Origin of the sequence: Paracoccus alcaliphilus (assembly GCF_028553725.1) — a bacterium.
Taxonomy (GTDB): domain Bacteria; phylum Pseudomonadota; class Alphaproteobacteria; order Rhodobacterales; family Rhodobacteraceae; genus Paracoccus; species Paracoccus alcaliphilus.
Genome location: NZ_CP067124.1, coordinates 910,504 through 968,174 on the forward strand (window position 1 = coordinate 910,504; position 57,671 = coordinate 968,174).

The 57,671-nt window shown below is 65.1% G+C and carries 49 protein-coding genes and 2 pseudogenes (2 of these 51 only partly in view); 22 read left to right on the forward strand and 29 right to left on the reverse strand.

Annotated elements, in window-relative coordinates; translation table 11 throughout:
• The 7 genes and pseudogenes from JHW40_RS04755 to JHW40_RS04785 form a co-directional block, all read left to right on the forward strand.
• Window positions 1-240 carry the 3' portion of a beta-keto acid cleavage family enzyme gene (locus tag JHW40_RS04755; protein ID WP_090611609.1) on the forward strand. Its footprint begins 606 nt before the window's first position, so only the last 240 of its 846 coding nucleotides appear in the window; its start codon lies beyond the left edge, outside the window; it ends in the stop codon at window positions 238-240.
• Window positions 241-324: 84 nt separating this feature from the next.
• Window positions 325-1,299, forward strand: coding sequence for a TAXI family TRAP transporter solute-binding subunit (locus JHW40_RS04760; protein WP_090611607.1), 975 nt, complete (start codon window positions 325-327; stop codon window positions 1,297-1,299).
• An 87-nt stretch (window positions 1,300-1,386) separates the two neighbouring features.
• Window positions 1,387-4,014 carry a TRAP transporter permease gene (locus JHW40_RS04765; RefSeq protein ID WP_090611605.1) on the forward strand — a complete coding sequence of 876 codons (2,628 nt, stop codon included), beginning with the start codon at window positions 1,387-1,389 and terminating at the stop codon, window positions 4,012-4,014.
• A 109-nt stretch (window positions 4,015-4,123) separates the two neighbouring features.
• The gene (locus tag JHW40_RS04770; protein WP_244519165.1) at window positions 4,124-4,963 is read left to right on the forward strand and encodes an alpha/beta hydrolase family protein; all 840 of its coding nucleotides are present in this window, start codon (window positions 4,124-4,126) and stop codon (window positions 4,961-4,963) included.
• A gap of 244 nt (window positions 4,964-5,207) precedes the next feature.
• A complete protein-coding gene (locus JHW40_RS04775; RefSeq protein WP_090611603.1) occupies window positions 5,208-7,004 on the forward strand; it encodes an ABC transporter ATP-binding protein in 1,797 nt (598 codons plus the stop codon).
• A gap of 124 nt (window positions 7,005-7,128) precedes the next feature.
• On the forward strand, window positions 7,129-7,968 hold the full coding sequence (locus JHW40_RS04780) for a 2OG-Fe(II) oxygenase (protein ID WP_090611601.1): 840 nt from the start codon (window positions 7,129-7,131) through the stop codon (window positions 7,966-7,968).
• A gap of 143 nt (window positions 7,969-8,111) precedes the next feature.
• Window positions 8,112-8,606, forward strand: a pseudogene (locus JHW40_RS04785) (transposase); the annotation flags it as partial.
• A gap of 65 nt (window positions 8,607-8,671) precedes the next feature.
• On the opposite strand, the gene JHW40_RS04790 reads toward JHW40_RS04785, so the two are convergent.
• From JHW40_RS04790 to JHW40_RS04820, 7 genes are all read right to left on the reverse strand, one after another.
• Window positions 8,672-8,866, reverse strand: coding sequence for a histidine phosphatase family protein (locus tag JHW40_RS04790; RefSeq protein ID WP_090611598.1), 195 nt, complete (start codon window positions 8,864-8,866; stop codon window positions 8,672-8,674).
• Complete coding sequence (locus JHW40_RS04795) at window positions 8,866-9,909, reverse strand: ABC transporter ATP-binding protein (protein WP_090611595.1); 1,044 nt, start codon at window positions 9,907-9,909, stop codon at window positions 8,866-8,868. Before JHW40_RS04795 ends, JHW40_RS04790 begins: the two co-directional genes overlap by 1 nt.
• A 17-nt stretch (window positions 9,910-9,926) precedes the next feature.
• Window positions 9,927-11,657, reverse strand: a complete 1,731-nt coding sequence (locus JHW40_RS04800) for an ABC transporter permease (RefSeq protein WP_090611593.1) — start codon at window positions 11,655-11,657, stop codon at window positions 9,927-9,929.
• A 57-nt stretch (window positions 11,658-11,714) separates the two neighbouring features.
• Window positions 11,715-13,037 (reverse strand): ABC transporter substrate-binding protein, encoded by a 1,323-nt coding sequence (locus tag JHW40_RS04805; RefSeq protein ID WP_090611590.1) that lies wholly within the window; start codon window positions 13,035-13,037, stop codon window positions 11,715-11,717.
• Between the two features lie 153 nt (window positions 13,038-13,190).
• Window positions 13,191-14,459, reverse strand: coding sequence for a sigma-54-dependent transcriptional regulator (locus JHW40_RS04810; protein WP_090611587.1), 1,269 nt, complete (start codon window positions 14,457-14,459; stop codon window positions 13,191-13,193).
• A 1-nt stretch (window position 14,460) separates the two neighbouring features.
• Window positions 14,461-16,407 (reverse strand): sensor histidine kinase, encoded by a 1,947-nt coding sequence (locus JHW40_RS04815; RefSeq protein WP_090611584.1) that lies wholly within the window; start codon window positions 16,405-16,407, stop codon window positions 14,461-14,463.
• Window positions 16,404-17,591 (reverse strand): ABC transporter substrate-binding protein, encoded by a 1,188-nt coding sequence (locus JHW40_RS04820; protein ID WP_090611581.1) that lies wholly within the window; start codon window positions 17,589-17,591, stop codon window positions 16,404-16,406. Before JHW40_RS04820 ends, JHW40_RS04815 begins: the two co-directional genes overlap by 4 nt.
• A 316-nt stretch (window positions 17,592-17,907) precedes the next feature.
• On the opposite strand from JHW40_RS04820, the gene JHW40_RS04825 reads away from it, so the two are divergent.
• Both JHW40_RS04825 and JHW40_RS04830 read left to right on the forward strand, forming a co-directional pair.
• On the forward strand, window positions 17,908-18,330 hold the full coding sequence (locus tag JHW40_RS04825) for a hypothetical protein (RefSeq protein WP_272849070.1): 423 nt from the start codon (window positions 17,908-17,910) through the stop codon (window positions 18,328-18,330).
• A 107-nt stretch (window positions 18,331-18,437) separates the two neighbouring features.
• A pseudogene (locus JHW40_RS04830) lies at window positions 18,438-19,010 on the forward strand (transposase); the annotation flags it as partial.
• 321 nt (window positions 19,011-19,331) lie between these two features.
• Here the strand turns inward: JHW40_RS04830 and aroQ are convergent.
• From aroQ to JHW40_RS04850, 4 genes are all read right to left on the reverse strand, one after another.
• Window positions 19,332-19,760 carry a type II 3-dehydroquinate dehydratase gene (gene aroQ, locus JHW40_RS04835; RefSeq protein ID WP_090611577.1) on the reverse strand — a complete coding sequence of 143 codons (429 nt, stop codon included), beginning with the start codon at window positions 19,758-19,760 and terminating at the stop codon, window positions 19,332-19,334.
• Between the two features lie 26 nt (window positions 19,761-19,786).
• Complete coding sequence (locus JHW40_RS04840) at window positions 19,787-20,947, reverse strand: asparaginase (RefSeq protein ID WP_090611575.1); 1,161 nt, start codon at window positions 20,945-20,947, stop codon at window positions 19,787-19,789.
• A 61-nt stretch (window positions 20,948-21,008) separates the two neighbouring features.
• Window positions 21,009-21,554 (reverse strand): DUF924 family protein, encoded by a 546-nt coding sequence (locus tag JHW40_RS04845; protein ID WP_090611573.1) that lies wholly within the window; start codon window positions 21,552-21,554, stop codon window positions 21,009-21,011.
• Window positions 21,555-21,565: 11 nt separating this feature from the next.
• The gene (locus JHW40_RS04850) at window positions 21,566-22,501 is read right to left on the reverse strand and encodes a pirin family protein (protein WP_090611572.1); all 936 of its coding nucleotides are present in this window, start codon (window positions 22,499-22,501) and stop codon (window positions 21,566-21,568) included.
• Between the two features lie 160 nt (window positions 22,502-22,661).
• Here JHW40_RS04850 and JHW40_RS04855 point away from each other — a divergent pair, with 160 nt between their 5' ends.
• Both JHW40_RS04855 and JHW40_RS04860 read left to right on the forward strand, forming a co-directional pair.
• A complete protein-coding gene (locus JHW40_RS04855) occupies window positions 22,662-24,185 on the forward strand; it encodes a VOC family protein (RefSeq protein ID WP_090611635.1) in 1,524 nt (507 codons plus the stop codon).
• Window positions 24,182-24,502 carry a GNAT family N-acetyltransferase gene (locus tag JHW40_RS04860; protein WP_090611570.1) on the forward strand — a complete coding sequence of 107 codons (321 nt, stop codon included), beginning with the start codon at window positions 24,182-24,184 and terminating at the stop codon, window positions 24,500-24,502. Before JHW40_RS04855 ends, JHW40_RS04860 begins: the two co-directional genes overlap by 4 nt.
• A 9-nt stretch (window positions 24,503-24,511) precedes the next feature.
• Here the strand turns inward: JHW40_RS04860 and JHW40_RS04865 are convergent, their stop codons facing one another.
• The 3 genes from JHW40_RS04865 to JHW40_RS04875 all read right to left on the reverse strand — a co-directional run bounded on the left by JHW40_RS04865 (window position 24,512) and on the right by JHW40_RS04875 (window position 26,862).
• A complete protein-coding gene (locus JHW40_RS04865; RefSeq protein WP_090611632.1) occupies window positions 24,512-25,273 on the reverse strand; it encodes a VOC family protein in 762 nt (253 codons plus the stop codon).
• A 34-nt stretch (window positions 25,274-25,307) separates the two neighbouring features.
• Window positions 25,308-25,850 (reverse strand): NADPH-dependent FMN reductase, encoded by a 543-nt coding sequence (locus JHW40_RS04870; protein WP_090611569.1) that lies wholly within the window; start codon window positions 25,848-25,850, stop codon window positions 25,308-25,310.
• Window positions 25,851-25,920: 70 nt separating this feature from the next.
• Window positions 25,921-26,862, reverse strand: coding sequence for a ring-cleaving dioxygenase (locus JHW40_RS04875; RefSeq protein ID WP_090611567.1), 942 nt, complete (start codon window positions 26,860-26,862; stop codon window positions 25,921-25,923).
• A 135-nt stretch (window positions 26,863-26,997) separates the two neighbouring features.
• On the opposite strand from JHW40_RS04875, the gene JHW40_RS04880 reads away from it, so the two are divergent.
• Both JHW40_RS04880 and JHW40_RS04885 read left to right on the forward strand, forming a co-directional pair.
• Window positions 26,998-27,900 carry a LysR family transcriptional regulator gene (locus tag JHW40_RS04880; RefSeq protein WP_090611630.1) on the forward strand — a complete coding sequence of 301 codons (903 nt, stop codon included), beginning with the start codon at window positions 26,998-27,000 and terminating at the stop codon, window positions 27,898-27,900.
• Window positions 27,901-27,939: 39 nt separating this feature from the next.
• On the forward strand, window positions 27,940-29,442 hold the full coding sequence (locus JHW40_RS04885) for a malonate--CoA ligase (RefSeq protein ID WP_090611565.1): 1,503 nt from the start codon (window positions 27,940-27,942) through the stop codon (window positions 29,440-29,442).
• A gap of 155 nt (window positions 29,443-29,597) precedes the next feature.
• On the opposite strand, the gene JHW40_RS04890 is transcribed toward JHW40_RS04885, so the two are convergent.
• From JHW40_RS04890 to JHW40_RS04920, 7 genes are all read right to left on the reverse strand, one after another.
• On the reverse strand, window positions 29,598-31,391 hold the full coding sequence (locus tag JHW40_RS04890; RefSeq protein WP_170851792.1) for a calcium-binding protein: 1,794 nt from the start codon (window positions 31,389-31,391) through the stop codon (window positions 29,598-29,600).
• Between the two features lie 538 nt (window positions 31,392-31,929).
• Complete coding sequence (gene nrdF / locus JHW40_RS04895) at window positions 31,930-32,886, reverse strand: class 1b ribonucleoside-diphosphate reductase subunit beta (protein WP_419182458.1); 957 nt, start codon at window positions 32,884-32,886, stop codon at window positions 31,930-31,932.
• Window positions 32,887-32,970: 84 nt separating this feature from the next.
• Entirely contained in the window at window positions 32,971-35,142 is a 2,172-nt protein-coding gene (nrdE, locus tag JHW40_RS04900) for a class 1b ribonucleoside-diphosphate reductase subunit alpha (protein ID WP_211657280.1), read from the reverse strand.
• Window positions 35,124-35,540 carry a class Ib ribonucleoside-diphosphate reductase assembly flavoprotein NrdI gene (nrdI, locus tag JHW40_RS04905; RefSeq protein WP_090611560.1) on the reverse strand — a complete coding sequence of 139 codons (417 nt, stop codon included), beginning with the start codon at window positions 35,538-35,540 and terminating at the stop codon, window positions 35,124-35,126. The genes nrdE and nrdI overlap by 19 nt, the downstream gene beginning before the upstream one ends.
• 4 nt (window positions 35,541-35,544) lie before the next feature.
• The gene (gene nrdH, locus JHW40_RS04910) at window positions 35,545-35,772 is read right to left on the reverse strand and encodes a glutaredoxin-like protein NrdH (protein ID WP_090611559.1); all 228 of its coding nucleotides are present in this window, start codon (window positions 35,770-35,772) and stop codon (window positions 35,545-35,547) included.
• Window positions 35,773-36,251: 479 nt separating this feature from the next.
• Window positions 36,252-37,049 carry a 2-dehydro-3-deoxygalactonokinase gene (locus JHW40_RS04915; protein WP_170851791.1) on the reverse strand — a complete coding sequence of 266 codons (798 nt, stop codon included), beginning with the start codon at window positions 37,047-37,049 and terminating at the stop codon, window positions 36,252-36,254.
• Window positions 37,046-37,552, reverse strand: coding sequence for a DUF2218 domain-containing protein (locus JHW40_RS04920; protein WP_139208148.1), 507 nt, complete (start codon window positions 37,550-37,552; stop codon window positions 37,046-37,048). Before JHW40_RS04920 ends, JHW40_RS04915 begins: the two co-directional genes overlap by 4 nt.
• 29 nt (window positions 37,553-37,581) lie before the next feature.
• Between JHW40_RS04920 and JHW40_RS04925 the strand changes: the two genes are divergently transcribed.
• From JHW40_RS04925 to JHW40_RS04955, 7 genes are all read left to right on the forward strand, one after another.
• On the forward strand, window positions 37,582-38,619 hold the full coding sequence (locus tag JHW40_RS04925) for a hemin-degrading factor (protein WP_090611554.1): 1,038 nt from the start codon (window positions 37,582-37,584) through the stop codon (window positions 38,617-38,619).
• On the forward strand, window positions 38,616-39,497 hold the full coding sequence (locus JHW40_RS04930; protein WP_090611552.1) for a heme/hemin ABC transporter substrate-binding protein: 882 nt from the start codon (window positions 38,616-38,618) through the stop codon (window positions 39,495-39,497). Before JHW40_RS04925 ends, JHW40_RS04930 begins: the two co-directional genes overlap by 4 nt.
• Window positions 39,497-40,567: a FecCD family ABC transporter permease gene (locus tag JHW40_RS04935; protein WP_090611550.1), complete on the forward strand. Its 1,071-nt coding sequence runs from the start codon at window positions 39,497-39,499 to the stop codon at window positions 40,565-40,567. Before JHW40_RS04930 ends, JHW40_RS04935 begins: the two co-directional genes overlap by 1 nt.
• Window positions 40,564-41,358, forward strand: coding sequence for a heme ABC transporter ATP-binding protein (locus JHW40_RS04940; RefSeq protein ID WP_090611549.1), 795 nt, complete (start codon window positions 40,564-40,566; stop codon window positions 41,356-41,358). The genes JHW40_RS04935 and JHW40_RS04940 overlap by 4 nt, the downstream gene beginning before the upstream one ends.
• 105 nt (window positions 41,359-41,463) lie before the next feature.
• Window positions 41,464-42,099 (forward strand): molybdenum cofactor guanylyltransferase MobA, encoded by a 636-nt coding sequence (gene mobA, locus JHW40_RS04945; protein ID WP_244519164.1) that lies wholly within the window; start codon window positions 41,464-41,466, stop codon window positions 42,097-42,099.
• 69 nt (window positions 42,100-42,168) lie between these two features.
• Complete coding sequence (gene cobA / locus JHW40_RS04950; RefSeq protein WP_090611545.1) at window positions 42,169-42,915, forward strand: uroporphyrinogen-III C-methyltransferase; 747 nt, start codon at window positions 42,169-42,171, stop codon at window positions 42,913-42,915.
• A 129-nt stretch (window positions 42,916-43,044) separates the two neighbouring features.
• Window positions 43,045-45,963: a calcium-binding protein gene (locus tag JHW40_RS04955; RefSeq protein WP_244519163.1), complete on the forward strand. Its 2,919-nt coding sequence runs from the start codon at window positions 43,045-43,047 to the stop codon at window positions 45,961-45,963.
• Here the strand turns inward: JHW40_RS04955 and queG are convergent.
• The 4 genes from queG to JHW40_RS04975 all read right to left on the reverse strand — a co-directional run bounded on the left by queG (window position 45,960) and on the right by JHW40_RS04975 (window position 49,119).
• A complete protein-coding gene (queG, locus tag JHW40_RS04960) occupies window positions 45,960-46,994 on the reverse strand; it encodes a tRNA epoxyqueuosine(34) reductase QueG (protein WP_090611544.1) in 1,035 nt (344 codons plus the stop codon). The genes JHW40_RS04955 and queG overlap by 4 nt on opposite strands.
• A gap of 67 nt (window positions 46,995-47,061) precedes the next feature.
• Complete coding sequence (fzlA, locus tag JHW40_RS04965; RefSeq protein WP_090611542.1) at window positions 47,062-47,748, reverse strand: FtsZ-binding protein FzlA; 687 nt, start codon at window positions 47,746-47,748, stop codon at window positions 47,062-47,064.
• A 90-nt stretch (window positions 47,749-47,838) separates the two neighbouring features.
• A complete protein-coding gene (gene mtgA, locus JHW40_RS04970) occupies window positions 47,839-48,531 on the reverse strand; it encodes a monofunctional biosynthetic peptidoglycan transglycosylase (RefSeq protein WP_090611541.1) in 693 nt (230 codons plus the stop codon).
• Between the two features lie 84 nt (window positions 48,532-48,615).
• On the reverse strand, window positions 48,616-49,119 hold the full coding sequence (locus JHW40_RS04975) for a DUF1269 domain-containing protein (protein ID WP_090611539.1): 504 nt from the start codon (window positions 49,117-49,119) through the stop codon (window positions 48,616-48,618).
• A 224-nt stretch (window positions 49,120-49,343) separates the two neighbouring features.
• On the opposite strand from JHW40_RS04975, the gene JHW40_RS04980 reads away from it, so the two are divergent.
• The gene (locus JHW40_RS04980) at window positions 49,344-49,712 is read left to right on the forward strand and encodes a hypothetical protein (protein WP_139208147.1); all 369 of its coding nucleotides are present in this window, start codon (window positions 49,344-49,346) and stop codon (window positions 49,710-49,712) included.
• Between the two features lie 33 nt (window positions 49,713-49,745).
• A complete protein-coding gene (locus JHW40_RS04985) occupies window positions 49,746-50,204 on the forward strand; it encodes a DoxX family protein (protein ID WP_090611536.1) in 459 nt (152 codons plus the stop codon).
• A 96-nt stretch (window positions 50,205-50,300) separates the two neighbouring features.
• Here the strand turns inward: JHW40_RS04985 and gltB are convergent, their stop codons facing one another.
• The 4 genes from gltB to JHW40_RS05005 form a co-directional block, all read right to left on the reverse strand.
• On the reverse strand, window positions 50,301-54,794 hold the full coding sequence (gltB, locus tag JHW40_RS04990) for a glutamate synthase large subunit (RefSeq protein WP_419182468.1): 4,494 nt from the start codon (window positions 54,792-54,794) through the stop codon (window positions 50,301-50,303).
• Window positions 54,795-54,850: 56 nt separating this feature from the next.
• Complete coding sequence (locus JHW40_RS04995; protein ID WP_139208146.1) at window positions 54,851-55,567, reverse strand: hypothetical protein; 717 nt, start codon at window positions 55,565-55,567, stop codon at window positions 54,851-54,853.
• 13 nt (window positions 55,568-55,580) lie between these two features.
• A complete protein-coding gene (locus tag JHW40_RS05000) occupies window positions 55,581-57,065 on the reverse strand; it encodes an NAD(P)-dependent oxidoreductase (protein WP_090611532.1) in 1,485 nt (494 codons plus the stop codon).
• A gap of 282 nt (window positions 57,066-57,347) precedes the next feature.
• Window positions 57,348-57,671, reverse strand: partial view of a complex I NDUFA9 subunit family protein gene (locus JHW40_RS05005; protein ID WP_090611530.1) — the final stretch only. 663 nt of this gene lie beyond the right edge of the window; 324 of the gene's 987 nt are visible here — the last part of the coding sequence; its start codon lies beyond the right edge, outside the window; it ends in the stop codon at window positions 57,348-57,350.

The window sequence follows — 57,671 nt, forward strand, 5'->3', positions numbered from 1 at the left end:
TTTGGCCCGGATGAGACCCGCTTCATGGCCCGCGCGGCATCGGCGGGCGGTCATGCCCGCGTGGGATTCGAGAACAATCTGTGGTTGCCTGATGGCACGCTGGCGCCGGACAATGCGGCCATCGTCGCGGCGACTGCGGCGGCTTGCGCGGGATCCGGGCGCCCGCTTGCCACAGCGGATGACTTGAGGGCCGGCTGGCGTCATAGTAACGAAGCCGCCCCGCAAAATTCGGAGGCGTAACCGACGCGCTTCGATAAACGCGCGCCCTTGGTGCGCAGAAGCAAGAAACGGCCCCGACAGGGGGTTTGAAGAAGGAGAGTTTGAATGACATCCCGTAAACTGATCGGTCTTGGACTGGCCGCCGCAATGATTGGCAGCATGGGCGCGGGCGCGGCCAGCGCGCAGCAGCAATTCGTCACCATCGGCACCGGCGGCGTGACCGGCGTCTATTACGCGGCGGGCGGCGCGCTGTGCCGGCTGATGAACCAGACGCGCGAGGAACACGGCTTCCGCTGCTCGGCCGAGGCGACGGGCGGATCGGTGTTCAACATCAACGCCATGCGTCAGGGCGAATTCGATTTCGGCATGGTTCAGTCGGACTGGCAATATCACGCGCTGCACGGCACCAGCAGCTTCGAGGACAGCGGCCCGTGGGAAGACCTGCGCGCGGTGTTCTCGGTCCACCCCGAGCCCTTCACCGTGGTCGCCCGCGCCGATGCAGGCATCGCGGGTGTCGAGGACCTGAAGGGCAAGCGCTTCAATATCGGCAATCCGGGGTCGGGCACGCAGGCCTCGATGGATCTGCTGCTGGAGGCCCTGGGCTGGAGCCGCGGCGACTTTTCGCTGGCCGCCGAACTGCGCCCGGATGAACATGGCCCGGCACTGTGCGACAACCAGATCGACGCCTTCTTCTATGGCGTGGGCCATCCGTCCGCCAATATCGCCGACCCGACCACGACCTGCGGCGCCAAGATCGTGCCGCTGGAGGGCGAAGCGATCGACAAGCTGGTCGAAGAGAACCCCTATTACGCGCAGGTCAATATTCCGGGCGGCCTTTATACCGGCAACCCCGACGACATCCCGACCTATGGCGTGATGGCGACGCTGGTCGCCTCGACCGACGTGCCCGAGGAAGCGGTCTATAACCTTGTGCGGTCGGTCTTCGAGAACTTCGACAGCTTCCGCAGCCTGCATCCGGCCTTCGCCAATCTGGAGCCCGAGGACATGGTCACCAACGGCAACTCTGCCCCGTTGCATCCGGGTGCCGAGCGTTACTATCGCGAGCAGGGCTGGCTCTGAGCCCCATGAACGCGCCGGGGCGGCATTGCGCCCGCCCCGGCGTCCGGTAAGAACAGGATAAGAAGAACCGCAGGGAGAATCCGGCTCATGAATGCTGCCAGCACCGACAGGGACGAACAGGCCGAAGCGCTTGCCCGCATGGTCGCGGAATCCGATACCGGCGGGCGTAATCCCGCGGATCGCCCGTCGCGTCTTTTGCTGTTGATCGTGCCTCTGGCATGGTCGCTGTTCCAGCTGTGGTATGCCTCGCCGCTGCCCTATCGGCTGGGCATCGGCGTCTTCAATGCGACCGAGGCACGGGCCATCCATCTGGCCTTCGCGGTGTTTCTGGTCTTTACCGCCTATCCCGCCTTTGCGCGTTCCCCACGGGAACGGATCCCGCTGCTGGACTGGGGTCTGGCGCTGGCCGGGGCGTTCTGCGCCGGATATCTGTTCCTGTATCAGACCGAAGTCGCCCGCAGGCCGGGCCTGCCCACGACGATGGATCTGGTCGTCGCCGTGGCCGGGATGCTGTTCTTGATGGAGGCCGCGCGGCGCTCTCTGGGGATCGCGCTGCCCATCGTTGCCAGTCTGTTTCTGGCCTATGCCTTCCTTGGGCCGCATCTGCCGGGGCTGCTGGCGCATCGCGGCGCATCGCTGTCGCGGGCGGCGTCGCAATACTGGCTGACGACCGAGGGTGTCTTTGGCGTCGCCCTTGGTGTCTCGACCAGTTTCGTCTTTCTGTTCGTGCTGTTCGGCGCGCTTCTGGAACGCGCGGGGGCGGGCAATTACTTCATCAAGGTCGCTTTCGGCCTTCTGGGCCACCTGCGCGGCGGTCCGGCCAAGGCCGCCGTTCTGGGCTCGGCCGCGACCGGGCTGATCTCGGGGTCTTCGGTGGCCAATGTGGTCACCACCGGCACCTTCACCATCCCGCTGATGAAGCGCACGGGTTATCCTGCGGTCAAGGCGGGCGCCATCGAGGTGTCGGCCTCGGTCAACGGGCAGATTCTGCCTCCGGTCATGGGCGCGGCGGCCTTCCTGATCGCCGAATATGTCGGCATCGCCTATTCCGAGGTGGTCAAGCACGCCATCATCCCGGCGCTGCTGACCTATCTGTCGCTGTTCTATGTCGTCGATATCGAGGCGCGGAAATACCGCCTGACCGGCCTGCCGCGCGTGCGGCGCAGGTCGGGGGCGGTCAGCCTTGCCATCGGTGGCATGACGATCTCCGGTTTCATCCTGTTCAGCGCCGCGATCTATTACGGGCTGGGCTGGACCCGCAGCGTCTTTGGTGCGGGCGCCACCTGGGCCGTCGCGGTCGGCACGCTGGCGATCTATGTCGCCTCGATCGCCGTGCGCGCGCGCTTTCCCGATCTGGAAGAGGACGACCCCGAAAAACTGGCCGAGGGCCTGCCCGATGCCGCGAAAATTGCCCCGGCGGGCATCCATTACGCGCTGCCGGTCTTCATCCTTGTCTGGTGCCTGATGGTCGAGGAACTGTCGCCGGGCCTTTCGGCCTTCTATGGCACCTGCGCGCTGCTGTTCCTGGTGGCGACGCAACATTCGCTGATCGCGTTGTTCCGGGGTGAATCCGACTGGATCGCGCCGCTGAAGGCCGGGTTCGTCGATGTGGTCGAAGGGCTGGCCACCGGCGCACGCAACATGATCGGCATCGGCATCGCCACCGCCGCGGCGGGGATCGTCGTCGGCACCGTGGCGCTGACCGGTATCGGGCTGGTGCTGGCGGAACTGGTGATCTCGGCCTCGGGCGGCAATCTGCTGATCATGCTGCTGATGACGGCGGTGATCTGCATGGTCGTCGGGCTGGGCATGCCGACCACGGCGAACTATGTCGTGGTGGCGACACTGCTGGCCCCGGTCATCGTCGAGGTCGCGACGCTGAACGGTCTGGCCGTGGCGCTGGTCGCGGTGCATCTTTATGTCTTCTATTTCGGGCTGATGGCGGATGTGACGCCGCCGGTGGGGCTGGCGTCCTTCGCGGCCTCGGCGATTTCGCGCGCCGATCCGGTGATGACCGGGGTGCAGGCCTTCCGCTATGAGATGCGTACGGCGATCCTGCCGCTGATCTTCATCTATAACCAGCAATTGCTGTTGATCGGCGTGGGCAGTTGGGCACATCTGATCATCGTCGTGCTGGGGTCGCTGATCGCGATGCTGGCCTTCGTGTCGGTCACACAGGGCGTCTTCGTCACCCGCAGCCGGATCTGGGAATCGGCGGTGCTGCTGTTTGCCTGCTTCATGATGTTCCGCCCCGGCTACTTCATGGACCGGATCGAGGACCCCTATCTGGACCAGCCCGCCGCCGATATCGTCACCATGGCCGAGGCCGTGCCCGCGGGCGGGTTCCTGCGCTTCGAGGTCGAGGGGATGGACCTGTCGGGCAACGACTATACCCGGCTGGCGCAACTGCCGATGGGCGAAGCCGGGCGTCCGGGGGCCGAGCGTCTGAACGCCGCCGGTGTCCAGATCACCGAATTCGGCGGTCAGGTGCAGGTGATGAATGTCTCGTTCCGCAGTCAGGCCGACCGGCTGGGGCTGGAGGCCGGGCAGAACGTCACCCGCGTCCTGCAACCCAATACCGACCGCATGACCGCCGAATGGATGTATATCCCGGCGCTGCTGCTGATCGGGCTGATCGGGCTGCTGCAATGGCGTCGCCGCGACTGGGACCAGCCCGGCATGCCCACCGCGTCCGAACGTCGCCGCGCGGCCTGATACCTGCCCCGCCGGACCCTTTTGGGGTCCGGCGGGGACATCAGCCCAAAGACCTATTTTCCCAAGGCGATCCTTGCGGCGTCGGGGTTTGCCGCCCCAGAATGGCGCAATGAAGATACCCTCGATCCGCTGCCTTGCCCTTGCCCTGCTGACCGCCCTGCCTGCGATGGCCGGGGAAAGCGCCCTGACGCTGGATCGCGGCATCGCCGCCACGCTCAGCATGCCCGAGGGCGACGGCCCCTTTCCCGCCGTTCTGCTGCTGCACGGCCTCGGCTCGACCCGCAACGAGATCGGCAATATCTATGTGGACAAGGCCGAGGCGCTGGCCGCGAATGGCATCGCCTCGCTGAGGTTCGATTTCCGCGGTTTTGGCAAATCCGACGGGGATACGGGCGAATTCACGCTGGACCGGCAGAACGCTGATGCGCTGATCGCGCTGGAGGCATTGCAGGACATTGACGGCGTGGATCCCGAACGGATCGGCGTGCTGGGCTTTTCCTTCGGTGCCGGCGCCGCGATCGAGCTGGCCGCCGCCCAGCCGCAGGCCGTCAAATCGGTGGTGGTCTGGTCCCCCATCGGCGATTACGCCGCCGACATGCTGGACAGCCTTGGCCAGAAGGTCTTTGATCGCGCGGCCGAAGACGGCATCGTCGGGCTGAACCTTGGCTGGCGCACCATGGCGCTGAAACAGGACTTCTTCGACAGCCTGTTCACCCACGACCTCTATGCGGCGCTGACGGAATATCCAGGCCCGTTCATGACCATCAACGGCGCAGATGATTTCTATCTCAAATATGCCGAACGCCTTCGGGACGCCGCCGCAGGCACCGACAAGAAGGGAATGGTGATCGACGATGCCGATCACGTCTTTCACGTCTATACCCCCAGCAAATCCGTCGCGAGCCAGGTGATTGAGCTGACCCTGGACCGGTTCGAGGAAACGCTGTAGGCAAGAGATCGGCCCGCCGATCCATGAGGTTCGGCCCTGCCGTTTCGCCCCCTTTGGTGCCGCAATGGAGGTACCCTGAGGTCTGGCTCCATAATGACGGTGTGCGCTGTGGGGTCGTGGTCAAGAATATCTGACCCTCATCCAGCAGAGAACGTGACTTTGTGAGGGGAACGGTTGCCCCGGACCTTTTCTTTGCTATGTCAAAGCGGCAGAGTGCCCAACGACAATTGGAGCGGAGCGTCCAGTGATCGACGTATATAAAAAAATCCTTTTACTGCTTGACGCCCGCGAACGGCGGCAGTTCTGGCTGCTGACCATATTGATGGTCCTGGTCGCGCTGGTCGAGGTGGCAGGTATCTCGGCAGTGCTGGTTCTGCTCAACATGCTCGCAGATCCCGCGATCATTTCGGACAGCCGGGCTCTGTCTGCTGTTCAGGATATGCTCGGCTATGAAAGCCTCTTTTCCTTTCAGATCGCGATGGCTGTCGCTGTAACGGCGGTCGTGGTCTTCGGACTGGTGGTCAAGGCCGTGGGCAGCTATGCGCTGATCCGCTTTTCGGCCATGCGCGGCTATACGATCTCCAGTCAGCTGCTGGGGGCCTATCTGCACCAGCCCTATACCTGGTTTCTGGAACGCAACAGTGCCGATGTCGGCAAGAATGTCCTGAACGAAACCGACAGCCTTGTGGGGCGGGTGATTTCTCCGGCGCTGCGGTTGATCGCCAATGTCTTTCTGGTGGTGGCGATCGTGGGGTTCCTGCTTCTCGTCGATCCGCTGGTGACAATCATGTCCGCAGGAATTCTGGGCGGCAGCTATGCGCTCATCTATCTGCATCTGCGCGAAAAGCTTCGCCATGCCGGCACCGATCTGATGCAGACCTTCGGAGAGCGCTTCCGCGTGTCGCAGGAGGCCATGGGAGGCATCAAGGACGTCAAGCTTCTCGGGCTCGAGGAAAACTATACCGGGGTTTACAGGGCAGCGGCCTATCGTGGCGCGCGTACCGTCGCGACTCTTGGGGTGATGTCCGAGTTGCCGCGCTTCGTGCTTGAGGCGATCACGTTTGGCACCTTGCTGACAGTGATTTTCATACTTTTGCTGCGCAGCGATGGTAATATCGTCGATATCGTCCCCACTCTGGGTGTTTTCGCCTTTTCGGTCATGCGGCTTTTGCCGGCCTTGCAACAGATCTATCACGGCCTGGCGACCATGCGTGGCGGCAAGGCGGTACTCGATACACTGGTGGGCGATTACGCCGAGGCTGGACGCACCCAGCAACCTTATTCGACAGCGCAAGACCAGCTGCATCTGAAGCACGATCTTGAGTTGTCGCAGGTGCATTTTACCTATGCCACCGCCACGCGCCCGGCACTGTCCGGACTGGACCTGAAGATATCCGCCCGTACGACCGTGGGTATTGTAGGCGGTACCGGAGCAGGCAAGACCACGCTGATCGACCTGATCCTGGGCCTTCTGGTACCGGATGAAGGTGAGATCCGCGTTGACGGCATATCCGTCACTTCCGAAAACCGACGCGGCTGGCAACAGACCCTCGGCTATGTTCCGCAGTCGATTTTCCTGTCCGACGACGATATCGCGGGCAATATCGCCTTTGGTGTCCCAAAGGACCGGATCGACATGGCGGCGATTGAACGCGCTGCCCGGGCGGCCGCGCTGCATGATTTCGTCGTCTCGGATCTGCCGCAGGGCTATGCCACGCTTGTGGGGGAACGCGGTGTCCGGCTGTCCGGAGGCCAGCGCCAGCGCATCGGTATTGCCCGCGCACTCTATCGCGATCCGTCGCTGCTGATCATGGATGAGGCGACATCGGCGCTCGACAACATCACCGAACGGGTGGTGATGGAGGCGGTGCAGAACATTCGCGGCGACAAGACCGTTATCCTGATCGCCCATCGGTTAAGTACGGTTCGCAATTGCGATATGATTTTCCTGATGGAGCATGGGCAACTGGCGGCCCAGGGCACCTATGACGAACTCGTGGCCGGAAACGAGACCTTCCGCCGGATGGCGTCTGGACACTGACCGGGATGGCCGATGGGGCCCGGCACCGCGCCTGTCCCAAAACGAGGCTTGAAATTTTCATTGTCCCGCGATCTGATCTGCGCGGTATGCGGGATCTTCGCATACTGTCGTTACGAGGATTCCCATGTCTGCACCTGTTCTTCCCATTGATCCGGAAACGCTGTTGCTGCCGATCGACGCCGCGCGAGAGGCTGGGCGCGCCGCCGCAGAGAGCTATCGGGCGCGTAATCCCTATCCACATGGATGTTTTGACAACTTCATGCCGCCCGAGATACTTGATCGCGTTCGCAACGAACTGCGTGAGCTGCCCGAGGCGGAAACCTTCTTCAACCGCCCGCAAGAGAAGCTGAAGACCAGCTATATGCCCGAGAGGCTGCAACCCTATACCCGCAGCCTGTTTCACACGCTGAACTCTCGCGCATTCCTTGCCTTCCTTGAGGAACTGACCGGAATCGACGGTCTGATTCCAGATCCTTATTACAGCGGCGGTGGTATCCATGTGGTCGCAAATGGTGGTCATCTCGATATCCACGCCGACTTCAATCACAACCGGAAGCTGAACCTGGAACGCCGGATCAATATCCTGATCTATCTCAATCAGGACTGGCGTGAAGAATGGGGTGGTTCGTTCGAGGTCTGGCATACCGACATGAGCGCCAAGGCTGCAAGCTTCGTGCCGATCTTCAACCGCATGGTCTGCTTCAATACCGGATCCGACACCTGGCACGGCAATCCGGGGACGGTGGCCAATCCCAACGGCGATCCACGCATGTCGATCGCGCTTTACTACTACACCGCCACTTGGGACACGACGCGCAAGGCGCATTCAACCTTGTTCAAGCCACGCCCCGGCACCTCTGATCAGGAAGATCGGCAGGAGGCCCGCCACGCCGTGTTGCAAAACGTGCTGCCGCCCTTTGTCTATCGGCGCGTAGGACACCGTCTGCGTCGCCTGGGGATCTGACGCCTCCGCTTCGGCAAAGCGGCGTAAGAAGGTTTGCCATCTGTTCCCGATCGTCTCGGGCAACAGATGGTTTTCCGCAGGCTCTGTTTCACAAATGGCCTGCTGGGGCTCACTGCGCGAACCCGGGATGGCAGGCGAGCCGCATGAGCCGACCGACGTCGCCAAGCTTTGGGGCCCGCACCCCGGCGAACTCCAACGAGGCGCTCAGGTGTCACGGTTCTCTGACGATCCGGAGATGATCTGGGCGGTGGCGACCGGCAAGCGCGGACGGCAGCGCAGTTGCAGTGATGCTGCGATCCAGACCTGCCTGAGGATGAAAATGCTTGCGGCGAATGGGCGGGTTCGTCGAAAGCCTGCCACACCTGATCGGGCTGGAGTGGACCGTGCCCGACTTCAGCACGCTGAGCTGCCGTCGAAAATCCCTTCCGTCAACATCCCCTGTCGCAGCTCCATTGGCCCGCTGCACCCGCTGATCGACAGCACAGGCATCAAGGTCGAGGCAGAAGGCAAACGGAACGCGCGCAGGCACGGCGGTCCGAAACGGCGCACTCGCCATTGTCCTCGGGCCAATGGCGGACAACGGCTCTCGGCGCAAGGCGCGCCTCGGGATCGACGAGCGAACACTGGAGATCCGGGCCGGCGGCTCCAGCACCAGCCGCAAACCGCCCAGCCATGCACCATGCCCGAAGGCCAGAACCGACCCCTACACGGCCAGAACGCGCTGGCGGATACGCATGATCCGGGCCGTGAAATCGGCGAATGTCTCGCCCAGGGCCAGCCGGTTGACGGCCAGCGTGGCCATGTCCTGGTCGTCCAGTGCGATGTCGCGCTGGCCCTGCAAGCGGCCCTCGGCATTCCAGGGCGTACGGAAATGGCGGATGAACCAGAACTCGGCCATCAGTCTACCAGCAAAGGCGCGCTCTGGCTGTCGATGGACAGTGAGACCGGCGCGCCCTCATCGTAAGGCGGCAGGCCGAAGGAATGCAGCGTATCGACGATGATCTGCCCGTCGGGCGTTTCGACCAGATAGCGGATCTGACTGCCCAGAAACTCGCGATGCGTCACCTTGCCCGTGATTTCGCCGCCCGACGCAGCGATACGGATGTTCTGCGGGCGCAGCACGATGCGGTTCGCCCCTTCCAGCGGCGCGACGACGGGCAGGCGCTGGCCCGCCTCGGTCACGAAATCCGCGCCCTGCATCGCGCCCTTCAGGATATTCGCCGTGCCCAGAAACCCCGCGACAAAGGCATTCTCGGGGTGGTCGTAAAGCTGCTGGGGCGTGCCGATCTGCTGGATCACGCCCTTGTCCAGCACCGCCATCCGGTCCGAGGTGGTATTGGCTTCCTCCTGATCATGGGTCACGAAAATTGTCGTCAGACCCAGCTTGCGCTGCAACGCCAGCAATTCGCGCCGCATCTGGACCCGCAAGGCGGCATCAAGGTTCGACAAGGGTTCATCCAGCAGCAGCACCTGCGGCTCGATGGCAATGGTGCGGGCAAGGGCGACGCGCTGCTGCTGGCCGCCCGAAAGCTGCGCGGGCATCCGGTCGGCCAGGTGCAGCAGACCCACGGTTTCCAGCGCACGCTCGACCTTCGGGCCGATCTGGCGCGTGGGCATCCGGCGTTCCTCAAGCCCGAAGGCCACGTTGCGGCGCACCGACATATGCGGCCACAGCGCATAGGACTGGAACACCATGCCCACATTGCGCTTCCACGGCGGCAGCCGGGCAATGTCGCGGTCGGCGATCAGGATGCGACCCTTCGGCACCGGCCCGAACCCCGCGATCGCCCGCAGCAGCGTCGATTTGCCCGAGCCAGAGGGACCAAGGAAGGCGAAGAACTCGCCCGGCTCGATCACCATGTCGATACCTTCCAGCACCTTGGTCTCGCCGAAGGACAGGTGCAGATCCTCGATACGGATTCCGGCTTTTGTCAGTGTCATCTGTGCTTCTCCGAAACTCAATGCTGGTCGGCTGTCATGGTCTGGCGGGCGCGTTCACGCTCGATGATGCGCTGCGAGAGGTAAGTGCCAAGCGCCACGATCACCACGGCAAGGATGCCAAGCGCGGCCCCCGGCCCGCGTCCGGCGGGCGACTGCATGTAAAGATAGATGCCATAGGCCAGGGGCGCGTCCGAGGACCGCCCGACCAGCATGATCGTCGCCGACAGTTCCACCGCCGCGGTGGCAAAGCTGGTGACGAAGCCTGCAAGGATGCCGCCCGTCATCAGCGGCACTACGATGCGCCGGATGGTGCTGGTGCGCGATGCGCCAAGGCTTTCGGCCGCTTCCTCCAGCGACAGTGAGACCTGTTGCAGCGCCGCCATGCAGGCGCGCAGCGCATAGGGCAGACGGCGCACGGCCAGTGCCACGATGATGATGCCCCAGAAACTGGACATCTGGCCCAGCCCGAAGGGCAACTGGATGCCGTGGAACATGCGCAGATAGCCGATGCCCAGCACCACGCCGGGCACGGCCAGCGCGGCGGTCGCCATATAGTCCAGCCATTTGCGCCCCGGCAGCCCGGTGCGGATCACGATATAGGCGATGGCGGTGCCCAGAATAACGTCGATCACGGCAGCCGATCCGGCATAGATCAGCGTGTTCCAGACATATTGCGACGACTGGGTGAAGATCGTCCCGAAATGCTGGACGGTGAAGCCGTCAGGCAGCGGTGAAAACGACCAGATCGTGCCGAAGGCCAGCAGCAGCAGCCCGATATGCGGCGACAGCACCATCGCAAGGATGAACAGAATCACCCCCCATGCCAGCCATTTCTCGCGCGGTTTCAGGTCGCGGCGCGACAGCCCGCCGCCGCCCTTCTGCACGGTCGCGTAATCCTTGCCGCGCATGAACAGGAAGGACGCCCAGAGCGAAAAGACCGAAAACGCCACCAGGATGAACGAGATCACATAGCCCATCGGATCGTTGATCCCCACCCCGGTGATGCGCAGATATGCCTGCGGCGCCAGCATGTTATTGACGTTCAGCAGCAGGGGCGTGCCCAGATCGTCGAAAACCTTGATGAAGACCAGCGCCGCCCCCGCCAGATAACCCGGCATCGCCAGCGGAAAGACGATGCGCCGGAACATCCGCATCCCGTGAGAGCCAAGGTTCTGCGCCGCCTCCTCCATCGAGCGGTCGATATTGCGCAAGGACGCCGACAGGTTGATCAGGATGAAGGGGAAGTAATGGATCGACTGGACCAGAATGACGCCGTTCAGCCCCTCCATGAAGGGAATACGGAAGCCGAAATACTGGTTCAGCAGCAGGTTGACCGAGCCGTTACGCCCGAACAGCAGCGACATCGCCACCGCGCCGACGAAGGGCGGCATGATCAGCGGGATGATCCCCAGCGCCTGAATCGCCGCCGTGCCGGCGAAGTTGAAGCGCGTGGTGATATAGGCCAGCGGCAGCGCGATCACCGTCGCCAGCACCACCGACATGGCCGAGACATAGAACGAGTTCACGAAGCTTTCGCGAAACAGCGTCGTGTTGAAGAAATCCTGAAAGTTCTGCAACGTGAAGGCGCCGGTGCGGGCGTCCAGAAAGGCCACATAGATCACCTGCGCCACCGGCAGGACCAGAAAGGCCATCAGAAAGATCGCGATCAGGATACCCGCGACGGCGGCACCCGACAGGCGGGGAAACAGCGTGAACCCGCGCGAAGCGGTCCGGGAAGTGTCGGGCATGGTGTCCTCGCGGCGTCAGGGGTTCCGCGCCGCGACAAGGCGGCGCGGAAAGCTGGCTCAGTTCAGCGCGGCGGCCTGATCGGCCAGTTCGCGGGCCTTGCGGTAGTTTTCCACCGCGAAGCTGTCCCAGGACTGTTCCACCTCGGCCTGACGGCCGACAACCTCGGTGTCAGGGTCGGCGCGCGAGGTGGTGAAGACCTGCGTGAAGGACGGGTCCAGCGATTCCTCCTCGGTGATCGGCATGGCCTCGACCAGCGCGCGGGCCTCGGCGATCAGGGCGGCGGCTTCCTCGTTGCCGGTGTCGGCATGGGCGGCCTCGGCCCGCTGCACGGCGGCAACAGCGGCGCGCAGATCGTCAAGGCGATAGGTCACCAGTACGTCGAACAGCGAGTTCACCAGATTGTAGCGCACCCCCGACATGTCCACGTCGAACTCGATCGCGCCCGGCGCGAAATCTTCGGAAAACGGGTTGGGGAAATCCTCGGGCGCGTTGGCATATGCCTCGGGGTTAACCGGCAGGCGCATGATGGCGGGATCCAGAAGCACCTGCTGGCCTTCGGGCGACAGCAGGAATTCCACGAATTGCTTCGCGCCTTCCTGATTGGGCGCGTTCTCGATGATGCCGATATTGGCAGGCACGATGGCGGTCACGCTGGGATAGACCAGCTCGACCGGAAAGCCCGACGCCTTGGACGCCAACCCGAAGAAGTCGATCACGATCCCGAAGCCGGTCGAGCCGGAATTGACCGCATCGGGCACGCCGAAGCTGCGCTCGGTCACGGTGTTCATGTTGCCCGAGATCCATTTCCACGTCGCCCAGCCTTCATCCCAGCCTTCGCCTTGCAGCACGGTCTCGACCGTCAGGTGGGTGGTGCCGGAGCGCGAGGGCGAGGACATCGCCACATGGCCGTTATATTCGGCGCGCTTCAGATCCTCCCATTCCTCGGCCACGGGCAGGTCGTTGGCCTCGACATAGCGGGTGTTATACATGATCCCGTAGCCCGAGGCGGCGAAGCCGAAATAGGTGCCGTCGGGATCGTTGATCGGATAGCCGCCAATCTCGTCCGGGATGCCTTCGGACTGGATATCGACCGCGGCCAGCAGGCCGTCTTCCTTCAGCACCTCGAAAGCGTCGGGGGCCGAGGCCCACATCAGGTCGATCGTATTGGCGCTGCGGGTTTCCTGCAGATGCGACACGGCGGCATTGGTGTTGCGGCTGACCACTTCCAGCGTGGTGCCCGGATGGGCGGCCTCGAAGGCGGCCTTGAACGGATCGGTCAGATCGCGCGGAAACGAGGTGACCACCGTCACCGTATCAGCGAAGGCGGCAGCCGAGGTCATCATCAGCGCAAGCGCGCCGAGCGTAAAGGTTCTGTTCATGTTTCTCCTCCCAGAGGCGTCAGGCGGGCCGGGACATGCCGGCGCACCATTGGCGCGATAACTGTGCAAGAAGAGGAGCTACCTTTCAACATATTGTTTTGTTTAATTTTTATGGGTCAGTTTCGACACGCCAGATGGGTCATTTTCGACCCATTACAGCATGTGGTGATGGCGCAGCCGCAGATAGAGCCGCTTGCGCGGGATACCCAGAAGCGCCGCGGCCTCGGCCTTGCGGCCCCCGGTCTGTATCAGCGCCGAGCGCAGCAGGCGGGATTCGAAGGCATCCATCGCGGTATCAAAGTCCATGTCCGCGGTACCAGTGGTCTCACCGGGAGACGGAAAGCTGACGTCGAGGCCGATCACCAGCCGCTCGGCCAGGTTGCGGGCCTCGCGGACATTGCCGGGCCAGTCGTGCCAGGCGATCCGGCGGCCCAGGGTGTTGTCGATATGGGGCTTCGGCAGGTCGTGGCGGGCGGCGGCCTCGGCGGCGAAATGGGCAACCAGCAGGGCTGCGTCGCCCTCGCGCTCGCGCAGGGGCGGCAAGGGCAACGTGGCGTGGAAGCGGTGGAACAGGTCGGCGCGCAACCGCCCCTCTGCGACCAAAGCGTCCGGTGGGCGCTTGACGCTGCCGAGAATGCGCAGATTGACCGGAAGGGGGGCCGCGCCAAGCGGCGTGATCTCGCGCGATTCGACCACGCGCAGCAGGCGGACCTGAAGCCCGTCGGGCATGGATTCCAGCTCGTCCAGATAGAGCGTTCCGCCTTCCGCCCGCGCGATCAGGCCAGGCGCGTCGCTGGTGCCGAACAGTTCCCGGTCTACCTCGGCTTCCGACAGCGCGCCGCAGTTGATGGCGACGAAGGGGCCGTCCGCATGCGGCGACAGGTCGTGCAGGATGCGCGCGGCCAGTTCCTTGCCGGTGCCGGTCTCGCCCGCGATCAGCAGGTCGAGTTGCAGGCCCGCCAGCGCGCGCAGGTGCTGGCGCAGGTCCTTCATGGCGGCGGAGCGCCCGATCAGGCGGTCTTCGATCCGGGTCTGGCGCAGCCGGGCGTTTTCCAGATGCAGGTCGCGCATCGCCTGCGCGCGCCGCAGCACGTCCAGCATCAGTTCGGGCGCACAGGGTTTTTCCAGAAAGTCATGCGCACCGCCCCGCATGGCGCGGATCGCGGCGGGCACGTCGCCATGGGCGGTGATCAGGATGAAGGGCACCTCTGGCGCAACCTCCCGCGCGCGGTCCAGGAAATCCAGGCCGGAAAGGCCCGGCATCCGCAGGTCCGACAGGATCACGCCCGGAAAATCGGGCGCAAGCGCCGCCAGCGCGGGCAGGGCGGCCTCAAAGGCATGGACCCGGAAACCGGCCTGTTCCAATGTCTCGGTGGTGGCCTGCCGCAGGTCGGCGTCGTCCTCGACCAGCATCACTTCCATGTCATTCCTCCTGCCATCGGTTCAGGCGCAAGCGGACCTCGGCGCCGCCTTCGGCCTGCTGCTCGATTTCCAGATGTCCGCCCATGTCCTGCATGACGTTGAATGCGATGGAAAGGCCGAGGCCAAGCCCCTTGCCCGATTCCTTGGTGGTCACGAAGGGGTCGGTCAGCACCTGCCCGCTCTGGCCGCCCAGACCCACGCCATTGTCGCGCACGACCAGCCGCACGGGATCGAGTCCCGCCAGTTCGACGCGGATCAGGCCCGGATCAGACGCACCTTCCCGCGCCCCGATGGCATCCAGCGCATTGCCGAGGATGTTCAGCAGGACCTGTTCCAGCAGGATCTCGTCCCCCGCGACCGCCAACCCGGTCAGATCGGCACAGTCCACCCGCACGTCCTCGGCCCGCAGGCGGTGATCCAGCAGCTCCAGCGCGGCCTGCACCGGCTCGGCCAGCAGCACCCGCGTATTGTGATGCTCCGAGCGGCGGGCGATGCGGCGCAGATGGCCGATGGTGCGGGTAATGCGGTCCAGCAGCGCCTCGATCCGGGCGATGGCCGGGCGGGCCTGGGGATGGGCGGCGCGCAGGTTGTGCAGGCGGTGGCCGATGGCGGCAATGGGCTGGTTGATCTCATGGCTGATCGCGGCGGACATCTGGCCAAGCGCCGCCATCTTGCCCGCCTGCACCAGCTCGCGTTGTGTCATCTCCAGCCGCTCCAGCGCCTGCTGGCGGGCCTGGACCGAGGCACGAAAGACCTCGACCGCGCGAGCCATCTCGGCGATCTCATCGCCCTGGCGGGGCGTGCCGGAATCGCCGCCCGCGATGCGGGTCAGGTCGGTGGAAAGCGCCTCGATCCGCAGAAGGATGCGGTTATGGACGAAAACCGCCAGGATGATCGCCGTCGCCACCGCACCCAGGGCCGTCACCAGCCCCAGCCACAGCGATCCACGCATGATCGCCGAGGCGGCGGCATCCGCGCGGGCCTGCGCCCCGATCCGCTCGGTCCGGCCCAGATCGGTCAGCAGCGCCTGCATCCCGGCCAGCGCCGCTTGTGCGGCCTGCAACTCGGCCACGGCGGCGCGGTGCAGTTCTAACCGCTGTCCTTGCTGGACGAAAACGCTGTCCTCGCCCGAGGCCAGAGCCTTCAGCCGGTCCAGCGCCTGCATCAGCAGCGTCACATCGACCCGCTGCGGCAGGTTCAGCTGCGACAGGGCCAGCCGGTCCAGCGTGTCGCGGCCAAGCGCGGCGGTCTGTTCCAGCGCCTCCGGGCTGTCGGCCGAGCGCGCCTGCAACAGAAGCGCGGTCAGCGTCGCGGCCTCGGACCCGATCTGCTGCACCCGGTCGCGCAGCAGCCAGTCCTGCGACAGCGCCTGCTCGGCCCCGGCGCGGGTATCGGGATCGGTATTCACCACCAGCGCCGCAAGCTGCGTGTCCATGTTGAAGGACAGGTCGCTGAGGATCCCCTGCACCTGATCCTGCACATCGGCATGGATCCAGCGCAGGTCGGCCCCGATCCGGGCATCGAGTCGTGCGCGCCGGGTCAGGTTGGTGCTGATCCTGCCGAAGCCCGTCAGCGCGCGGCGCAAATCGTGCTCGGCGGCCTCGATCCCGGCGCGGGTCTCGGCGCGCTCAGGCGCTGCCAGCCAGAGTGGCGAGGCCAGAATCCCCTCGACCCCCTGCGAGGCGCTGTCGATGGCGCGCTTCATCCGATCGGCGGGCATGGCGGGGTCGGCGACCATCTGCATGGCCAGCGCGGCCAGTTCGCCCGTCGCCTCGGCCAGTTCGCCGGCCAGCGCGACGGCGGGAATGCGGTCCTGCGCCAGCGCACGAAAGTCGCGCTCGGCCCGCAGCATCACCATCATGCCGACCGCCAGCACCCCCACAGCTACGATCACGACCAGCACCAGCGCCGCCATCAGCCGCCCCCGGATCGAGCCGCGGCGGATCATCGCTGCTCCAACGCGCGGATCAGCGCCTCGGCATCGCGCAGGATGGTATGAGAGCGTTCCGACCATTCCAGCAGCGTCTCGCGATCCGTCGGGGCCGAGCGCGCCCGATGTTCGGTCAGCGGCATCCATGTCAGCAACCGCCGGATGCGGGCGCGTTCCGCCGCGGGCGCGTCGTCCAGCGCCCGCAGACGCCGCCACAGATCGCGACGCAGCAGCAGGTCGCGGGCGACGAAAGCCTCGAACAACTGCTTGACCTGCCAATAGCGGCGCGCGGCCAGTTCGGGATCATAGCGCGACCAGCTGAAATTCAGCGCCGCACGGATCGCCGGGTCCAGCGATTCCGACAGTTCGGTGCGAATCTCGGGATCGACGGGGATGCGGCGGATATCGGGGTGCAGCAGGATGCGCTGCCCCTCGGACGAAAGGACGAAATCCATGAAGGCCCGCGCCGCGTCTGGCTGGGTGCCGCCCTGCAATGCGGCGATCCGGGCGGGGATGAGGATGACCGGGCGGCCATAGCGAAAGACCAGCCCGTCGCGGGTCAGCGCCAGGAAGTCGATGGTCAGGCCGATGACGAAATCGCCGTCCTCAACACCTTCCAGCACGCCGAAGCTGCGCGCCGAAATGGTGTTCAACTGCCCCGCCAGTTCCAGGATCCACGCCCAGCCCGCCTGCCAGCCGCGATCCTGCAAGATCGTCTCCAGCAGCGAATGCATCGTGCCCGAGCGCATCGGATGCGACATGGCGATGCCCTGCGCGAAGACAGGATCCAGCAGGTCGTTCCAGTCCTGCGGCACCGGCCCGTCGCGAGATGCGCGCCAGGTCCAGCCGACGGCAGACCATGCAAAATCGGCATAAGGTCCATGCCCCAGATCGACCAGACGCCCGGCGCTGTCCAGCACCACGAAAGCCTCGGGGGCAGAGGCCCAGAACAGGTCGAATCCGCGATCATTGCCCGCCAGCACCTCGTCGACGGCGGCATGGGTGTTCTTGTTCAGGACGCGGACGCGGATATCGGGACGGCTGCGCGCGAATCCTTCCAGCATCGGATCGACCACCTCGGCCTGGTAGGAGGTAATGATCCGCAACTCCTCGGCGGGAACGGGTGCTGCAAGCAGGACCATCGCCCAGAGCAGGGCCACCAGCCTGCATGTTCTGACCCTGGTCTGATCTGGCCGGCCCATGTTTCCTCCCCCATGCGGAACTGTTGCATCCTCGGCATCGGCGAGGCAACTGGCCCGGGGCGCGAAACGCCTGGGCTGATCCACCGAAAAATCCACAGGCTTGCCGGGCCTTGCTTCGTGACTGGATCCGGTGTCGTTCTTCTGCAATGCGAGGCCTGTCAGGTGCTCCAACGGCAACAACTCCCGCTATTGATGATGGTTCGGCGCGGGCATGAGCATATGTTTTGGCTCAGCGCCCGTTGATGAGTTCGTCAGCCCGAGAAACGCTTTGTCCATGCGACGGGATCGACATCCTTTCCCTTGATCCGCCTGCCTCGTGGATCGAGATTGCGTCACCATGACATCCCGATATGCGATCATCCTCTATGGCCGGTCCGATTTCATCCGCCGGCAGGCGCTTGCTTCCCTGATTGACAGTCTTGCGGCGGAAATTCCGGGCGCGCTGGCCGCGACGGGGATACGCCGGTTTTGCATCCTGCCTTGCGGTGTGCCGGCGCACCGCTCGATCTCGCGATGGCTTCCGGGGGCGCTGAGCGCGCATTGCCAGTTGGCCGGCGTCGATATGGATATACGGATCGCGTCACCCGTGGAAGATTTCCTCGATTTCGGCGCAGCGGATCGTGGTATGGCTGCGAAAAGCGGAAGCATGCTCGCGACTGTGGCGGGGAAGTGCGTGCAGGGTCATTTTCCGCCCCCTCCGGCCTGTGCCGGTTTCGCGAATGAGGGGCCAGATTCATGATTTCATTCCAGAGGCTTACAGGGCACCTCGGTTCCCGATAGTACGGGCCAAGGGTGTGTCAAAACCCGGCGGTGTGCTATGCTTTCTCGACGTCGGGAGGGCAAACCATGACCGGTTTCATCGAAGGTGTGCCGCCGGGCCAGACGTTGCTGTTCCCGGATCGGCTCGACGACCGGATTGGTGAGGATGACCTTGTCCGCGTTGTCGCTCTTTTCGTCAATGAGCTTGATCTGCTGGCCCTCGGATTCGACCGCGCCCTTGCCGCGAGGACCGGGCGGCCGGGCTATCATCCGGCGACGCTTCTGAAGCTCTTCATTTATGGCTATCTGAACCGCATCCCGTCGAGCCGGCGGCTCGAGCGCGAGGCCGGGCGGAATGTTGAGGTCATGTGGCTGACAGGACGCCTGACGCCTGACCACAAGACGATCGCGGAGTTCCGGCGCACTAACGGCGGCGCCATCCGCAAGACCTGCGCCCGGTTCGTAGAACTGTGCCGGCGGATCGACGTGCTGAAGGGCGACTGCGTTGCCATCGACGGCAGCAAGTTCAAGGCGGTCAACAATCGCGACAGGAACTTCACCAGAAACAAGATCGCCAGCCGCTTGGCCCATCTGGAGGCCGATGTCGAACGCTACATCGACGAGATGGTGCGCATCGACCGGCAGGAGGAAGGCGAGTCATCCGGCGGCTGATGCAGGCCATTTCGGCCTGATCTGTGGCGCGTCTGTACTTCACGCTTGAAGTCTGTTTGGCGGCCGGTCGAAGCGCTGGACGAAAGCGGCAGCCTGCGGCTCTTAAAGTCCCTCGCAAATCACGTGCCACCAAGGGTTCTGACACACCCTCAGCCCATTGTGGTCTGGCCGCCTGCCTCGCGAAGGGGTCGGCGGCATCGACAAAGGTCTGGGCACGATCCCGGTCGAGCGGCGAGGATTCGGGCCAAGCGCAGGGTGCGCGTGTGTCGGGATGGATATGGTCGTCCGGTGACGGGAAGCCGGGCCGGGCTATTGCGTCAGCGACACGATGCGGCGGGTGGCGGCGGCATAGCCTTCGATCCCCAGCCCGGCGATCACCCCATCCGCCCGCAGCGAGACATAGGAATGATGGCGGAACGATTCGCGCTTGTGGACCTGACTGATATGGACCTCGATCACAGGGCCCTCGAAGGTGTTCAGCGCATCGAGGATCGCGACCGAGGTATGGGTCAGCGCGGCGGGGTTGATGACGATGCCGCAGGCGTCCTCTCGCGCTTCGTGGATCCAGTCCACGATCTGGCCTTCGTAATTCGATTGCAGCAGCCGGATCTGATAGCCGGGGGCGACATCGCGGCACAGCAGTTCGACATCCTCCAGCGTCTCGCGGCCATAGATTTCGGGTTGGCGCTTGCCCAGCAGGTTCAGGTTCGGCCCGTTCAGAACATAGATCGTCGGCATTGTTTTCCCCATCGTCGCCCCGATGATTAGCCTGTCGCGCCGCCGCTGTCAGCCCCGTGGCCGCGACATTCGCCCCAAAGGTTGCGCCCGATCAGCGCCTTGACCTGATCGCGGTTCCAGCCGTGATGATCGGCGGCAGAGAGCAGGATCTGCGTCTTGGCAAATGCGGCCATCGGGGTCATGTCCCCGGCGCTGATCGCGCCGGTCCCGGCCAGCCACGCCCCGGCGGCATAGTGGAACGCACCCACGCTGCCCCCGGTCACGCGGGTTGCGGCGACGATCACCACCCCGGCCTCTGCGGCGTCGGCCAGCGCCTGCCGGATGGCGCCCTGCGTGCCTGCGGGGAAATTGCCCTCTCCATAGCCCAGCAGGATCAGGGCACGGGGGCCGGTCGCGGTCACAGCGCGGATCATCTGCGCCAGAAAGGCATCGCTGGCGGGGAAGGCGTCGATCTGCGCCACCGGATGCGCGTCGATGGTGGCGGCGATGGCGCGCAGCTGATCGCGGGCAAGGGCCAGCGCGGCGGGATGGTCCAGCGAGATATCGGCACGCGGCGCGGGCAGGGCGGGTTCATGCAGGGTGGTGCCGGTGCCAAGCTGCGCCAATGGCGGCAGATGCGGGCTGGCGAAGGCGTCGAAGCGGATCGTGCTGGCCTTCACGATGCGGTTGGCGCGAAACAGCCTGCCGTCGAAAAAGGCGGTGACTTCGGGCAGGCGCAGTTCCATGCAGGCCAGAGCGCCGGCCAGATTGGCGAAGGCGTCGCTGCCGGCGTTCAGCACCAGCCCCTGCGGGGTTTCGCGAAACAGCGGCAGTTGCGAGCCGGTCAGGATCACCGGCTTGGACAGCGCGGCGCGCGTCTGATCCCCGGCCACGTTCAGCAGCATCGGCAGCGCCGCGCCGGTGAAATCCAGCGTATCGGTGCCGTGCAGGATCAGGAAACCGTCGAAATCGGCGTAGCGATTCAGGATATGCCCGGCCATCCGGCACCAGTCACGCGGTTGCAGATCGGTGCTGTCCAGCGTGTCGGCACCATCCGCGAAATGCAGATCCAGCGCAGGCAGGCGGGCCACCAGCGCGGGCATCAGCAGGGATCGCGCGGCGCGGGCGAAATCGGCGGCGGGCATGGGCGCAAGCGGCTGACCCACGCAGGAAATCGTGCCGCCGGTATTGATGATGCAGATCCTCATCGCCCGCCTTTTGCTGGTCCCACGCGATTGATAGCCGCGCGGGCCGCCTGACGCCAGCCGCTCAGAAGCCTTGATGGGTTTTGAGGAACTCGGCCTCTTCCGGGGTATCCTCGCGCCCCAGCACGCGGTTGCGATGCGGAAAGCGGCCAAAGCGGGCGATGATGTCGCGATGCTGATGGGCGTAATCCAGCGCGCTCTCATCGCCAAGCGCCTGATACAGCGCGACCGAGCGGTCCTGATCGGCCAGATCCTCGCTGTGCTCAAAGGGCAGATACAGAAATTGCCGCCCGACGGTGTCCAACTCGTCATCAAAGCCGCGATCCACCGCCATGCGGGCATGTTTCAGCGCCAGATCGTTGCTTTCAAAGCTGCGCGGGTCGCCCCGGAACATGTTGCGCGGGAACTGGTCCAGCACCACCACCAGCGCCAGAACGTCTTGCGCCGATTGCGCCCAGTCGTCCAGCTCGCCTTTGTGGGCGGCCTCGTAGGTGGGGCCGAATTCGCGGGCGATGCGGCGGTCGAACTCGTCCGATTTGACGAACCAGTGCGGGCGCGTGTCGTCCGAGAACCAGAAATTGCGCACATCGGCGGCGGTCTTGATGGTCATGCTGTCCTCCTTCATTGCGGCAGCGGGATATGTTCGTCGCGGTCGCCCGTGGGCAGATCGAATAATCCCCGACCCCAACGCTCGGCCTGCCATTGGCGTTTCGCCTCGTCTATGCGTTCCTTCGACGAGGCGACGAAATTCCACCAGATATAGCGCGGCCCGTTCAGCGTCGCACCCCCCAGCGCCATCAGCCGCGCGCCCCGGTCGCCCGCCTGAACGGTGATCGCGTCGCCGGGGCGGAAAACCATCATCTGCCCGGCCTGAAATTCCTGCCCGGCGATGTGGATGCTGCCCTCGGTGATATAAATGCCGCGGTCCTCGTGCTCGGTGGGCAGCGGGAAACGCGCCCGCGCGGCCAGCGTCACGTCCAGATAAAAGGTTTCGGAAAACATCGTCGCGGGCGCCTGCTGGCCATAGGCGTGACCAAGGATCAGCCGGGCATTGATGCCCTGATCGGTGATGTCCGGCAGATCGTCCTTGCCGTGATGTTCGAAGATGGGTTCCATGTCCTCGTGGTTTTCGGGCAGGGCGATCCATGTCTGGATGCCGAACAGGCTGTTCGGCCCCTGCCGCGCCTGCGCCGAGGTGCGCTCGGAATGGGTCACGCCCTTGCCCGCGACCATCCAGTTCAGCGCGCCGGGGCGGATGATCTGGTCGCTGCCGATGCTGTCGCGGTGGTGGAAATCGCCGCGATAGAGATAGGTGACGGTGCCCAGCCCGATATGGGGATGCGGGCGCACGTCGATGCCTTGCCCGGTCAGGAACTCGGCCGGGCCTGCCTGATCGAAGAAGATGAAGGGGCCGACCATCTGTCGTTTGGGCGCGGGCAGGGCGCGGCGGACCTCGAATCCGCCGATATCGCGGGCGCGGGGGATGATCAGGGTCTCGATGGCGTCCGGGCCGATCTCGTCGGGGCAGCCCGGTGTCAGGGCGGGGTTCCAGCTCATGGCGTCCTCTCGGTTGCTGCTATGAAGGGTAGTGGCGGGACGGGCGAACACAAAGCATTAATGCGTTCTGGAAAACCGAACGCGGGGTTGCGGCGTTACACCGATGGCAAGGGCGCGTGGCATGACGCATCTTGGGCGCGAACGACAAGCGGAGGCGAAGATGACCAGCGGCATCCACCACGTCACGGCGATCACGCGCAATGTGCAGGACAATGTCGATTTCTGGATGGGCTTTCTGGGGCTGGATCTGGTCAAGCAGACGGGCGGCTTCGAGGATGCCGAGCAGTTGCACCTGTTCTATGGCAACCCCGAGGGCGCGCCCGGCACGCTGGTCAGCTTTCTGGTCTGGCAGGATGGGGCGCGGGGCCGCGCCGGGCTGGGGCAGGTGACCGAGATCGCCCTGCGCATCCCCCGCGCCCGGATCGGCGACTGGCTGACCCGCGCCATGCAGCACCGGATCAGCGTCGAAGGCCCATCGCGCGAATTCGGCGAACCCGTGCTGCGGCTGAAGGATCCTGACGGCATCATCGTCAAGCTGGTCGGAACGGATATCGCCGATGGCGGCTGGCCCGCCGCGCCCCGGGGTCTGCGGGCGGTGACGATCTGGTCGGATGTGCCGGAACAAAGCGCGGCATTCCTGTCGCAATTCGGATATCAGACCGGCCCGGTCGAGGGCGCGGTGCAGCGTCTGGTCTCGGGCCGTGACGCGCTGGATATCCGCGATGCGACGGGTTTCGTGCCGGGCATACCGGGCACCGGCATCATCGACCACGTCGCGCTGCGTGTGCCGGATCTGGCCGCGATCAACGCCCATCGCGACCGGCTGGCGGCGCGGAACCTGCACGAGACGAACGCCCATGACCGCAAGTATTTCCACTCGCTCTATCTGCGCGAACCTGGAGAGACGCTGATCGAGCTGGCCACGGAAGGCCCCGGAATGACCGTTGACGAGGCGCCCGGCCAGTTGGGCCGGGTGCTGATGATTCCACCCCATTTCGCAGCCCGCGCCGATGATCTGCGTGTGATGCTGCCGCAATTCGCCCGACCGGGCGAGGAAAGGAGACCGATGCGCGATCTTCCCTTTGTTCACCGCTTTCAGCAGCCTGACGATCCCGACGGCTCGGTCATGCTGCTGCTGCATGGTACCGGCGGCAATGAATCCGACCTGATGCCGCTGGCCCACCGGATCGCGCCGCGTGCGACGCTGCTGGGTCTGCGGGGCCGTTCGACCGAGGAAGGCGTGGCGCGGTTCTTTCGCCGCATCTCGATGACCAGCTTCGATCAGGACGATATCCGGGCCGAGGCCGCCGCCTTCGACGCCTTCTGGCAGGGCGCGATGGCGGGCTATGGGCTGGAGGCAGGCCGCGTCACTGTCATGGGCTATTCCAACGGCGCGAATTTCGCGGGCGCGGTGATGGCGCTGGCCCCGGGTCTGATCCGCCGCGCGATCCTGATGCGGCCGATGCTGGTGCTGGAGCAGCCGCCGCAGGTCGATCTGGCCGGCGTCAGGGTGCTGACATTGACCGGCACGCGCGACCCTTACGGAACCCATGCCCCTGCGCTGAACGACTGGCTGACGGCCAGCGGCGCGGAACTGGATGCCTGCGCCGTCGAGGCGGGACACGAGCTGTCGCAGGATGATCTGACGGCGGCACAGGACTGGATGGAAAGGAACCCGACATGACCGAGATCACCGTCACCAAAGAGGAAACCGGTCCGCGCGCCGGGCGCTATGTCGCCCGCGTCGCGGGGATCGAGGCCGAGGCCGAACTGACCTTTACCCATCGCGGGCCGGGCCGGATCAGTGCCGATCACACCGGCGCGCCGGATGAATTGCGCGGCACCGGCGCGGCATTGGCGCTGGTCCGCTTCATGGTGCAGGATGCGCGGGACGGGGGGTTCCGGATCATACCGCTGTGCCCCTATGTGCAGGCGCAATATGCGAAGAACCCCGACTGGGCGGATGTGTTCACCACCCAGCCGGGAGAGGCGCCGGGCTGACCCGGCCCCTCAGATCATCGCGAACCGGGTGCCCCAGGGGTCGTGCAGCACCTGACCGGCGCGGTCGGGGGCGTTCAGCACGATTTCGGCCAGCCCGGTCATCTGCGGATCGCGGGGCCGGGCGTCGCGGCTATTCCAGACATTGCCCGCAAGCTGGTGGTGATAGCCGTTCCAGCCATACCACGCGCCCCCCGGCCCGTCGAAGGTCCGCGTCAGGCCCAGATCGCCGCGAAAGAACGCATCGGCACGGTCGATATCGCCGACCTGCAGATGGACGTGGCCGATGCTGCCGTCCTGCGGCACGCCCTGCCATTCGCCGGGCGAGGCTTGCGACAGCTCGGTCAGGTCCAGACGATGAGTGAACATCTCGATCCGGTCGCCGTCGCGGGTCCATTCCGAGGGCGGGCGGTCCCAATAGATCTCGATGCCGTTGCCCTCGGGGTCGTCCAGATACAGCGCCTCGCTGACGCCGTGATCGGATGCACCGGTCAGCCGGATATCTTGATCGGGGGCGTGACGCAGCCAACGGCCCAGATCGGCGCGTTCCGGCAGCAGGAAGGCGGTGTGGAACAACCCCGCCTGTCGGGGATCGCGGGGCCGGGCTGCCGCGTCATGCCGCAGCTCGATCAGGGTGCGATCCGCCGTGCCCAGCCGCCGCGTCGCATCATCACCGCCCTGCGGTTTCAACCCCAAGGCGCGTTCATAGAAATCCGCCATGCCGAGCAGGTCGCGCACCGTCAAGGCGACGTGGTCGATGGCCATATTGGTCATGCTGTCCTCCTTGTGGGTCATGCCCGGTATCACCTCAGCCGATGCTGGCGGCGAAGCCTGCCACGAACTCGGCCAGCCGCTTGCGCGTCGCCTGATCCGTCAGGTTGCCATCGGCGTCGAACAGATCGCCCGCGCGCGACACCATCAGTCGCCCGTCCCACCATGGCCGCATGTTCAGCGTCCGCAGCACCTGCAACCAGTGGGTCTGTGCCAGAGTGGTGCCGAAATTGCCGGGCGAGGCGCCGGTGACCGCGACCGGCTTGCCCTTGAACAGCCGCAGGCCGTCGCCGCGCGACATCCAGTCGATGGCGTTCTTGAAGGTGCCGGGAATGCCGTTGTTGTATTCCGGCGTGACCAGCAGCAACCCATCGGCCCCGGCCAGCTGCGCATTCAGCGTGGCAACGGCGGTGGGGGTGCCGTTCGCGGCCTCGTCATCGCCATCATAAAGCGGCACCCCGGCGATCGAGCCGATGATGATCTCGACCCCATCGGGGGCCAGTTCGGCGGCGGCCCGCAGCAGACCGGAGTTGAACGAGGCGCGGCGCAGGCTGCCCGACAGGCCAAGGATCTTCGTCATCTGTCACTTCCTTGCATCGTTGATGGGGACGGTTTCCCGCCCCCATGAGATGTTTGCGTCTGTCAGCCGGTTAGTCCAGCGGTTTCAGATTTGCCTCGATCCGGGCGCGCTGCGGTTCGAGGAAGGGCGGCAGGGACAGCGCCTCTCCCATCGTTTCGCGGGGTTCGTCCACATCGAAACCGGGATCGTCGCTCGCGATCTCGAACAGGTTGCCGCCCGGTTCGCGGAAATAGAGCGAGCGGAAATAGTAACGCTCGACCTCGCCGGAATTGGGCACCCGCATCTGGTTCAGATGCTGCGTCCAGTCGCGGATCGCGGGCTGGTCGGGCACGCGGAAGGCGACGTGATGCACCGCGCCCGCGCCCTGTCGGGAGATGGGCAGGCCGGGCTGGACCGCGACATGCAGTTCCGCCGCCGCGCCGCCGTCGCCCATCTGGAATACATGGATATGGCCGCTGCCGTCGGGGCTGGCGTAATCGCGGACCTTGCGCATGTTCATCACCTGCGTCAGCACCGCCTCGGTCGGGGCCAGTTCGGGGACCGAGATGGTGATCGGCCCCAGCCCGCGGATCTGGTGCGGGGCGGGAACCGGGCTTTTCGCCCATGCCTCGCCCACCGGCTGCGGCGCCGCGACAAGGCGCAGGCGCTGGCCCTCGGGGTCCTCGACATCCAGACCGGCGCGACCGTCCTGCGTGGTGATCTGACCGGTTGCCACGCCCAGATCGGCCAGACGCGCGGCCCAGAAATCCAGACTGTCCTCGGCCACCCTCAGTCCGGTGCGGCTGATCGAGCGGGTGCCGCGCCGTTCCCGCGCCACCGGCCAGTCGAAAAAGGTGATGTCGGTGCCCGGCGTGCCCGCGCCATCGGCGAAGAACAGGTGATAGGCCGAGGTGTCGTCCTGATTGACGGTCTTCTTGACCCGCCTGAGACCAAGGGTCTCGGTATAAAAACGGTTGTTGCCCGGCGCGTCGGCGGTGATCGCGGTCAGGTGGTGAATGCCGGTCAGTTGCATGGCGACCTCCTTTCAGGGGTGCGTGTTTGGGCTTGCCACCAATATGGCGCAGCCGGACCGTTCGTGGCAGGCGGTCATATCGCAAAGCCGCGTTCGGTTATTGCGAACGGCGCGGGGGCGGTTATGCTGTGCCGCATGGGCTGGACGATCGCGGATATCGAGACCTTTCTGGCGGTGCTGGAGGCGGGCAGCATTTCGGGCGCTGCGGCGCGGGCGGATCTGTCGAAATCGGTCGTCAGCAAGCGGATCAGCGATTTCGAGGCCGCTTTAGGCGTACCGTTGTTTCTGCGCCATGCGGGCCGGATCACGCCCACCGACACCGCCCATGATCTGGCCGAACGCCTGCGCCCCGCCCTGTCGGAACTGATCGCGGCGACCGAAGGCGCTGCGGGCGCGCAGGCCGAATTGCGCGGACGCTTGCAGATCGCCGCACCGATGAGCTTCGGCATCCGCCATCTGGGTCCGGTCATCGCCGGTTTCGCCCGCGCCCATCCGGGGTTGGAGATCGTGCTGGATTACGACGACCAGCTGACCGATCTGGGCCGGGCGGGCTTTGACGTGGGGCTGCGGATCGGGCTGATGAAGGACAGCACGCTGATGGTGCGCCGGTTGTGCGAGGACCCCCGCGCGCTGGTCGCCAGCCCCGATTACCTGTCGCAGCACGGCGCGATCACCCGCCCCGAGGACCTGCGCGGGCACGAAATCATCGGCTATCGGAATGCCCGTCTGGCCGAGATCTGGCCCTTTGGCGGCGATATTCCCCTGCCGCGCCCCGGCCGGATCACCGCCAATAATGGCGAGGCGATGCGTGATCTGGCGACGGGCGGCGCGGGGCTGGCGCTGCTGCCGCTGTTCATTGTCCATGACGCGATCCGCGACGGGCGGCTGGTGCGCCTGCTGCCGGACCTGCCGCAGCAACCCCTGCCGGTGAATATCGTCTGGCCGCCGGTCAGGCCGATGCCGCGCAAGCTGCGCCTGTTCATCGACCATGTGACCGATGCCTTTGCCGATGACCCGCCCTGGCAACGCGGTCTATGATATGGGTGCGGCGGGGCAGTTGCGGAAGGAAATGACGCCATGACCAATATCCTGTTCGATGCGCTGATGGGCTCGCGTCAGGGCGATATGCGGGCGGCGCTGATCTGTCCCGATGGCCGCCGCATCAGCCATGACGCGCTGTTTCGCATGTCCGGGCGGCTGGCCAGCCTGCTGAAGGAAACCGGCCTGCGCCCCGGCGACCGCATCGCGGTGCAGGTCGGCAAATCGGTCGAGGCGCTGGCGCTCTATCTGGCGGCGGTTCGGGTGGGGGCGGTTTTCTTGCCGCTGAACCCGGCCTATACCCCGGCCGAGGTCGGCTATTTCATCGGCGATGCCGAACCCTCGCTGGTCGTCTGCGATCCTGACCGCGCGGGTCGTCGCGACGATTTCATGCCCTCGGGCACCGCGCTGCTGACCCTTGCGGGCGATGGCAGTGGCAGCCTGACCGATCAGGCCGCCACCCAGCCCGAGGATCACACGCCCGCCGCCCGCAAGGGCAGCGATCTGGCGGCGATCCTTTACACATCGGGAACGACCGGGCGGTCCAAGGGCGCGATGCTCAGCCATGACAACCTGCTGTCGAATGCGCAGGTGCTGGTCGATGAATGGCGCTTTGACGCGGATGACGTATTGCTGCACGCGCTGCCGATCTTTCACACGCATGGGCTGTTCGTGGCCTCGAATGTCGTGTTGCTGTCGGGTGGCGCGATGATCTGGCTGCCGAAATTCGACCCCGATCAGGTCATCGCGCAACTGCCCCGGGCGACCACGATGATGGGCGTGCCGACCTTCTATACGCGGCTGCTGGACCAGCCCGGCCTGACCCGCGATCTGGTGGCGGGGATGCGGCTGTTCACCTCGGGCAGCGCGCCGCTGCTGGCCGACACCCATCGCGATTTCGAGGAACGCACCGGCCATCGCATCCTTGAACGCTATGGCATGACGGAAACCAACATGAACAGCTCGAACCCCTATGAGGGCGAGCGCCGCGCGGGCACCGTCGGCCTGCCCCTGCCGGGGGTCGAGTTGCGCATCACCGAGGGCGGCAAGCCGGTGACGCAAGGCGAAATCGGCATGATCGAGGTGCGTGGCCCGAATGTCTTTCGCGGCTATTGGCGGATGCCGGAAAAGACCGCCGAGGAACTGTCCGAGGATGGCTGGTTCACCACCGGCGATCTGGGGCAGGTGGATGGCGACGGCTATCTGACCATCGTCGGGCGCGGCAAGGACCTGATCATCTCGGGCGGCTACAACATCTATCCCAAAGAGGTCGAGGAGGCGATCGACCAGTTGCCCGGCGTGCTGGAATCGGCGGTGATCGGTCTGCCCCATCCCGATCTGGGCGAGGGCGTCGTGGCCATCGTCGCGCGCCACAGGGGTGCCGATCCCGACCCGCAGGCGATCATCGCCGGACTGGCCGAGCGGCTGGCCCGCTTCAAGCAGCCCCGGCATGTGGTGATCGTCGATGAACTGCCCCGCAACGCGATGGGCAAGGTCCAGAAAGCGGCCCTGCGACAGGACCATGCCGGGCTGTTCGACTGAAGGCGCGGCCGGGACGTGGATGTCTGATCCCACGGTTCGACGGCGCTGCCCTTTCAGCGGAAGGACCGAAGCCCGGTCGGGAGGGTCGCCCCAGCCATATGCGAGAGGGCGCAAGATCCTGATGCGGCGCCGGGGTCGCCCCCGGCGCGCAAGCGTCACAGGATGAAATCATCCGCCGTCAGCCGGTCCAGATCGCGGACCCAGAACGCGAAATCGGCGCGGCCATCGCCGTTGCGGTCGCCCTGCACCATCAGATCATCGCCCCGCTGCGCATACCAGACCGAATTTGCGCCCGCCTCGGTGCCGCCAAAGGCAAAGTCCTGATGGCCTGCCCGGCGGCTGTTGGCGTCAATGCCGCTGATGTCGATCACATCGATCCCCGAGACGAAATCGAAGATCTGGTCCAACTGGCCACCGCTGCCGAAATCGGCCGCTTTCTCGAAGACAAAGACATCGCGCAGGCGATCCTCGCCGCCATAGAGCATATCTGCCCCGGCGCCCCCGATCAGCACATCGCGCCCCACGCCGCCATTCAGCGTATCGCTGCCCGCGCCGCCCAGCAGCCGGTCGGCACCAGCCCCGCCCAGCAGAAGGTCATTGCCATTGCCACCCAGCAGCGTATCCATGCCAGCGCCGCCCTCCAGCCGGTCATTGCCGTTGCCGCCATTCAGATGATCGTGGCCATTGCCACCGCTCAGCACGTCATTCCCGGCACCCCCGACCAGACTGTCGGCACCCGCGCCGCCGTTCAGGGTATCGCTTCCGGCCCCGCCCATCAGAGTGTCATTGCCGCCAGCCCCGTTCAGCAGATCGTCGCCGGCGCCACCATTCAGCCGGTCGTTCCCGGCCCCGCCGTTCAGCACGTCGTCGCCACCATTGCCGTTCAGCGTGTCATTGCCCGCGCCTCCGACCAGGCGATCACTTCCGGCGCCACCGTTGAGAAGATCGTCGCCCTGACCGCCGTTCATCCGATCATCACCGGCCCCGCCGATCAGCGTATCGTTGCCTGCCCCGCCTTCCAGCAGGTCATTGCCGCCGCCGCCCTCCAGCCGGTCGTTCCCGGCCCCGCCACGCAACGTGTCGTTGCCCGCGCCACCGCGCAGCAGGTCGTTCCCGGCCTCCCCCAGAAGGGTGTCGTCGCCGTTGCCGCCCAGCAGAGTGTCATTACCTGCGCCACCACGCAGCCTGTCGTTTCCGGCAAACCCTTCCAGCTTGTTGTTGCCGGAATTGCCGATCAACTGATTGGCCAACGCATTCCCGCGGCCGTTGATATTGGAACTGCCGGTCAGGGTCAGGTTTTCGATATGGCGCCCCAGCGTCCAATCGATCCCGGCGACCACGTGGTCGATGCCGTTCCCTTCAAGCTCCAGAATGTTGTCACCTGCCGTGACGTGATAGATGTCGTTGCCCGCCCCGCCCGCGAACTCGTCCGCGCCCGCAGTCCCGTAAAGAATATCGTTACGCACGGTCCCGATGGTCTTGTTGTCGTCGATGATCGCGATTTCGATGACTTTCATCGAGCCACCATCGGCGAAAGTCATATTTCCGCCTAAGTCTATAGTCAGATACGCGGTCTCGGTATCTTCCGCGATACCGTCGCGATTGGCCCGGATCTGGAACGAGGTGCTGCGGTTGGTCGGACTGGTGGATGCGATTGACAGCGAGCCGCTGCCCGACAATGCGCCCAGATCATTCGCCGAGGCCGTGCCGCCGATAGTCGAGATGCCGTAGCTGTAGCTGACCCAATGATTGGTCATGCCGTTGAAGCGCAGAACGGCGTCGATCGTTTCGCCTTCGCGAATCTCGATCCGGTCGGGGATAGAAACGGTGACATGGGCAACTGGCGGTGGCATGTTCGATCCGTTCACCATCTGGAACGAGGTTTTGAAGCCAAGCCCCCGCAGGTCCTCGTTGGTGTAGGTGATGCTGTTGCCTTCGAGATCGGACAAGACCACGCGATCAATATCGACAGTTCCACTTCGTGAGGTGGGCTGAATCCAGCTGGAAGCTGAGGACGTGCCATCGTCCCAGCTGTCAAAGTAACCGGAAAGAACAATTAAGTTGGATGAACCATACTCCCACTCGACGTCCCGATCGAGCCAGATCACGGCTTGATCGATCCCAAAATCGTCCGTTGCCGAAACTGTAAAAACCGCCTCTCCCCAACTATCCCCCAGATCAATCACATCGGGAAGGTCGAGGCCGGTCAGAACGGGCAGGGGAGAGGATACGGCACGCGACATCACGTCGCCCGCAGGCAAGACAGCATTTGCCATGAATGACTCCAAAGGATAAATCGTTACAACTCGCCATTCTGGCGTATGTGGCTCATCAATGGTCTACCCGAACCACTCACAGCGCGTCAAAGCGGAAAACCGCCGATGCACCTGCCTTTTTGGACAATTACCCTGCATAAAACGTCACCCGCAAACAAAAAAACGGGGCGCGACCGAACGCACCCCGCCAACGCACCAAATATAGCGCGGATCAGAAATCCCAGTCCTCATCCTCGGTCGCCACCGCCTTGCCGATGACATAGCTCGACCCCGATCCCGAGAAGAAATCGTGGTTCTCGCTGTCGGGCGACAGGGCTGCCATGATCGCCGGGTTCACCTCGCAGACCTGCGGCGGGAACAATGCCTCATAGCCCAGGTTCTGCAATGCCTTGTTGGCATTGTAATGCAGGAAGGCCTTCACATCCTCGGTCAGTCCGATCCCGTCATACAGTTCGGCGGTGTATTTCTGCTCGATATCGTAAAGGTCGAAGATCATCGAGAAGGCGAAATCCTTCAGCGCCGCCCGCTCGGCCTCGCCCAGCTTTTCCAGCCCGCGCTGGAATTTATACCCGATGTAATAGCCATGGACGGCCTCATCGCGGATGATCAGCCTGATCAGGTCGGCGGTATTGGTCAGCTTGGCGCGCGACGACCAGTACATCGGCAGATAGAAGCCCGAATAGAACAGGAAGCTTTCCAGAAACACGCTGGCGATCTTGCGCTTCAGCGGGTCCGCCCCGGCCTTGTACTCATCCAGGATCAGCCGCGCCTTGGCCTGCAGATGCGGGTTTTCCTCGGACCAGCGGAAGGCCTCGTCCACCTCTTTGGTCAGGCACAGGGTCGAGAAGATCGAGGAATAGGACCGCGCATGCACCGCCTCCATGAAGGCGATGTTGGACAGCACCGCCTCTTCATGCGGCGTGATCGCATCGGGCATCATCGAAGGCGCGCCGATCGTGTTCTGAACCGTGTCCAGCAGCGTCAGCCCGGTAAAGACCCGGATGGTCAGCTCCCGTTCTTCGGGGCGCAGGGTCGCCCAGCTTTGCACGTCATTGGACAGCGGTACCTTCTCGGGCAGCCAGAAATTCACCGTCAGCCGGTTCCAGACCTCCAGATCCTTGTCGTCATCCAGCCGGTTCCAGTTCACCGCACGCGCAACTGTCCGCATCACATGATCCTTCATCTGGAAGAACCCCTCTCATCTTTGGTGTCCAAATATCCCGGGGGTCCGGGGGCTGGCCCCCGGCCTCGCTTACAAAGTGCAGGAAACGCAGCCCTGAACTTCGGTTCCCTCCAGCGCCGTCTGGCGCAGGCGGATATAATAGATCGTCTTGATGCCCTTTTTCCAGGCATGGATCTGGGCGCGGTTGATGTCGCGCGTCGTGGCCTCGGACGGGAAGAACAGGGTCAGCGACAGGCCCTGATCGACATGTTCGGTGGCCGCCGCATAGGTGTCGATGATCGCTTCGGGGCCGATCTCATAGGCGTCGCGATAATATTCCAGATTCTCGTTCGACATGAACGCCGCCGGATAATAGACGCGGCCGATCTTGCCTTCCTTGCGGATCTCGATCTTCGACACGATCGGGTGGATCGAACTGGTCGAGTTGTTGATATAGCTGATCGAGCCCGTCGGCGGCACCGCCTGCAAGTTGCGGTTATACAGCCCGTGCTTCATCACTGATTCCTTCAGCGCCGCCCAGTCCTCGCGGGTGGGCAGGCTGGTATCCCCGAACACCCGCTCGACATCCGGCAGGGTCGGCAGCCAGTCGCGCTCGGTATATTTCTCGAAGAACGACCCGTCGGCATATTTCGATTTGTCGAAATCCCGGAAGCTCTGGCCCTTTTCCTGCGCCAGCAGGTTCGAGGCCCGGATCGCGTGATAGGCGATGGCGGCGAAATAGACGCTGGTGAACTCGACCCCCTCGGGGCTGCCGTAATGGATATGCTCGCGCGCCAGGAAACCATGCAGGTTCATCTGGCCCAGACCCACCGCATGGGCCTCGTCATTGCCGCGCCGGATCGAGGGCACGGATTCGATCGACGACATTTCCGACACGGCGGTCAGGGCGCGGATCGCGGCCTCGACGGTGGCGCCGAAATCCGGGCCGTCCATGGTGGCGGCGATGTTCAGCGAACCGAGGTTGCAGGAAATGTCGGTTCCCAGATGGGAATAGGACAGGTCCTCGTTATATTCCGACGCCTCGTTCACCTGCAGGATCTCGCTGCACAGGTTCGACATGGTGATGCGGCCATGCACGGGATTGGCACGGTTCACCGTGTCCTCGAACATGACATAGGGATAGCCGGATTCGAACTGGATCTCGGCGATGGTCTGGAAGAACTCGCGGGCGCTGATCTTCTTCTTCTTGATCCGCTTGTCATCCACCATCTCGGCATATTTCTCGGTCACCGAGATTTCCGAGAACGGCACGCCATAGACCTTCTGGATGTCATGGGGCGAGAACAGATACATGTCCTCGTTCTTCTTCGCCAGCTCGAAGGTGATGTCGGGGATCACCACGCCAAGGCTCAGCGTCTTGATGCGGATCTTCTCATCCGCGTTCTCGCGCTTGGTGTCCAGGAAGCGCAGGATGTCGGGGTGATGCGCGTTCAGATAGACCGCGCCCGCACCCTGCCGCGCGCCCAGCTGGTTGGCATAGCTGAACGAATCCTCCAGCAGCTTCATCACCGGGATAACGCCCGAGGACTGGTTCTCGATCCCCTTGATGGGCGCGCCCGCCTCGCGCAGGTTGGTCAGCATCAGGGCCACGCCGCCGCCGCGTTTCGACAGTTGCAGCGCCGAGTTGATGGAACGCCCGATGGATTCCATGTTGTCTTCCAGCCGTAGCAGGAAGCAGGAAATCAGCTCGCCCCGCGACTGCTTGCCCGCGTTCAGGAAGGTGGGGGTCGCGGGCTGGAAGCGGCCCGACAGGATTTCCTCCATGAAGCGCATGGCCAGCGCCTCGTCGCCGCGCGCCAGCGTCAGTGCGACCATGACCACGCGATCTTCGTAGCGTTCAAGGTAACGCTGCCCGTCGCGGGTCTTCAGCGTATAGGAGGTGTAATATTTGAACGCGCCAAGGAAGGTCGGGAAACGGAACTTGCGCTCATAGGCGGCATCCCAGATCGCGCGCTGGAAATTCTTGGAATACTGGTCCAGCACTTGGGGCTCGTAATAACCCTCATCGACCAGATAGCGCAGCTTTTCGTCCAGATTGTGGAAGAAAACGGTGTTCTGGTTGACATGCTGCAGGAAATACTGCCGCGCGGCCATGCGGTCGGCATCGAAGCGGATCTTGCCATCCGCATCGTACAGGTTCAGCATCGCGTTCAGCGCGTGGTAATCCAGCGTTTCTTTCACGGCCTCTGCCTTCGTGCCTGCGGCCTTCACGCCCACAGCCTTTACGCCATTGTCAAGCATTCCGTCCCCCAGAATTTTGCAAGCCCCGCACGGATGCGGTCAATATCGGTTTGGCTTCCTGCCAGTTCGAAACGATACAGGACAGGAACGCCGGTCTTTTCAGAAATGACACGTCCCGCCAAGGCGAATGTCGTGCCGAAATTGCGATTGCCCCCGGCGATGACGCCGCGCAATCCGGCGCGGCGCCCAGGGTCGTTCAGAAAGCGGATCACCTGTTTCGGTACCGCGCCCCGCCCCGTTCCGTCCGCATAGGTTGGACAGACCAGAACATAGTGTTCCGGCGGGACCGGCATGGGGTCGGCGGGCGAGACCGGGATCCTCTGTGCTGGCAGGTCAAGCTGCGCGATCAACCGCGCCGTGTTGCCCGAGAGCGAGGAGAAATAGACAAGCCCGCACACCGCTTCATGCCCGGGACAGGCTGCCGATCATATCGGGCCGGAAACCGGCCCAATGCGCATCACCGGCAATGACGACGGGGGCCTGACGGTAACCCAGCGCGGTCACGCGCTCCATCGCATCGGCATCCTCGGTCAGGTCGATGACATCATAGGACAGTCCACGCGCATCCAGCGCGCGGGTCGTGGCGGTGCACTGAACGCAGGCGGGTTTCGAATAGACGGTGATGCTCATGCCTCTTGGTCCCAGTCTGTAATGGCGAGGGGGCCGCGCCCGTCAGGGTCGCAATCGCAGCCCGCGCCCGCCGCGCGGTTTCATCTGTCCTCAGTCCGGGTAAGCCTGCGGGCTTGTGGTCCGGGCCGGCTTTTTATCCCGGATTGATCCGGTTGTATTGCTGTGTTCGTCATCATCTTCAGGTTGCATCTTCCTTGGGCCAGACGGCCGATCGGTTTCTGCGTTCTGACGATTCCCGACCTGCTTAATAGGCCCTGAATTCACGGCTGTGTCAACAGGGCGACCCTAGATATTGTGTGATCGATAGCTTGCTGGCCCACAATAGGGTAGGAACAAAACGGGGACGTCCCAACAGTTGCTGGCTGTTTCCGTCTTGCGGGATGTTGCCTCGCTAGTATCGACGGTCAAAACGGGCCACGGGCGCAGCCGCGGGCGTATCATTCGAATCTGGGTCCCCGGCACCGGAATTCAAGATATAATCAAAATATGGTGTCGCGCCCGTCCAGCGCTTTCCAGGCGGCATACATGCCCGCCACAAAACCCGCCTGCGCATCGGGTTGCAGCACATGTGCGCCCTGCAAGGACAGGCCCTGCGCATAAAGTCCGGCCAAGGATGCCTGTTGCGGCACCCCGTCCAGAATCGCCACCTGCTGACCCAGCCAATAGGGTTTTGCGGCGGCCAGCTCCAACCCGATCAGTAACCCGGCGCGGCGGGCGTGCCCGCCCTCGGTTGGCAGATGCGCCAACTGGCCATAGGCACGATGCGGGCGCGACAAAGCGTCACCCAGCGCCTCGGCAAAGCCTTCGCCTTCGGTTGCCTCTGGCGATAGCAGGGCCAGCAGTTCCCCGGTCAGAAAGCTGTGGAAATGGCAGATCTCGCCTGCCGAGATCCGCACCCAATGGCTGCGCGGCCCGGTCAGCAGCGCGACACCGTCGAATTGCGGATGGGCGGCCAGCAATCCGGCGATGGGGGCCAGTTCACCTGCCAGCAGGCCGGGCGGATCGGATTGCGACACCGCAGCCACGCGCCACAGCGGCCCGCCATCGGCGACGCGGTCCAGACGCAGCGCGGCAGGGCAGGGCACCGGGCGCGACGATGCGCCGCCCGCCGGATCGGCAGGCGCGGCCAGCAGCATCGGCAGATCGGGCCAGCGGGTGCGGGCGGTCGCCAGATCGGCGACATGTTCCGGCCCCTCGATCACGCTGGCGCCGGACATGACCCACAGGCGCAGGCCCGCAGGTCCGGCCCATGCGGCCAGCCAGTCCACTGCGCTCATGCAGGCCGGGTCCATTCCAGCGGCTTGGGTTCCTCGCGATGGGCAAAGCGCAGCAGGTGGCTTTCAACCACATCGGCCAGCTTCCGCACCGCCTCGGCATCCTTGCCGGTGACCTGCAAGCGCAGCCCGGCTTCGGTCGTCTCGGCCAGCGCATCGCCGAAGTCAAAGCTGATGACCGCTCGGTCGTCGGCGATCTCGACCGGGATCTTGTGGCCGAAATGCTTGGCCAGCGTCTGCATCAGCTGCGCGCCGCGCGTCGTCGGGAAATCTGCGGAGGATTGCATCGGTTCACCTTTCATCTGGGCCAGCGGCCAGTTCAGCAGATAGGCGCGTTGGCGTCGCGCTTCAATCGGGCCGCATATTGCACCGCCCCGGCGTAAAGGCAGTTCACGATTTGGCCAGCAGCGGAACGGATCGCCCCGTTCGGGGTGCCGTGTGTCTTGCGGGCTTTGGTGATTCTGACTAAAGCTGTCAAGTAACCGGCCCAGCCATTGCCAGGTCATCAGGTATCCGCGTCAACACGAGTATCCCGATGAATGACCTTACCCCGTCGCGCCTGCGCGAAATCAAGCGTGAAGCGAATACCCGCCCCTTCGATCTGGCTGCCCAGCTTGGTCTGCCAGAGGCCGCTCTGGTCGAGGCCGAACTGGGCTTTGGCACCGTGCGGATCGACGCGACACCCGGACAGCTGATCCCGCTGGTGGAACGGCTGGGCGATGTCATGGCGCTGATCCGCAACCGGTCCTGCGTGATCGAGAAGGTCGGCACCTATCGCAATTTCCACGATGGCGAGCATGCGGCGATGACGCTGGATGCGGAAATCGACACGCGCATCTTTCCGCGCCACTGGGTGCATGCCTTCGCGGTCGAGGTGACGGGCGAGACCGGCACCCGCCGCTCGATCCAGGTGTTCGACGCGGCGGGGGATGCGGTCCACAAGATCCATCTGCGCGACGGCTCCGACCTTGATGCGTGGGTGGCGCTGATCGATGCGCTGGCCTTGCCCGATCAGCAGGGGTTGTCGGATTTCGCCACCCGTCCCGCCCCCGAAGGCGCCCGCATCGCCGATGACAAGGTCGAGACGTTGCGGCAGGAATGGGCGAAGATGACCGATACGCATCAGTTCAACACGCTGGTGCGGCGGCTGAAGATGAACCGTCTGGGCGCCAATCGCAGCGTCGGCGCGCCTCATGCGCGGCAGCTGGACACAAGCGCCGTGCCGCTGCTGCTGGAGCGGGTGCGCGACAGCGGCCAGCAGGTGATGCTCTTTGTCGGCAATATGGGCTGCATCGAGATCCATTCCGGCCCGCTGGTCACGCTGAAGCCGATGGGGCCGTGGCTGAACGTGATGGACCCGCGTTTCAACCTGCATCTGCGCGGCGATCATGTGGCCGAGGTCTGGCTGGTGAACAAGCCGACGAAACGCGGCCCGGCGATCTCGGTCGAGGCTTTCGACGCCGCCGGGGACCTGATCTTCCAATGTTTCGGCATGCGTCCCGAAAAGGGCGGCGATGCCGATGCCTGGGCCGCGCTGGTGGGCGGCCTGCCCCGGCAGGAGGCCGCGGCATGACCCCGCTGGCGCGTCTGGCTGCGGCCTCTGCCGGCCTGCTGTCCGTCCTTGCCCTGCCTGCGCTGGCCGATTCCCACCCCGACGCGTCCCGCGTGCTGTCGCTTGGCGGATCGGTGACGGAAATCGTCTATGCGCTTGGCCAGCAGGATCGGCTGATCGGGCGCGACACCACCTCCAGCTTTCCGGCCGAGGTTCAGGCGCTGCCCGATGTCGGCTATGTCCGGGCGCTGTCGCCCGAAGGCGTGCTGTCGGTGCAGCCCGACCTGATTCTGGCCGAGGAAGGGGCGGGCCCCCCAGAAGCCATCGCCGTGCTGAAAGAGGCGGGCATCCCGCTGGAAACCATCCCCGAGGGCCATGATGCCGACGGTCTGGCCGCCAAGGTCGAGGCCGTGGCCGAGGCGCTTGGCGTGGCGGATGCCGCCGGGCCGGTGATCGACAGCCTGCGCGCCGATCTAGACAAGGTGACCGAGGTCAACCGCGCCGCGGGTGAAAAGAAGCGCGTCATGTTCGTGTTGTCCCTGCAGGGCGGGCGGGTGATGGCGGGCGGCGAAGGCTCTGGCGGCGGTGCGATCATCGAACTGGCGGGGGCGGAAAACGCGGTCTCGGGCATCACCGGTTACAAGCCGCTGACGGACGAGGCGATCACGGCGGCGGCCCCCGATGTCATCGTGATGATGAGCCGTGGCGATCCCGAGGCCGATTCCGGTCACGGCGGCAGTCTGGCGCAACTGGCGGGCATGCCCGCGCTGGCCACCACGCCCGCCGTGCGCGACGGGCGCGTGATCACGATGGACGGGCTGCTGCTGCTGGGTTTCGGGCCGCGCACCGGTCAGGCGGCGTTGCAGCTGCATGACGCCATCTATGGGGAAAACGGCTGATGGTGGCCGTGGATGCCACCCGCGACCGGCTGGAGGGCGACCGGCGCCATATCGGGCGGATGCTGTGCATCCTGCTGACCACATTGCTGGTGCTGGTGGCGATTGTGTCTCTGGGCTATGGCGCCTCGGGCGTGTCGGCGCCGCGTGTGCTGGCCGACTGGCTGGCGGGGCGGGACATCGCCGTGACCGACCGGGTGGTGATGATCGACATCCGCCTGCCGCGCCTGCTGACCGGGATACTGGTCGGCGCCAGTCTGGCGGTGTCGGGCGCGGTCATGCAGGGGCTGTTTCGCAACCCGCTGGCCGATCCGGGTCTGCTGGGGGTCAGCGCCGGGGCCTCGCTGGGGGCGATTTCGGGGATCGTGCTGGGTGGTTTGCTGCCCGCCGCGATCCTTGGCCTTGTCGGCTGGTATCTGGTGCCGCTGGCGGCCTTTGGCGGCGGCTGGATCGCGATGCTGACGCTGTATGGCATCTCGACCCGGCGCGGGCGCACCTCGGTCGCGACCATGCTGCTGGCGGGGATCGCGCTGGGGGCGATGGTGGGTGCACTGTCGGGGCTGATCGTCTATTATGCCAATGATGCGCAGCTGCGCGACCTGACCTTCTGGGGCATGGGATCGCTGGCCGGGGCAAGCTGGACCAAGTTGTCCGCCGCCGCGCCGCTGATCGTCACCGCGCTGATTGCGGCGCCGTTTCTGGCGCGCGGGCTGAACGGGCTGGCGCTGGGAGAGGCCGCCGCCGCCCATGTCGGCATCCGCGTGCAGCGGGTCAAGCGCGTCGCCATCCTGACGGCGGCTGCGGCGGTGGGGGCATCGGTCGCGATTACCGGCGGCATCGGTTTCGTCGGCATCGTCGTGCCGCATCTGCTGCGCCTGCTGACCGGGCCGGATCACCGCTGGCTGCTGGTCAATTCGGGGCTGCTGGGGGCGACGGTGCTGCTGTGCGCCGACATGGTCAGCCGCACGGTGATCGCGCCCGCCGAACTGCCCATCGGCATCATCACCGCGATGATCGGCGGGCCGTTCTTCATGTGGGTGCTGCTGTCCAACCGCCGGGTGATCGACCTATGAGCCTGACCGCCCGCGATATCCGCCTGCGGCTGGGCCGGGCCGAGATCCTGCACGGCGTCGATCTGACCGCGCAGGCCGGGCAACTGACGGCGATCATCGGGCCGAACGGGTCGGGCAAGACCAGCCTGATGCGGGTTCTGACCGGCGAACTGGCCCCGGTTGGGGGCGAAGCGATGCTGAACGGCCAGCCCATCGCCAGCCATCATCCCGAGGCTTTGGCCCGGCGCCGCGCCGTCCTGCCGCAGAAAAGCGCGCTGTCATTTCCGTTTTCCGTGGCCGAGATCGTCCGCATCGGCTTGCATTCGCTGCTGGCGGGCGAGGCCGAGCGTGACGCCCTGATCCGGGCGGCGCTGATTCAGGTGGGGCTGCCGGGATATGCCGGACGGCTCTATCAGGAACTGTCGGGCGGAGAGCAGCAGCGCGTGCAGCTGGCCCGCGCGCTGGTGCAGGTCTGGCAGCCGATGGGCGACGACGGCCCGCGCTGGCTGTTTCTGGACGAGCCGGTCAGCAGTCTGGACATCGCCCACCAACTGACGGTGATGCGGCTGGCGGCGCAATATGCGCGCCGTGGCGGCGGGGTGGTCGCGGTGATGCATGATCTGAACCTGACGGCGATGTTCGCCGATCATGTGCTGCTGATGAAGGGCGGACGCGCCCGGGCCGAGGGTCCGCCCTCGCAGGTGATGACCGACGATCTGCTGTCCGAGGCCTATGGCTGCAATCTGCGCGTGGGTCATGCCCCGCCCGAAGGGGTCTGGCTGTTGCCGCAGGGCGCGTCGCTGGCAAGCTGAGCCACCGACAAGGGGGCAAGCCCCGCGCGACCCCATCGAGGGGTCTTCGGGGCTGGGGGCCAAGGCCCCCTTGCGCCCTCGCACCCGCCGCGCCAAAGTCCGGCCATGAATGACGACGCCACCAGTACCGGGAAGTTTCCCGCCATGATCCTTGCGGGCGGGTTGTCGCGGCGCATGGGCGGGGGCGACAAGGGGCTGCGGCTGATCGCCGGTCGCAGCCTGATCGCGCATCTGATCGACCGGCTGGCGCCGCAATGCGGGCCGCTGGCGCTGAACGCCAATGGCGATCCGGCGCGTTTCGCGGAACTGGGTCTGCCGGTGCTGGCGGATTCGGTCGCGGATCATCCGGGGCCTCTGGCCGGGATCCTTGCGGCGATGGACTGGGCCGCGGGTCTGGGCGCGCCCGCGGTGCTGACGGCGGCGGCGGATACGCCCTTTCCGCCGCTCGATCTGGCCCAACGGCTGGCGCAGGCGCAGCAGGGCGCGGGGCCGGCCATTGCCGCCAGTCGCGATGCCGGGGGCGAATTGCGCGATCACCCGATCTTCGGGCTGTGGCCGGTTGCCCTGCGCGACGGGTTGCGCCGCGCGCTGGCGGATGGAGAGCGGCGCGTCACCGATTTCACCCGCCGCCACGATACCGGCCGCGCGATCTGGGATGGCCAGCCGCATGATCCGTTCTTCAACATCAACCACCCTGGGGACCTGATTCGCGCCGAAGCCATCGCCGGCCTGGGCGGCTGATGGCGAAACGCTTGCCGTGACCTGCGCCGGTGGTATAGCTGTGCCCTGCCTTTGCAGGAAAGACGTCCCGTGACCGAACCCAAGACCCCCGCTGGCTTTGTCTCGCTTGTATCAGCCGGTCCCGGCGATCCCGAATTGCTGACGCTGAAGGCCGCGAATCGGCTGGCGGCGGCGGATGTGGTGCTGTTCGACGATCTGGCCTCGGGGCCGGTGCTGGATCAGGCCGGGCCGCAGGCGGAACTGATCGCGGTGGGCAAGCGCGCAGGCAGGCCCTCGGCACGGCAGGACCATGTGAACCAGCTGCTGGTGCAATATGCGCAGGCGGGCCATCGCGTGGTGCGGCTGAAATCGGGCGATGCGGGGATCTTCGGGCGGCTGGAAGAGGAACTGCTGGCCCTGACCGAGGCCGGTATCCCGTTCGAGATCATCCCCGGCGTCACCTCGGCCAGTGCGGCGGCGGCGGCGGCGGGTATTCCGCTGACCCGCAGGCTGACCTCGCGCCGGGTGCAGTTCATCACCGGCGCCGATGTGACCGGCGATCTGCCCGCGGACATCAACTGGGCCGCCATCGCCGATCCGGCGGTGACCACCGTGGTCTTCATGGGTCAGCGCAGCTTTACCCGGCTGGCCCAGGGGCTGCGCGAACATGGCCTGCCGGGCGACACACCCGCCCTGTTCGCCGAGGCCGTGGGCCATCCCCAGCAGCGCCTGCTGCGGACCACCGTGGATGGGCTGGCACGCGAATTGCAGGGGATCGAGGTCGTCAATCCCGGCCTGATCATGTTCGGCCCGCTGGCCTTTCGGCCGGGCAGCTGACCGCCACCGCCCCGGTTGACCGGTAAAATCCAAGCTATTTCGCGGCTGTCCGGACCGCGCGTTTCAATGCCCTGTTAAGGGCGGCGGGCCTAGCCTGTCGGTCCAAGGCAACACGACGCGCAGACAGACATGATTTCCTATCGGTTGGTCGCGACCTATGGGTCCGCGCCCGCACGCTGGATCAGCAATATCACCGATCTGACGGCGGTTCAGGTCGGGGAGAGGGTATTCCTGACCGTCGCCACCCAGCCCGGCGGCGGGCTGACCAGCCTGTCGCTGGCCGCGCCGGATCAGCCGCTGCAACTGGTGGCGAATCTGGCCTATCCCTCGGGCTGGGCCTATCGCGGCACGCCCCGGACCTCGGTGCTGGTGATGGGCGGTGCCAGCCACCTGTATCAGACCGGACTGGCGGGAGGAGAGGCGTTTACCACCCCCCTGACCGGCAATGGCGCTCTGGGCCCCTTTGCCAGCCGTTTCGACGCCCAGCAACTGGGCACGCGGCTGACCGATCTGGGCCATTTCAGCACCACGGCAGGCGATTTCGTCTTTTCCGCCCGTACGGGAGAGGCGACGCTGCTGGTGCGCAAGCTGCTGCCGGGCGGCCAGCTGGGCATCGCGGGCAGTCAGACGCTGAGCGGGCCGCTGGTGTCCGATGGCGCCTCGCTGGACCGGATCATCGCCGTCGATGTCGGCCGCCAGAAGATCCTTGTGGCGATCTCGGGGCTGGGGAATTTCGTCTCGACCCATCTGGTCGGCAATGACGGGCGGTTGGGGACGGGCGCGCTGCACAGCGCGGCGGTGGGCACGGGTTTCCATACCCCCACGGCGATCGAGGCGGTCCAGTTCGGCGGCAAGACCTTTCTGGTGATGGCGGCGCAAGGCTCGTCGTCGCTGAGCGTGTTCCAGCTGTCGGCGAATGGGGCGCTGACCGCCCGCGATCACATCATCGACGAATTGCTGACCCGGTTCCAGTCGGTGACGGCGCTGGCGACGGCGGTGGTGGATGGCCGCGCCTTCGTCTTTGCGGGCGGGCGCGATGACGGGATCAGCGTCTTTACCATCCAGCCCGACGGGCGGTTGCTGCACCTGACCTCGATCGCCGATACCGATGCGATGGCGCTGGCCAATGTGACGGCGATCGAGGCGCAGGTGATGGATGGCCGGATCATGCTGTTCGTGGCCAGCGGGACCGAGGCCGGGGTGACGCAGCTGCTGTTCGATCCCGGCCCCATCGGCTTTACCGGCGTTGCCGCCAGCGGCGCGCCCACCGGGACCAGCGGCAACGACCTGATGCTGTCGCGCCCCGGCACCACATGGATGGGCGGGGGCGAGGGTGACGACATCCTGATCGCCACCACCGAATCCATCGCGCTGGTCGGCGGCCCCGGCGCGGATATCTTCGTCGCCGCCAATATCAAGGGCCGCATCGCGGTGCGCGACTTCGAGCCCGGCACAGACCGGCTGGACCTGTCGCAGCTGGGCATGATCCGCAGCATCTGGCAACTGACCTTCGCGCCGCAAAGCTATGGCATCAAGATCTTCTATAACGAGGCGGTGATCGACGTCTTTTCCAGGGATGGCCGCACGCTTGGCCCGGCGGATTTCGGCAACGACATCTTTCCGGTCGCGCATTACAACCTGCCGCCGCTGAACCCGGCCAAGATCAAGCCTGCGGATACGCCCTCGACCATCGGGCGCTATCACTTCGGCGGGCGCGGAGAGGATGTGATCCGGGGCGGCGCGGGTTCGGATTTCATCGCGGGCGGTCCGGGCAACGACCGGCTGTTCGGGCTGGCGGGCAATGACACGATCCGCGGCGATGCCGGGCATGACATGCTGCGCGGCCATCAGGGCGATGACCTGCTGCTGGGCGGTCCGGGCCGCGACACGCTGTTCGGTGATGCGGGCCGGGACACGTTGCGGGGCGGGGCAGGGCCGGATCTGCTCTATGGTGGGGCGGGCCATGACCTGCTGCTGGGCGAGGGCGGCCATGACCGGCTGTATGGCGGCGCGGGTGCCGACACGCTGGATGGCGGCGCGGGCAATGATACGCTGGACGGTGGGCCGGGGCATGACCTGCTGGAGGATATGCGCGGCAACAATGTCCTGATCGGCGGCGGCGGCAATGACACGTTGCGCGCGGGCAAGGGCCATGACCTGCTGGAGGGCGGGCAGGGAAACGACCGGCTGTTCGGCGGCGCAGGTCGCGACACGCTGCGGGGTGGCAACGGCAATGACCATCTGGAGGGCGGACCGGGGCCGGACCTGCTGATCGGTGGCAACGGCAATGACCGCCTGCTGGGCGGCGCGGGCCGTGATACGTTACGCGGCGGGGCGGGCAACGATACCCTGCGCGGCGGTGCCGGACATGACCGGCTGGAAGGCGGCGCTGGCAATGACGTGCTGTTCGGCGACGGCGGCAACGACACGCTTCTGGGTGGCGCAGGCCATGACCGGCTGGCGGGCGGGCCGGGTAATGACCGCCTGCTGGGTGGCGCGGGCCGCGACACGCTGCAAGGTGGCAACGGCAATGATTATCTGGATGGCGGCGCCGGGCCCGATCTGCTGGTCGGCGGTGCCGGCAACGACCGGCTTCTGGGCGGTGGGGGCAATGATACGCTGCGCGGCGGCGCTGGCAACGACACCCTGCGCGGCGGTGCCGGACGCGACCGGCTGGAAGGCGGCGCTGGCAACGACATGCTGTTCGGCGACGGCGGCAATGATACGCTGATCGGTGGGGCAGGCCGCGACACCATGACCGGCGGTCCGGGTGCGGATACATTCGTCTGGGCCAGCGCCGCCCAAAGCCGCCGCGCCGCGCCGGACCTGATCACCGACTTCCAGCCCGGCACCGACCGGCTGGACCTTCGCGCGCTGAATCTGGACTATATCGGTCGCGGCGATTTCTCGGATCGGGGGCAATTGCGCTGGGATCATGCGGGGCAGCGCACCCATGTCCTGATCGACCTGAATGGCGACGGTCAGGCCGATATGCTGATCCACCTGTCGGGCAGGCTGCAACTGGACGCGGACGATTTCCTGCTCTAGCGCCGCAGCGCCATGACCGCCCAACGCGCCGCATCGGCCACGGCGCCGTCGGCATCCCCGGCCAGCCCCTGCGCCACCGGGATCAGATCGGCCCGACCCGAATTGCCGATGGCATAAAGCACGTTGCGCACCAGCCGGTCGCGGCCGATCCGCTTGATCGGGCTGCCCGAAAACCGCGCCCGGAACCCGGCATCGTCCAGCACCGCCAGATCGGCCAGATGCGGCGCGCCAACCAGCCCGTGATAGCGCGTCTCGGACCCCTTGCGCGCAAACTTGTTCCAGGGACAGACGGCCAGACAGTCATCGCAGCCATAGATCCGGTTGCCCATCAAGGGCCGCAATTCGGGATCGACCGGCCCCTTGTGCTCGATCGTCAGATAGGAAATGCACCGCCGCGCATCCAGTTGGAACGGCGCGGGAAAGGCCCCTGTCGGACAGATATCCAGACAAGCGCGGCAATTCCCGCAATGCGGCTTTTCGGGGGGATCGACAGGCAGCGCCAGCGTGGTGAAGATCGAGCCCAGAAAGAACCAGCTGCCCAACTCGCGCGACAGCAGATTGGTATGCTTGCCCTGCCAGCCCATTCCCGCCGCCTGCGCCAGCGGCTTTTCCATCACCGGGGCGGTATCGACAAAGACCTTGATCTGCTCGCCCTCGGCACCGCGCCGCTGCGTCTCTTCCAGCAGCCAGCGCCCCAGCCGCTTCAGCCGTTTCTTGACCAGATCGTGATAATCGCGTCCCTGAGCATAGACGCTGATCGCTGCCCGGTCCCGGCTTTCCAGAACCTCCAGCGGATCGTGATCCGGCGTATACAGCTCGGCCAGCACGATCACCGACCGCGCCTCGGGCCACAGCGCCGACGGATCGCCGCGCCAATGAACCCGCTCGGCCATCCAGCCCATCTGCCCATGCCGCCCGGCCTCCAGAAAGGCACTCAGCCGCTCGGCAATCTCCGGCACCGAATCCGGGGTCGTCACCCGCATTCGCGAAAACCCCACCGCCTCTGCCTCGGCAGCCAGCGCCTGCTTCATCCCTGGTGCGCAAATATCCCGGGGGGGATCGTCCGGTACGGACGATGGGGGGCAGCGCCCCCCTGACCTATCCAAAGTCCAGTTCGGCATAATGCGGCGCGGGCTGAAGGCCCGGAACCTGATCGGCCAGAACCGGGCGAAAGGCCGGGCGCGACTTGATCGTCGCATACCAGTCGCGCAGGATCTCGGACCGGTCCCAGTCCACGTCGGAAATATAATCCAGACAGGAAAAATGCGCCGCCGCGGTGAAATCGGCCAGGCTCAGCGCATTGCCCGCCAGCCAGCGGCGGCTTTCCAGCAGCGAGGTCAGATAGTCGATATGCTCCTTGATCGCCCGCAGCCCGTCCTTGACCATGCGGCTGTCGGGATAGCCGGTGCGCATGATCTTCTTCCACACCCGCTCGCCCAGAATCGGCTGGGTCACCTCGGCGTTGAACTTGTCGTCGAACCACGCGCACAGCCTGCGCACCTCGTGCCGTTCCAGCGGCGATTGCGGCATCAGCGGCGGGTTCGGGCAGGCCTCGTCCAGATATTCGATGATCGCCTGACTTTCGGCCAGCATATTGCCGCGATGGCGCAGCACCGGCAGTTTCCCCGCCGGATTGCGCCGCTTCAGATCGGGCGGGTTTTCCCAATAGCGCTCTTCGACCAGTTCGACCTCGATCCGCTTTTCGGCCAGAACCAGCCGCACCTTCCGGCAGAAGGGCGACAGGGTGGAATGGTAAAGCCGCGTTGTCTGCGTATTCGTGTTCATTGGCTGCTGCCGGTCCCCTCGTTCCACAACCCCGCTTTGATACGGCCCCGACCCGGCGTTTTCAACCACGGGGGCCACCTGCGCGCCGGGCTAGAGGCAATCCGCGCGCCGATCCCGCGCAATCGTCGCCGCCCCGTCGGCAATTGCCCGCGACCGGTTCGAGGCCTGAAGCGGGCTGCGGTGCCGGGGCGCGGGCAGGATCGCGGCCAGCCGCGCCGCCTGCACCGGGGTCAGCTTGTCCGGGGTCGTGCCGAAATATTCGCGCGACGCGGCCCCGACGCCAAAGATGCCCGGCCCGAATTCGGCAAGGTTCAGATAGACCTCCAGCGTGCGGCGCTTGGACCACAGGGCCTCGATCATCGGCGTGAACATTGTCTCCAGCGCCTTACGCGCCCAGCTGCGGTCCTGCCACAGAAACACGTTCTTCGCCGTCTGCTGGCTGATGGTCGAGGCCCCGCGCGACGACCCCGACGCCACCACCTTGCGGATCTCGGTCATGTCGAAACCCCAATGCAGGCAGAAATTCGCATCCTCGGCGGCGACGACCGACCGGCGCATCACCGGGGCGATATTGTCGATCCGCACCCATTGGTGCGGCGCGATCGGATGTTCGCGCGCGGCATGGACGATGGTCAGCGTGGTCGGTGGATTCACGAAGGCATAGAAGGCGACCAGTGCCAGCATCAGCAACAGCACCCGCAGCGCGAACCAGCGCAGCCATGCCAAGGGCCTGCGCATCGGGCGCAGCAGCAAGGGCGGAAGAAGGATCAACGCGCGCAGCATGAACGGGCTTTGCCCGCCGCGCGCGCTTTCGTCAAGATTTCATGGACCTGCCGCAACCGCGCCGACCGCCCCGGATGCCGGTTTTCAGGCGCCGGATGCGCCGCCCGACAATGCCTCGCGCAGTTTCTCCTCGTCCGCGTTCGACAGCGAGGTTTGCAGCACCCGGCCGCGGGCGTGGAAATCGCTCAGCCGCTCCAGCACCTTGTCGGCCGTCACCTTGCGCAGCAGCACGCAGACGGCCGAGCCACCGGGCGGCACCGAATGGCCCACCTGACGCATGAAATCGTCGTTGATGCCGACATCGCTCAGCCGCCCTGCCAATGCGCCCGAGGCCGCCCCGACCGCCGCCCCGATCAGCGGATTGAGAAACAGCATGCCGACCAGCGTTCCCCAGAAACCGCCGCCGATGGCACCTGCCGCCGTCAGGTTCACCGCCTGATGCAGCTTGATGTCGTCCTCGGCGTCGCGGGTGACGACGACGGCATCCTCCATCTCGATCAGGTAATCCTTTTGCAGCTTCACCAGTTCGGCGCGCAGTTCAAAGCCGCTGGTGGCATCGTCGAAGGCGATGACAATCAGGTCTGACATGGAAGACTCCGTTACACTATGGACCAGCCCCAAGGCTGCGCCAGATCGCGCCGCCCCGCAAGATGGCCCGCCAGTGATGCCCGCCAATGATGCGCGGCAGTCCGGCAGGTGCCGTAACGCCGCAGTCAGCGGGACGTGAAGCGCGATTTTGTCTTTATATCTTGCCCTGATGGCCGGACAGGCGGCATAAAACAAGGTGATTGCAACCACCGATGGTCAAGCCATTGCCTGTTCGCCCAGCCTCTGTCGTCCCGGTGCTGATGATGATCTCGCTGATCGTCATGACCATTTCGGTGGCAGGATCGGGCGGGTCGGGTTGCGGCGGCGCGCAATTGAGGGCCGATATGTGTTACGCCTCGGTCGCCTCTGGCGGGGCGGCGGACAGCGGCAAGAAAACCGGCGCGTCCTGTTGCGACATGCTGGTCACTCAGGACGAAACGGTCCGACCACCCGACGGCCTGCCCGATCAGGCCCTTTCGGAAGCAAGCCTTTTAGCCAGCCCGATACTGGCTGTTCCCTGGAAGCCTCCGCGCATTCAGGCGGCTGTTCCATCGTTCCGGTCCATCTGGGCCGGTATGGCAATGGCCGCATGATGACGCGGCCAAAAGTTTCCGGAGATTATCAAGATGTCGAATTACGATCACAACAATGACGAAGCCCGCCTGATCCTGCCGGGCCTGCAATCGCTCTATTCCGCGCTGTCGCCGCTGGTGGTGCTGTATATGCGGGTCATCGCCGGGATCGCCTTCATGGCGCATGGCTGGCCCAAGATGGCCACGTTGCCGACCGGCCCCGTGGGCATGGTCGAGGGGCTGGGCTTTCCCGCCGCCGGGCTGTTCGCGCCGCTGCTGGCACTGACCGAATTCGTCGGCGGCGCGCTGCTGGTGGCCGGGCTGCTGACGCGCCCGGTGGCGCTGGCGCAAAGCTTTGTGCTGCTGGTCACGGTCTATGCCCACTGGATCGCATGGGACGAGGGCTATTCGGGGGCCGAAACCTCGCTGCTGTGGCTGGGCCTGATGCTGTATTTCGCCGTGCATGGCGCCGGGCGGTTCTCGGTGGACCGGGTGATTGGCAAGCAGTTCTGATCCCGCACGGGGGCGGAACCTGACCGCCCCCGGCCTGTTGCAATGAAAAACGCGGCCCCGATGGGCCGCGTTTCCTGTTTTCCGGGTCGGGTGCGCCTATTCGGCGGGAACGGCGCTGGTCTCGTCCATCTCGACGATGGGATGGGGCAGGTGTGGCAGCATTTCCTTGGGGCAGAGTTGCAGGAAATGCGCCTTCTGGTGGTCCCAGTCGGACAGGATATCCTCGGCCCGGCGCGAGCCGGTTTCCTTCAGATGCCGTTCGATCAGCCCCTTCAGCTCGCCCTCCCAGTGGTCCTGCGTGACCGGGCACATCACCAGCGTTTCATCGTTGATATAGGCCCGCGCCATGCCTTCGGGATCATAGAGATAGGCCATCCCGCCGGTCATGCCTGCACCGAAATTCGCGCCGATCCGGCCAAGGATCACGGCAACGCCGCCGGTCATGTATTCGCAACCGTTGCTGCCGCAGCCCTCGATCACCACCTTGGCGCCGGAATTGCGCACCGCGAAACGCTCGCCTGCGCGGCCGGCAGCGAACAGGAAACCATCGGTCGCGCCATACAGCACCGTATTGCCGATGATGGTGTTGTCCGCCGCGACAAGGGGCGAGGCCATCGGCGGGCGCACGGTGATGGTGCCGCCCGACAGGCCCTTGCCGACATAGTCGTTCGCGTCGCCCGAGACCTCCAGCTTCAGCCCCGGCGCGGCAAAGGCGCCAAGCGACTGCCCGGCGGAACCGGTCAGGCGGACCGTCAGGTGATCGGGTTGCAGATTGTTCCGCATGCCGAACTTCTGCACGATCATGCTGGATGTCCGCGTGCCGATGGTGCGCAGCGTGTTGCGCACGGCATAGGACAGCTGCATCTTCTCGCCATCGGTAAAGAACCGCTCGGCATCGCGGATGATTTCGGCGTCCAGCGTGTCCATGACGGCGTTGCGCGGGCGCGAACGGTCATAGACGATCTTGTCTGCCCCATCGACCGAGATCAGCAACGGGTTCAGGTCCAGATCATCCAGACGCGCGTGCCCCCGGCTGACCTGGGTCAGCAGGTCGGCCCGTCCGATCACCTCGTCAAGGCTGCGCGCGCCAATGCTGGCAAGGATCTCGCGGACCTCCTGCGCATAGAAGGTGATCAGGTTCACCACCTTGTCGGCGCTGCCGGTGAACATGGCGCGCAGGCGTTCGTCCTGCGTGCAGACGCCCACCGGGCAGGTGTTCGACTGGCATTGCCGCACCATGATGCAGCCCATCGCGATCAGCGCGGCGGTGCCGATGCCGTATTCCTCGGCCCCCATCATCGCCGCCATGACGATATCGCGCCCGGTGCGCAGGCCGCCGTCGGTGCGCAGCGTCACCCGCTCGCGCAGCCGGTTCATGGCCAGAACCTGATGCGCTTCGGTCAGGCCCATTTCCCACGGCAGACCGGCGAATTTGATGCTGGTCGCGGGGCTGGCACCGGTGCCGCCGTTATGGCCGGAAATCAGGATCACATCCGCCTTGGCCTTGGCCACGCCCGCCGCAATCGTGCCGACGCCGCTGGAGGCCACCAGCTTCACCGTGATCTTGGCCCGCGGGTTGATCTGTTTCAGGTCATAGATCAGCTGCGCCAGATCCTCGATCGAATAGATGTCGTGATGTGGAGGCGGCGAGATCAGCGTGACGCCCTTGGTCGAATGCCGTAGCCGGGCAATCAGCTCGGTGACCTTCATGCCGGGCAATTGCCCGCCCTCGCCGGGTTTCGCGCCCTGCGCCACCTTGATTTCCAGCTCTTCGCAGGCGTTCAGATATTCCGCCGTCACGCCGAACCGGCCCGAGGCCACCTGCTTGATCTTGGCGCAGGGGTTGTCGCCGTTGGGCAGGGGGTGGCTGTGGGCCGGATCCTCGCCGCCCTCGCCCGAATCGGATTTCGCGCCGATGCGGTTCATGGCGATGTTCAGCGTCATATGCGCCTCGGGCGACAGCGCGCCAAGCGACATCCCCGGCGTCACGAAACGCTTGCGGATCGAGGTGATCGATTCCACTTCCTCCAGCGGGACCGGCTTGCCCAGAGGCTTGATGTCCAGCAGGTCGCGGATATGGATCGGCGGATTGGCCCGCATGGTGGCGCTGTATTGCTTCCACGCGTCATAGGAGGCCTTGTCGCAGGCCACCTGCAACAGCTTCATGGTGTTGGCTTCCCATGCGTGTTTTTCACCCGTCCGGCGCAGCTTGTAGAAACCGCCCACCGGCAGCAGATCGACATTGTCGGCGTGAAAGCCCAGACGGTGCAGATCCGACAGCTTGGCCTGCAACCCGTGCAGACCGATGCCCGAGATGCGCGAATGCATGCCGGGGAAATATTCGGCCACCATGGCGCGGGACAGGCCCACGGCCTCGAAGTTCAGCCCGCCACGATAGGAGGACAGCACCGAAATCCCCATCTTGGCCATGATCTTCAGCAGGCCCGCATCCACCGCCTCGCGATAGCTTTCCATCGCGTCGAACAGATTGCCTTGCAGCAGCCCGCGCTCGATCCGGTCGCTGATCGAATCCTGTGCCAGATAAGGGTTCACGGTGGTCGCGCCGCAGCCGATCAGCACCGCGAAGTAATGCGGATCGATACATTCCGCGCTGCGCACATTCAGCGAACAGAAGGTCCGCAGCCCCTTGCGCGTCAGTCCCGAATGAACCGAGCTCGTGGCAAGGATCATCGGCATGGCGATGCGGTCCGGGCCCTGCGCCTCGTCCGTCAGCACCAGATGGCCCGCGCCGGAACGCACGGCATCCTCGGCCTCGGCGCGGATGCGGGCCAGCCCCTGACCCAGCGCGTCCGGCCCGGCATCCGCCGGAATGGTGCAGTCGATCCGGGTGACCAGTTCGCCGAACATCTGCGACATCTCGGCCAGTTCGGAATTGGTCACGAAGGGGCTTTCCAGCACCAGAATCTCGGTCTGGGCGCTGCTTTCGTCCAGCACGTTCTTGAGGTTGCCGAACCGCGTTTTCAGGCTCATCACCCGCGTTTCGCGCAAACTGTCGATCGGCGGGTTGGTGACCTGGCTGAAGTTCTGGCGGAAGAAATGGCTCATCGGGCGGTATTGGTTCGACAGCACCGCAGGCGGCGTGTCGTCGCCCATCGAGGCCAGCGCCTCCTTGCCGTCCTCGACCATCGGCGACAGGACATGCTCCATGTCCTCCAGCGTATAGCCCGCGGCGACCTGCCTGCGGCGCAGCTCCTCGCCGGTATAGGCGGCGTTTTCGGGCAGGTCCTTCATGATGTGACTAAGGTCGATGACCTTTTCCAGCCATTCGCCAAATGGCTGGCTGGAGGCCAGACGGTCCTTGATCTCGGTATCGTGGTACATCCTGCCGTCCCACATATCGACGGCGATCATCTGGCCCGGCCCCAGCGCGCCCTTTTCGCGCACATTGGTTTCATCGACCGGCACCATGCCGACCTCGGAACCCGCGATCAGCAGGTTGTCCCCGGTCACGACATAGCGCATCGGCCGCAGCCCGTTGCGGTCCAGTCCGCCGCAGACCCAGCGGCCATCGGTCATCGCCAGCGCCGCGGGGCCGTCCCACGGTTCCATCACCGCGTTGCAATAGGCGTACATGTCGGCCCATGCCTTTGGCATGTCGGTGGTGGCCTTGGACCAGCTTTCGGGAACCAGCATGGTCTTGGTCATCGGCGCATTGCGGCCCGAGCGCACCATCACCTCGAACACCGCATCCAGCGCGGCGGAATCCGACGATCCGGCGGGCACGATGGGCTTGATATCCTCGGCCATGTCGCCAAAGGCGCTGCTGGCCATGCGGATTTCATGGCTGCGCAGCCAGTTCAGGTTGCCCTTCAGCGTGTTGATCTCGCCGTTATGGGCCAGCATGCGGAAGGGCTGGGCCAGCCACCATTGCGGGAAGGTATTGGTGGAATAACGCTGGTGATAGATCGCAAAGGCCGATTCGAAGCGTTCGTCCTTCAGATCGGGATAGAATTCCGCCACCTGTTCGGCCAGCATCATCCCCTTGTAGATGATCGAGCGGCAGGACAGCGAACAGAAATACAGGTCGTGGACCTGCGCGGCCACGGCGGCCTTCTCGATCCGGCGGCGGATGATATACAGCTCGCGCTCGAACTGGATATGGTCGATATCCTTTTCGCAGCGGATCAGGATCTGTTCGATCTCGGGGCGGGTGGCGTTGGCCTTTTCGCCCAGAACGGTGGTGTTCACCGGGACGTGGCGCCAGCCATAGATGTAATGGCCCATGCGCAGCACTTCGGATTCGACGATGGTCCGGCAGGTTTCCTGCTGGGCGAAATTCGTGCGAGGCAGGAACACCTGACCGACCGCGATCAGCTTGTTCTGGTCGGGTTCGTGTCCGGTGCGGCGCACCTGATCGTAGAAGAACGGCACCGGGATCTGCACATGGATGCCCGCGCCGTCGCCGGTCTTGCCATCCGCATCCACCGCGCCGCGATGCCAGATCGCCTTCAGCGCGTCGATGCCGTTCTGCACCACCTGCCGGCTGGATTTGCCGTCCAGATCGACCACGAAGCCCACTCCGCAAGAGGAATGCTCGTCCTCGGGGCGATACAGGCTGTGTTCGGCCATCCAGTCGCGGCGGGCCTGTTCTTCTGCTTGCCAGCTGTTGGTTTGGCTGTCCTTGCTCATAGCTGGGTCCCTTCGAGGTAAAGCTGCGTCATCAGTTGTTCGCAGTCGAATTCCGGTGTCGTGCTGCCAAAGCCCCTCTGGCCGGGAAAGCGGAACAGAACCGGGCTGTCATTCGTCTCGCGGCGCTGGCCGGTCCAGTCGCTCTGCTCTTCGATGCCGCCATAGAAGCGGCCAAAGCTGCGGCTGATGAATTGCTGGCCCTGACGGGTGATCAGCACCTCGCCCGCCTCGTTGGTGGTGGTCAGCTCGAACCGGGTCTTTTCCAGCTCGATGCCGTCGATGCTGACCTTTTCGCCGGTCAGGACGTCGAAACCCTTGTGGTGCAGGCGCTCGCCCGTGTTCGATTCGGTCCAGAAATCGAAATCGTCGCGCCCGGTATCCAGCAGGTTCTTGAACGAGGCGTGGTTTTCAGCCTCATCCACCAGCCGGTCGGCGATACCGCTATTGGGGTTGCTGCTTTCGATCCAGCGGGTTTCGCGGTCGATGCGCGACAGATGGGCCAGCCCGTCCTTACCGAAAATGGCGCTGCGCTGATCGCCCTCGGCATCGCTTTCGCAGCGGTAATACTGGCTGACCGTGCAGCTTCGGTTCTGCACCGTCACTTCCAGCCGACAGCCTGCGGGCGGGGTAAAGGTCGCGGCGGCGGCGGTTTGCGGCAGGCCGGGTGCCGCCATGACGGCCAGCAGCGCGGTCAGGGTGATGTTGCGGATCATGGGCATTGCCCCCTTATTCGGCGGCGACGCGGGCGTCGCCGGTCAGGAAATTCGCAATCGATTCGGCGGCTTCGCGCCCGTCGCGGATCGCCCAGACCACAAGGCTGGCGCCGCGCACGATATCGCCCACCGCAAAGACGCCGGGGACCGAGGTCTGATGCGTCTGGAAATCGGCCTTGATGGTGCCCCAGCGGGTGACCTCCAGCCCGTCGGTGCCCCACAGTTTCGGCAGGTCCTCGGGCTCGAACCCCAGCGCCTTGATGACCAGATCGGCGGGCTCGTCGTAATCGGCGCCGTCGATCAGTTCCGGCGACTGGCGGCCCGACACATCCGGCGCGCCAAGCCGCATCTTCTGGATGCGGACGCTGCCGATATGGCCGATGCCATCGACATCGCGTTCCTGCGTTTCGGCGGCGATGCCGGTGACATGGCCGGAGAACGCGCCGGGGGCCGACAGCCAGACGAATTCGACGCCCTCTTCCTCGGCATTCTGCACCTCGCGCTGGCTGCCGGGCATATTCGCGCGGTCGCGGCGATAGAGGCATTTGACCGATTCCGCGCCCTGCCGGATGGCGGTGCGGACGCAATCCATCGCCGTGTCGCCGCCGCCGATGACGATGACGCGCTTGCCCTGGGCGTTCAGCTCTCCATCCTCGTAATCGGGCACCTCGTCGCCGAAATCGACCTTGTTGCTGGCGGTCAGATAGTCCAGCGCGCGCACCACGCCGCCCGCATCGGCATTGTCCAGATCCAGATCGCGGGTCTTGTAAACGCCGGTCGCGATCAGCACCGCATCATGCTTGCCGCGAATGGCGTCAAAGCTGATATCCTCGCCGACATTGCAGTTCAGCACGAATTCGACGCCGCTGTCCTCCAGCAGCTTGTTGCGACGCATGACCACATCCTTTTCCAGCTTGAAGCCGGGGATGCCATAGGTCAGCAGCCCACCCGCGCGGTCGTGGCGGTCATAGATGGTGACCTGAAAACCCTGACGGCGCAGCATGTCGGCCGCCGCCAGCCCGCCCGGACCCGCGCCGATGATGCCGATGGATTCGGCGCGTTCCTGCGCCGGGGCGGACGCGCGGACCCAGCCTTCCTCCCATGCGGTGTCGGTGATGTATTTCTCGATCGCGCCGATGGTGACGGTGCCGTGGCCCGATTGTTCGATGACGCAATTGCCTTCGCACAGGCGGTCCTGCGGGCAGATGCGGCCGCAGATCTCGGGGAAGGTATTGGTGGACTGGCTGACGCGATAGGCCTCTTCCAGCCGCCCCTCGGCGGTCAGGCGCAGCCAGTCGGGGATGTTGTTGTGCAGCGGGCAATGCGACTGGCAATAGGGCACGCCGCATTGGCTGCACCGGCCGGCCTGTTCGGCGGCCTTGGCGGCGGCGTATTCGCGGTAAATCTCGTGGAAGTCCTCGTTTCGTTCGGAGGCCGCGCGCTTTTCGGGCATTTCGCGCGGGGTGGAGACGAATTTCAGCATTTTCTGCGTGGCCATGGCTGCGCAATCCTTGATGTCAGGAACTTCCGTTTGGTTGGATAAACGACTGCGCGGCCATATAAAAGGCAGCATTGCTGACCTATTAATACGATTTACAGCCTCGCGCTGAAAAAACTGCGCCGCAGGCGATGAAATTGGGTCAGTATAAGTTCCCTATATCGCTCTGGCGCGGCAAATCCACCATTGTCTGACGCTGATTCGCGGGGGACACATGAAAAAGGCCCGATCACCAGATGATCGGGCCAGCATGGGCGTTCGGCAAGGATGGCGGTCGGGGCGTTATTCGCCGTTCAGGGGCTGGGCGGGTTCTCTCATGACCTCATACTGGCCCGAGGCCCGGAAGCGCCACAGATAGGTGTCGATGATGGCGGCAGGCGCGGTCGGCTGGATGCCCAGATCGGCAAAGCCTTTCGCATCGGGCGACACGATATTGTCCTGCGACAGCAGCACGATCTGATCGCGGGTCAGCAGGCGGTTGCGGAACAGCCCGCCGGTCAGCGTCTCGGCCAGCCCCAGCGCGCCCGCACCGATCCGTGCGATCCAGAGCGGCATGCTCAGCACCAGGCGGCGACGATTGACCGTGGTCAGCACCTGCTGAACAAT

Bases quoted from the DNA above. Each gene is read 5' to 3' on its own strand.
- JHW40_RS04875 (WP_090611567.1), bottom strand. From the start codon at position 26,862: ATGCAACTGACCGGCATTCACCACCTGACCGCGATCACCGCCGACGCG.
- queG (WP_090611544.1), bottom strand. From the start codon at position 46,994: ATGAAGCAGGCGCTGGCTGCCGAGGCAGAGGCGGTGGGGTTTTCGCGA.
- mtgA (WP_090611541.1), bottom strand. From the start codon at position 48,531: ATGCTGCGCGCGTTGATCCTTCTTCCGCCCTTGCTGCTGCGCCCGATG.
- JHW40_RS04820 (WP_090611581.1), bottom strand. From the start codon at position 17,591: ATGGGCCGGCCAGATCAGACCAGGGTCAGAACATGCAGGCTGGTGGCC.
- JHW40_RS04995 (WP_139208146.1), bottom strand. From the start codon at position 55,567: ATGATCCGCAACATCACCCTGACCGCGCTGCTGGCCGTCATGGCGGCA.
- JHW40_RS04870 (WP_090611569.1), bottom strand. From the start codon at position 25,850: ATGACGAAGATCCTTGGCCTGTCGGGCAGCCTGCGCCGCGCCTCGTTC.
- JHW40_RS04935 (WP_090611550.1), top strand. From the start codon at position 39,497: ATGGTGGCCGTGGATGCCACCCGCGACCGGCTGGAGGGCGACCGGCGC.
- JHW40_RS04930 (WP_090611552.1), top strand. From the start codon at position 38,616: ATGACCCCGCTGGCGCGTCTGGCTGCGGCCTCTGCCGGCCTGCTGTCC.
- JHW40_RS04770 (WP_244519165.1), top strand. From the start codon at position 4,124: ATGAAGATACCCTCGATCCGCTGCCTTGCCCTTGCCCTGCTGACCGCC.
- JHW40_RS04855 (WP_090611635.1), top strand. From the start codon at position 22,662: ATGACCAGCGGCATCCACCACGTCACGGCGATCACGCGCAATGTGCAG.
- nrdF (WP_419182458.1), bottom strand. From the start codon at position 32,886: ATGCGGACAGTTGCGCGTGCGGTGAACTGGAACCGGCTGGATGACGAC.
- JHW40_RS04880 (WP_090611630.1), top strand. From the start codon at position 26,998: ATGGGCTGGACGATCGCGGATATCGAGACCTTTCTGGCGGTGCTGGAG.
- mobA (WP_244519164.1), top strand. From the start codon at position 41,464: ATGAATGACGACGCCACCAGTACCGGGAAGTTTCCCGCCATGATCCTT.
- JHW40_RS04865 (WP_090611632.1), bottom strand. From the start codon at position 25,273: ATGACCAATATGGCCATCGACCACGTCGCCTTGACGGTGCGCGACCTG.
- JHW40_RS04780 (WP_090611601.1), top strand. From the start codon at position 7,129: ATGTCTGCACCTGTTCTTCCCATTGATCCGGAAACGCTGTTGCTGCCG.
- JHW40_RS04955 (WP_244519163.1), top strand. From the start codon at position 43,045: ATGATTTCCTATCGGTTGGTCGCGACCTATGGGTCCGCGCCCGCACGC.
- JHW40_RS04885 (WP_090611565.1), top strand. From the start codon at position 27,940: ATGACCAATATCCTGTTCGATGCGCTGATGGGCTCGCGTCAGGGCGAT.
- JHW40_RS04925 (WP_090611554.1), top strand. From the start codon at position 37,582: ATGAATGACCTTACCCCGTCGCGCCTGCGCGAAATCAAGCGTGAAGCG.
- JHW40_RS04920 (WP_139208148.1), bottom strand. From the start codon at position 37,552: ATGACCTGGCAATGGCTGGGCCGGTTACTTGACAGCTTTAGTCAGAAT.
- JHW40_RS04765 (WP_090611605.1), top strand. From the start codon at position 1,387: ATGAATGCTGCCAGCACCGACAGGGACGAACAGGCCGAAGCGCTTGCC.
- fzlA (WP_090611542.1), bottom strand. From the start codon at position 47,748: ATGAACACGAATACGCAGACAACGCGGCTTTACCATTCCACCCTGTCG.
- JHW40_RS04845 (WP_090611573.1), bottom strand. From the start codon at position 21,554: ATGACCATCAAGACCGCCGCCGATGTGCGCAATTTCTGGTTCTCGGAC.
- aroQ (WP_090611577.1), bottom strand. From the start codon at position 19,760: ATGCCGACGATCTATGTTCTGAACGGGCCGAACCTGAACCTGCTGGGC.
- JHW40_RS04915 (WP_170851791.1), bottom strand. From the start codon at position 37,049: ATGAGCGCAGTGGACTGGCTGGCCGCATGGGCCGGACCTGCGGGCCTG.
- JHW40_RS04800 (WP_090611593.1), bottom strand. From the start codon at position 11,657: ATGCCCGACACTTCCCGGACCGCTTCGCGCGGGTTCACGCTGTTTCCC.
- JHW40_RS04760 (WP_090611607.1), top strand. From the start codon at position 325: ATGACATCCCGTAAACTGATCGGTCTTGGACTGGCCGCCGCAATGATT.
- JHW40_RS04815 (WP_090611584.1), bottom strand. From the start codon at position 16,407: ATGATCCGCCGCGGCTCGATCCGGGGGCGGCTGATGGCGGCGCTGGTG.
- JHW40_RS04795 (WP_090611595.1), bottom strand. From the start codon at position 9,909: ATGACACTGACAAAAGCCGGAATCCGTATCGAGGATCTGCACCTGTCC.
- JHW40_RS04790 (WP_090611598.1), bottom strand. From the start codon at position 8,866: ATGGCCGAGTTCTGGTTCATCCGCCATTTCCGTACGCCCTGGAATGCC.
- JHW40_RS04940 (WP_090611549.1), top strand. From the start codon at position 40,564: ATGAGCCTGACCGCCCGCGATATCCGCCTGCGGCTGGGCCGGGCCGAG.
- nrdH (WP_090611559.1), bottom strand. From the start codon at position 35,772: ATGAGCATCACCGTCTATTCGAAACCCGCCTGCGTTCAGTGCACCGCC.
- JHW40_RS04985 (WP_090611536.1), top strand. From the start codon at position 49,746: ATGTCGAATTACGATCACAACAATGACGAAGCCCGCCTGATCCTGCCG.
- JHW40_RS04805 (WP_090611590.1), bottom strand. From the start codon at position 13,037: ATGAACAGAACCTTTACGCTCGGCGCGCTTGCGCTGATGATGACCTCG.
- JHW40_RS05000 (WP_090611532.1), bottom strand. From the start codon at position 57,065: ATGGCCACGCAGAAAATGCTGAAATTCGTCTCCACCCCGCGCGAAATG.
- JHW40_RS04860 (WP_090611570.1), top strand. From the start codon at position 24,182: ATGACCGAGATCACCGTCACCAAAGAGGAAACCGGTCCGCGCGCCGGG.
- JHW40_RS04840 (WP_090611575.1), bottom strand. From the start codon at position 20,947: ATGAGGATCTGCATCATCAATACCGGCGGCACGATTTCCTGCGTGGGT.
- gltB (WP_419182468.1), bottom strand. From the start codon at position 54,794: ATGGCCGAACACAGCCTGTATCGCCCCGAGGACGAGCATTCCTCTTGC.
- nrdE (WP_211657280.1), bottom strand. From the start codon at position 35,142: ATGCTTGACAATGGCGTAAAGGCTGTGGGCGTGAAGGCCGCAGGCACG.
- JHW40_RS04850 (WP_090611572.1), bottom strand. From the start codon at position 22,501: ATGAGCTGGAACCCCGCCCTGACACCGGGCTGCCCCGACGAGATCGGC.
- JHW40_RS04810 (WP_090611587.1), bottom strand. From the start codon at position 14,459: ATGGAAGTGATGCTGGTCGAGGACGACGCCGACCTGCGGCAGGCCACC.
- JHW40_RS04975 (WP_090611539.1), bottom strand. From the start codon at position 49,119: ATGTCAGACCTGATTGTCATCGCCTTCGACGATGCCACCAGCGGCTTT.